Source organism: Butyrivibrio sp. ob235 (assembly GCF_900109475.1).
Taxonomy (GTDB): domain Bacteria; phylum Bacillota; class Clostridia; order Lachnospirales; family Lachnospiraceae; genus Butyrivibrio.
The window spans coordinates 1-57,671 of record NZ_FOBE01000002.1; the positions used below are offsets into that span (position 1 = coordinate 1).

The 57,671-nt window shown below is 43.0% G+C and carries 54 protein-coding genes (1 of these 54 running past the window's edge); 49 read left to right on the forward strand and 5 right to left on the reverse strand.

Annotated elements, in window-relative coordinates; translation table 11 throughout:
• Nucleotides 1-151: 151 nt before the first annotated feature.
• Nucleotides 152-670 (reverse strand): DUF6431 domain-containing protein, encoded by a 519-nt coding sequence (locus BMW61_RS02515; RefSeq protein ID WP_139176170.1) that lies wholly within the window; start codon nucleotides 668-670, stop codon nucleotides 152-154.
• A gap of 245 nt (nucleotides 671-915) precedes the next feature.
• Between BMW61_RS02515 and BMW61_RS02520 the strand changes: the two genes are divergently transcribed.
• The 6 genes from BMW61_RS02520 to BMW61_RS02545 all read left to right on the forward strand — a co-directional run bounded on the left by BMW61_RS02520 (nucleotide 916) and on the right by BMW61_RS02545 (nucleotide 6,537).
• Nucleotides 916-1,860: a hypothetical protein gene (locus tag BMW61_RS02520; protein ID WP_091819647.1), complete on the forward strand. Its 945-nt coding sequence runs from the start codon at nucleotides 916-918 to the stop codon at nucleotides 1,858-1,860.
• Between the two features lie 156 nt (nucleotides 1,861-2,016).
• Nucleotides 2,017-2,256, forward strand: coding sequence for a hypothetical protein (locus BMW61_RS02525; protein WP_026499396.1), 240 nt, complete (start codon nucleotides 2,017-2,019; stop codon nucleotides 2,254-2,256).
• Nucleotides 2,198-2,329: an alpha-galactosidase gene (locus BMW61_RS23025; RefSeq protein WP_139176172.1), complete on the forward strand. Its 132-nt coding sequence runs from the start codon at nucleotides 2,198-2,200 to the stop codon at nucleotides 2,327-2,329. Before BMW61_RS02525 ends, BMW61_RS23025 begins: the two co-directional genes overlap by 59 nt.
• Nucleotides 2,330-2,348: 19 nt before the next feature.
• Entirely contained in the window at nucleotides 2,349-3,554 is a 1,206-nt protein-coding gene (locus tag BMW61_RS22700; protein ID WP_091819649.1) for an alpha-galactosidase, read from the forward strand.
• 9 nt (nucleotides 3,555-3,563) lie between these two features.
• Nucleotides 3,564-4,370: a Cof-type HAD-IIB family hydrolase gene (locus BMW61_RS02535; RefSeq protein WP_091819651.1), complete on the forward strand. Its 807-nt coding sequence runs from the start codon at nucleotides 3,564-3,566 to the stop codon at nucleotides 4,368-4,370.
• 817 nt (nucleotides 4,371-5,187) lie between these two features.
• Complete coding sequence (locus tag BMW61_RS02545; RefSeq protein WP_026499398.1) at nucleotides 5,188-6,537, forward strand: MATE family efflux transporter; 1,350 nt, start codon at nucleotides 5,188-5,190, stop codon at nucleotides 6,535-6,537.
• A gap of 334 nt (nucleotides 6,538-6,871) precedes the next feature.
• Here BMW61_RS02545 and BMW61_RS02550 read toward each other — a convergent pair whose 3' ends face one another.
• Complete coding sequence (locus BMW61_RS02550; RefSeq protein ID WP_026499399.1) at nucleotides 6,872-7,204, reverse strand: tyrosine-type recombinase/integrase; 333 nt, start codon at nucleotides 7,202-7,204, stop codon at nucleotides 6,872-6,874.
• Nucleotides 7,205-7,257: 53 nt separating this feature from the next.
• Between BMW61_RS02550 and BMW61_RS02555 the strand changes: the two genes are divergently transcribed.
• From BMW61_RS02555 to BMW61_RS02710, 32 genes are all read left to right on the forward strand, one after another.
• The gene (locus tag BMW61_RS02555) at nucleotides 7,258-7,806 is read left to right on the forward strand and encodes a plasmid recombination protein (RefSeq protein WP_242876591.1); all 549 of its coding nucleotides are present in this window, start codon (nucleotides 7,258-7,260) and stop codon (nucleotides 7,804-7,806) included.
• A gap of 99 nt (nucleotides 7,807-7,905) precedes the next feature.
• The gene (locus BMW61_RS02560; RefSeq protein ID WP_022750258.1) at nucleotides 7,906-8,121 is read left to right on the forward strand and encodes a helix-turn-helix transcriptional regulator; all 216 of its coding nucleotides are present in this window, start codon (nucleotides 7,906-7,908) and stop codon (nucleotides 8,119-8,121) included.
• The gene (locus BMW61_RS02565) at nucleotides 8,108-8,551 is read left to right on the forward strand and encodes a hypothetical protein (RefSeq protein WP_022761295.1); all 444 of its coding nucleotides are present in this window, start codon (nucleotides 8,108-8,110) and stop codon (nucleotides 8,549-8,551) included. Before BMW61_RS02560 ends, BMW61_RS02565 begins: the two co-directional genes overlap by 14 nt.
• Before the next feature lie 93 nt (nucleotides 8,552-8,644).
• A complete protein-coding gene (locus BMW61_RS02570) occupies nucleotides 8,645-9,829 on the forward strand; it encodes a GNAT family N-acetyltransferase (RefSeq protein ID WP_091819652.1) in 1,185 nt (394 codons plus the stop codon).
• A 112-nt stretch (nucleotides 9,830-9,941) separates the two neighbouring features.
• Complete coding sequence (locus BMW61_RS02575; RefSeq protein ID WP_091819653.1) at nucleotides 9,942-10,613, forward strand: helix-turn-helix domain-containing protein; 672 nt, start codon at nucleotides 9,942-9,944, stop codon at nucleotides 10,611-10,613.
• A gap of 18 nt (nucleotides 10,614-10,631) precedes the next feature.
• On the forward strand, nucleotides 10,632-11,312 hold the full coding sequence (locus BMW61_RS02580) for a nucleotidyltransferase domain-containing protein (protein WP_091819655.1): 681 nt from the start codon (nucleotides 10,632-10,634) through the stop codon (nucleotides 11,310-11,312).
• A 232-nt stretch (nucleotides 11,313-11,544) separates the two neighbouring features.
• Complete coding sequence (locus BMW61_RS02585) at nucleotides 11,545-12,111, forward strand: TetR/AcrR family transcriptional regulator (protein WP_091819656.1); 567 nt, start codon at nucleotides 11,545-11,547, stop codon at nucleotides 12,109-12,111.
• Entirely contained in the window at nucleotides 12,101-12,907 is an 807-nt protein-coding gene (locus BMW61_RS02590) for a CPBP family intramembrane glutamic endopeptidase (protein WP_049946299.1), read from the forward strand. The genes BMW61_RS02585 and BMW61_RS02590 overlap by 11 nt, the downstream gene beginning before the upstream one ends.
• Before the next feature lie 71 nt (nucleotides 12,908-12,978).
• A complete protein-coding gene (locus BMW61_RS02595) occupies nucleotides 12,979-13,161 on the forward strand; it encodes a hypothetical protein (protein WP_091819657.1) in 183 nt (60 codons plus the stop codon).
• Nucleotides 13,158-13,874, forward strand: a complete 717-nt coding sequence (locus tag BMW61_RS02600) for a flavodoxin family protein (protein ID WP_091819659.1) — start codon at nucleotides 13,158-13,160, stop codon at nucleotides 13,872-13,874. The genes BMW61_RS02595 and BMW61_RS02600 overlap by 4 nt, the downstream gene beginning before the upstream one ends.
• Before the next feature lie 33 nt (nucleotides 13,875-13,907).
• Nucleotides 13,908-14,918 (forward strand): hypothetical protein, encoded by a 1,011-nt coding sequence (locus BMW61_RS02605; protein WP_091819661.1) that lies wholly within the window; start codon nucleotides 13,908-13,910, stop codon nucleotides 14,916-14,918.
• 425 nt (nucleotides 14,919-15,343) lie between these two features.
• Nucleotides 15,344-17,242, forward strand: a complete 1,899-nt coding sequence (locus BMW61_RS02610) for an endonuclease MutS2 (protein WP_091819663.1) — start codon at nucleotides 15,344-15,346, stop codon at nucleotides 17,240-17,242.
• Between the two features lie 108 nt (nucleotides 17,243-17,350).
• Nucleotides 17,351-17,725 carry a GntR family transcriptional regulator gene (locus BMW61_RS02615; protein WP_022761284.1) on the forward strand — a complete coding sequence of 125 codons (375 nt, stop codon included), beginning with the start codon at nucleotides 17,351-17,353 and terminating at the stop codon, nucleotides 17,723-17,725.
• Entirely contained in the window at nucleotides 17,725-17,916 is a 192-nt protein-coding gene (locus BMW61_RS02620) for a hypothetical protein (RefSeq protein ID WP_091819664.1), read from the forward strand. The genes BMW61_RS02615 and BMW61_RS02620 overlap by 1 nt, the downstream gene beginning before the upstream one ends.
• 86 nt (nucleotides 17,917-18,002) lie before the next feature.
• Complete coding sequence (locus BMW61_RS02625; RefSeq protein WP_091819666.1) at nucleotides 18,003-18,683, forward strand: ABC transporter ATP-binding protein; 681 nt, start codon at nucleotides 18,003-18,005, stop codon at nucleotides 18,681-18,683.
• A gap of 2 nt (nucleotides 18,684-18,685) precedes the next feature.
• Nucleotides 18,686-19,441, forward strand: a complete 756-nt coding sequence (locus tag BMW61_RS02630; RefSeq protein ID WP_091819669.1) for a hypothetical protein — start codon at nucleotides 18,686-18,688, stop codon at nucleotides 19,439-19,441.
• 1 nt (nucleotide 19,442) lies between these two features.
• The gene (locus tag BMW61_RS02635) at nucleotides 19,443-20,339 is read left to right on the forward strand and encodes a hypothetical protein (protein WP_091819671.1); all 897 of its coding nucleotides are present in this window, start codon (nucleotides 19,443-19,445) and stop codon (nucleotides 20,337-20,339) included.
• 69 nt (nucleotides 20,340-20,408) lie between these two features.
• The gene (locus BMW61_RS02640) at nucleotides 20,409-21,095 is read left to right on the forward strand and encodes a response regulator transcription factor (protein WP_091819673.1); all 687 of its coding nucleotides are present in this window, start codon (nucleotides 20,409-20,411) and stop codon (nucleotides 21,093-21,095) included.
• Nucleotides 21,096-21,103: 8 nt separating this feature from the next.
• Nucleotides 21,104-22,522: a HAMP domain-containing sensor histidine kinase gene (locus BMW61_RS02645; RefSeq protein ID WP_091819675.1), complete on the forward strand. Its 1,419-nt coding sequence runs from the start codon at nucleotides 21,104-21,106 to the stop codon at nucleotides 22,520-22,522.
• Between the two features lie 82 nt (nucleotides 22,523-22,604).
• Entirely contained in the window at nucleotides 22,605-24,452 is a 1,848-nt protein-coding gene (locus BMW61_RS02650; protein WP_175475073.1) for a cache domain-containing sensor histidine kinase, read from the forward strand.
• Nucleotides 24,453-24,465: 13 nt separating this feature from the next.
• Entirely contained in the window at nucleotides 24,466-26,076 is a 1,611-nt protein-coding gene (locus BMW61_RS02655) for a response regulator transcription factor (protein WP_091819680.1), read from the forward strand.
• 122 nt (nucleotides 26,077-26,198) lie between these two features.
• Nucleotides 26,199-26,651, forward strand: a complete 453-nt coding sequence (locus BMW61_RS02660) for a hypothetical protein (RefSeq protein ID WP_091819681.1) — start codon at nucleotides 26,199-26,201, stop codon at nucleotides 26,649-26,651.
• Between the two features lie 136 nt (nucleotides 26,652-26,787).
• Nucleotides 26,788-27,960, forward strand: a complete 1,173-nt coding sequence (locus BMW61_RS02665; RefSeq protein WP_091819969.1) for a sugar ABC transporter substrate-binding protein — start codon at nucleotides 26,788-26,790, stop codon at nucleotides 27,958-27,960.
• Nucleotides 27,961-28,076: 116 nt separating this feature from the next.
• The gene (locus BMW61_RS02670; protein ID WP_022761272.1) at nucleotides 28,077-29,024 is read left to right on the forward strand and encodes an ABC transporter permease; all 948 of its coding nucleotides are present in this window, start codon (nucleotides 28,077-28,079) and stop codon (nucleotides 29,022-29,024) included.
• A gap of 10 nt (nucleotides 29,025-29,034) precedes the next feature.
• Nucleotides 29,035-30,531 (forward strand): sugar ABC transporter ATP-binding protein, encoded by a 1,497-nt coding sequence (locus tag BMW61_RS02675; protein ID WP_091819682.1) that lies wholly within the window; start codon nucleotides 29,035-29,037, stop codon nucleotides 30,529-30,531.
• Nucleotides 30,532-30,551: 20 nt separating this feature from the next.
• A complete protein-coding gene (locus BMW61_RS02680) occupies nucleotides 30,552-31,505 on the forward strand; it encodes an ABC transporter permease (RefSeq protein ID WP_242876593.1) in 954 nt (317 codons plus the stop codon).
• A gap of 268 nt (nucleotides 31,506-31,773) precedes the next feature.
• Entirely contained in the window at nucleotides 31,774-33,429 is a 1,656-nt protein-coding gene (locus tag BMW61_RS02685) for a L,D-transpeptidase family protein (RefSeq protein ID WP_091819684.1), read from the forward strand.
• Nucleotides 33,430-33,532: 103 nt separating this feature from the next.
• Nucleotides 33,533-35,434, forward strand: coding sequence for an EAL domain-containing protein (locus BMW61_RS02690; RefSeq protein ID WP_091819686.1), 1,902 nt, complete (start codon nucleotides 33,533-33,535; stop codon nucleotides 35,432-35,434).
• A gap of 5 nt (nucleotides 35,435-35,439) precedes the next feature.
• The gene (locus BMW61_RS02695; protein ID WP_091819688.1) at nucleotides 35,440-37,056 is read left to right on the forward strand and encodes an ATP-binding protein; all 1,617 of its coding nucleotides are present in this window, start codon (nucleotides 35,440-35,442) and stop codon (nucleotides 37,054-37,056) included.
• 116 nt (nucleotides 37,057-37,172) lie between these two features.
• A complete protein-coding gene (locus BMW61_RS02700; protein WP_175475074.1) occupies nucleotides 37,173-38,885 on the forward strand; it encodes an ATP-binding response regulator in 1,713 nt (570 codons plus the stop codon).
• Entirely contained in the window at nucleotides 38,878-39,258 is a 381-nt protein-coding gene (locus BMW61_RS02705) for a response regulator (protein ID WP_091819692.1), read from the forward strand. The genes BMW61_RS02700 and BMW61_RS02705 overlap by 8 nt, the downstream gene beginning before the upstream one ends.
• Nucleotides 39,259-39,272: 14 nt before the next feature.
• Nucleotides 39,273-41,771, forward strand: coding sequence for an HD domain-containing phosphohydrolase (locus tag BMW61_RS02710; RefSeq protein WP_091819694.1), 2,499 nt, complete (start codon nucleotides 39,273-39,275; stop codon nucleotides 41,769-41,771).
• On the opposite strand, the gene BMW61_RS02715 is transcribed toward BMW61_RS02710, so the two are convergent.
• Entirely contained in the window at nucleotides 41,766-42,485 is a 720-nt protein-coding gene (locus tag BMW61_RS02715) for a LytR/AlgR family response regulator transcription factor (protein ID WP_022760790.1), read from the reverse strand. The two genes, BMW61_RS02710 and BMW61_RS02715, sit on opposite strands and share 6 nt — an antisense overlap.
• Nucleotides 42,486-42,700: 215 nt before the next feature.
• Here BMW61_RS02715 and BMW61_RS02720 point away from each other — a divergent pair, with 215 nt between their 5' ends.
• Both BMW61_RS02720 and BMW61_RS02725 read left to right on the forward strand, forming a co-directional pair.
• Entirely contained in the window at nucleotides 42,701-43,342 is a 642-nt protein-coding gene (locus tag BMW61_RS02720) for a hypothetical protein (RefSeq protein ID WP_022760791.1), read from the forward strand.
• Nucleotides 43,339-44,979, forward strand: coding sequence for a sensor domain-containing diguanylate cyclase (locus tag BMW61_RS02725; RefSeq protein WP_091819696.1), 1,641 nt, complete (start codon nucleotides 43,339-43,341; stop codon nucleotides 44,977-44,979). The genes BMW61_RS02720 and BMW61_RS02725 overlap by 4 nt, the downstream gene beginning before the upstream one ends.
• 57 nt (nucleotides 44,980-45,036) lie before the next feature.
• Here BMW61_RS02725 and BMW61_RS02730 read toward each other — a convergent pair whose 3' ends face one another.
• The gene (locus tag BMW61_RS02730) at nucleotides 45,037-46,980 is read right to left on the reverse strand and encodes a PilZ domain-containing protein (protein ID WP_175475075.1); all 1,944 of its coding nucleotides are present in this window, start codon (nucleotides 46,978-46,980) and stop codon (nucleotides 45,037-45,039) included.
• A 236-nt stretch (nucleotides 46,981-47,216) separates the two neighbouring features.
• On the opposite strand from BMW61_RS02730, the gene BMW61_RS02735 reads away from it, so the two are divergent.
• The gene (locus BMW61_RS02735; RefSeq protein WP_022760794.1) at nucleotides 47,217-48,284 is read left to right on the forward strand and encodes a hypothetical protein; all 1,068 of its coding nucleotides are present in this window, start codon (nucleotides 47,217-47,219) and stop codon (nucleotides 48,282-48,284) included.
• A 136-nt stretch (nucleotides 48,285-48,420) separates the two neighbouring features.
• Here the strand turns inward: BMW61_RS02735 and BMW61_RS02740 are convergent, their stop codons facing one another.
• Nucleotides 48,421-48,948, reverse strand: a complete 528-nt coding sequence (locus BMW61_RS02740) for a QueT transporter family protein (protein ID WP_022760795.1) — start codon at nucleotides 48,946-48,948, stop codon at nucleotides 48,421-48,423.
• Between the two features lie 182 nt (nucleotides 48,949-49,130).
• Between BMW61_RS02740 and BMW61_RS02745 the strand changes: the two genes are divergently transcribed.
• From BMW61_RS02745 to buk, 8 genes are all read left to right on the forward strand, one after another.
• Complete coding sequence (locus BMW61_RS02745; protein ID WP_139176176.1) at nucleotides 49,131-49,487, forward strand: hypothetical protein; 357 nt, start codon at nucleotides 49,131-49,133, stop codon at nucleotides 49,485-49,487.
• Between the two features lie 89 nt (nucleotides 49,488-49,576).
• The gene (locus tag BMW61_RS02750; RefSeq protein ID WP_091819701.1) at nucleotides 49,577-52,348 is read left to right on the forward strand and encodes a hypothetical protein; all 2,772 of its coding nucleotides are present in this window, start codon (nucleotides 49,577-49,579) and stop codon (nucleotides 52,346-52,348) included.
• Nucleotides 52,349-52,504: 156 nt separating this feature from the next.
• Nucleotides 52,505-53,860 carry a type I glutamate--ammonia ligase gene (gene glnA / locus BMW61_RS02755; RefSeq protein WP_091819702.1) on the forward strand — a complete coding sequence of 452 codons (1,356 nt, stop codon included), beginning with the start codon at nucleotides 52,505-52,507 and terminating at the stop codon, nucleotides 53,858-53,860.
• A gap of 25 nt (nucleotides 53,861-53,885) precedes the next feature.
• Nucleotides 53,886-54,437 carry an ANTAR domain-containing response regulator gene (locus tag BMW61_RS02760; RefSeq protein WP_022760799.1) on the forward strand — a complete coding sequence of 184 codons (552 nt, stop codon included), beginning with the start codon at nucleotides 53,886-53,888 and terminating at the stop codon, nucleotides 54,435-54,437.
• A 107-nt stretch (nucleotides 54,438-54,544) separates the two neighbouring features.
• A complete protein-coding gene (locus tag BMW61_RS02765) occupies nucleotides 54,545-55,054 on the forward strand; it encodes an acyl-CoA thioesterase (protein WP_022760800.1) in 510 nt (169 codons plus the stop codon).
• Nucleotides 55,055-55,125: 71 nt separating this feature from the next.
• Nucleotides 55,126-55,785, forward strand: a complete 660-nt coding sequence (locus tag BMW61_RS02770) for an HD-GYP domain-containing protein (protein WP_022760801.1) — start codon at nucleotides 55,126-55,128, stop codon at nucleotides 55,783-55,785.
• Between the two features lie 114 nt (nucleotides 55,786-55,899).
• A complete protein-coding gene (gene ptb, locus BMW61_RS02775; RefSeq protein WP_022760802.1) occupies nucleotides 55,900-56,817 on the forward strand; it encodes a phosphate butyryltransferase in 918 nt (305 codons plus the stop codon).
• A gap of 69 nt (nucleotides 56,818-56,886) precedes the next feature.
• Nucleotides 56,887-57,671, forward strand: partial view of a butyrate kinase gene (gene buk / locus BMW61_RS02780; protein WP_091819704.1) — the 5' portion only. It continues 283 nt past the right edge of the window; only the first 785 of its 1,068 coding nucleotides appear in the window; the start codon lies at nucleotides 56,887-56,889; its stop codon lies off the right edge, out of view.

Below are 57,671 nucleotides of genomic sequence, written 5' to 3' on the forward strand. Positions count from 1 at the left end.
GATGAGTAGTCTTCCCAGAGACCTGAAATGATTGGAGAGATAACAGAGTATCTCATAAGAGCAATGTTTTGTTGTTTTTCCTGATCCATGGCGGATCCTCCTTTCGTTTTTTCTTAAGTATATGGAGGATCAGGAGAGAGTTCGTGCCAGGTTATGTGGTATTTAAGAAAAGGATATTTGGAGTACATTTAATCTGCATGAACTGACGCTTGAAGTATTGAAAACAGCTGCTTATAAGGCTTTCGCCATCAACAGAAATACGTTCGGAGATAAGCCGTTGTTTCCAGTGCTTCAGGTACATCCTGATGATGTATCTAAAGTTGCTCTCGTCAAAAGACAGAGCTGAGGAAAGAGTGATGCTTGAAGGCGTCTCTTTTTCATGAGCTGTGATTATCTGAAGGTGATCCTGGAATGATATCTGGGAATAAGGAACCATTGATGACAGAAGGAGAGCGTGAGTGCGTCCACACTGATCGCATTTCACACGGCAGATCCTGAACATTACTTTTCCATCCTCGGTTTTAACATATCTGTTGTAATAACCATGGACGGATAGGCAGCCTGACTGACCACAAGGGCATTTGAGCTGATGGAACTGGAGATTGTTTAGGACAGAGTTGTAGAAACCTGGTGTAATCGGATTGTTTTCTTCGACGTAAAGGGTTATCATTGTCTTGCATGTTTTCGTACACTTCTGTGTACGGAGTTGCTAAGGCAGGATACCAAACTTTGGTCGGGGAGGGATCCTGCCTTTTATTGTCAGTAACTTTCCCATGATAACACAAAAGGCATGGCATTAAATAATCTGGCGTATTATGCACCAGAATAAATAAGTCCACACCTTTAAATAAAGTGATTCAAAAACAGAATTTAGAACGCAGGTAAAGTAACAAACAACACTATTACCGCAAAAAGTTGGAGAAGTATGAGCGAGATCAGCTTTCCGACGCGGATATTTACGAAGCAAAGCAACTGCTGAAGGTGCTTGATGATTTAGCAGATGAAGGATACACAAATCTGAATGATTGTATGGAAGAAGATTTCTCATGTCTGACAAGATTGAGGGAGGTCCTCCATAAAAACGGGGTAGCGCCTTTTCCGATTGATTACGAAAGGTTAGCGGATACTGTTTACAGCAAGGAGGAGTATGAACTTGAAGAACTGCTTGGACAATTATTATCAGAAGCAGGCAAGGTAGGCAGCGTTTCCGCCAATCCGTTCCTTGAAGAAATATACAAGTACAGTGAATGGATCAGATATGATGAAGATACAGCATATGTATTTTTGATGAGGGATGCATTGCTCCCGTATATATACTTCCGCAGCAAGAATCGGGATAATCTCTATCCGTGGCTGATCAGCCGCAAATTTCTGAGGGAAATTACAGAAATAGATGACATGGATGATGATATCCGTATTCCTCTTTATGGGGCGCTTGAAAAAGGCCATGTTTCGTATGATAGATATTTTCCTTTCTGCCGAGAAGAAATACTCGAAGCACTTGATGAATACCCGGAATTGAAAAAGATTCTTTCTGATATGCTCGGAACCATTAAACAGAACAGGATTGTGGTGATCGAATCAGGCTATATGGGAACAATCCCTATGATGTTGGCGGCCCTGGATAGCAGAGTGGATTTCAGACTGTTCACAACAGCTCCATTCCTTTACGATACATACCAGGATAAGATCTTCTGCCGCAGATACGAGGATATTCGCAAGTTTGAGACCATGTATTCGCAGGATCTTTTTATGCAGTATTCTTCTTGGCGGGACGGAAAGTTTTATGTGAATATAACCACTGACGATATAGTGCGAGAGCGATCACTCGCTGAAATTAAGATGTTTTTGAAGGGGTGAATAGAACGTTCCGATTAATACGGATACAGAAAACTGGGTTTCAGATTCGCCATATTTGCATTCGTTTGACGGACTCGATGCTCTTCATCATCAGATGGATGAGGGGACATTAAAGGAAGACATTGATGCGGCAATAGCATAGATGCACAACTTGATATGTCGATAGTATTTGATGAAAAGAGCAAGCTCTTTTCCCTGATGACTGCAAATACAGAGTATCAGATCAAGATAAATGAGCCGGGAATGGTTCTTCACACCTACTATGGTAAAAGAGTGAGTGGCTTTGATATGGGGTATCTGATCAAGGAACTGGACAGAGGGTTCTCGGGAAACCCCTATGAGTACAAGAACAGGAGAGGCATATCAGCAGACACGCTTCCACAGGATCATCCGTGAAAATGTATGCCCTAAGGAGTTTCGCGACATTAAGCGCCCTGTCCTTATGAATAACTGGGAGGGTACCTACTGATTTTGATGATGACAAGATAATGGATATAGCCGACTGTGCCAAAGAAGCGGGCTGTGAGATGCTGGTCCTTGATGACGGCTGGTTTGGAGCAAGGTATGATGATCACGCGGGACTTGGAGACTGGGTGGTTAACAGGGATAAGCTAAAGAAGGGCATGGATGCCATTGCTGATCATGTAGAGAGCCTTGGCATGAAATTTGGCCTGTGGTTTGAACCGGAGATGGTCAATGAGGATTCTGATCTTTACAGGGCACATCCCGACTGGGCACTCACTGATCCCGGCAGAAAGTCGGTGATGGCAAGAGATCAGTTGGTGCTTGATATGTCAAGGCCTGAGGTTATAGAATATTTGTATGAGAGTATTTCAGCGGTGCTTAGGAGAGCTAAGATATCCTATATCAAGTGGGACTTCAACAGATCACTGTCAAATGTCTTTTCCAGAGGGCTCTCCGCAGACAGGCAGGGAGAAGTTGCCCACAGGTTTGTTCTCGGTTCATACAGGCTGATGGAGAGATTAAGGGAGAGTTTCCCTGATGTGATGATTGAGGGATGTTCAGGTGGCGGCGGAAGGTTTGATGCTGGAATCCTGTTCTACTCACCTCAGATATGGTGTTCTGACAACACCGAGGCAATCAATCGTCTGAAAATACAAAAGGGCACAACCTACGGTTATCCGGTGAGCACAATCGGAAGTCATGTATCTGCTTCGCCCAATCACCAGACCGGACGCGAAGTACCACTTATGACAAGAACAATTGTTGCAATGGCGGGAACCTTTGGCTATGAGCTTGACCCGAGGACACTCAGTGCAGACGAGAAGGCAATGATCCGCCGGCAGATAGACGTTTTTAACAGATATTATGATCTGATACAGAGGGGAATGTACCTTCGCCTGTCAGATGAACTTGACGAAGAGTACTACACATCCTGGGGATTTGTGTCAGAGGATAAGTCCGAGGCGCTTCTTAATCTGGTGGTCACCGATGTGAGAGCCAATCCGGAAGTTATATACGTTCGCATGAGAAATCTTGATCCTGAAGCGATGTATGAGGTCGATAACTGTATCTCATCCTGTGAGAAGGTTCCGGAAAATGATGCGGGAGAGAAAGCAGATGTAATTGGACAGGTCTTTAGCGGAGCTGCGCTAATGAATGCAGGCTATGCCTTTGATCCCGTGTTCGGTTCATACCCGGCGATACAACTTCATTTTAGAAAGAAATGTTAAGAGACATCAATGGATTTCAAAATAGTTTTTTCAGATATAGACGGAACAATTCTAAACAGTGAACATAGAATGCTTAAGGGCACACTTGATGCAATATTTGCCCTAAAGAAAGCCAATATCCCTTTCGTCATTGCGACAGCAAGAGGGCCATCCGGAGTACGGCCGATTTTTAAAAGATACGGGTTTACCTGCCCGATGATCTGTTATAGTGGGGCGCTTATCATTGATGAAAACGATAAGATAATGTACTCGGAGGGATTTGATGCCGATGACGCGAGGGATATTATTTCTTATATAGAGGCGGAGAAGATTGACTGTACATGGAATATCTATTCAGAAGAATTGTGGATTGTAAATGACAGGAATGACCGACTGGTCCGCGCAGAAGAGGAAATCGTTGAGGTCTGTGCAACAGAGGGCGGCATAGAGCTTCTTCCAAAAGATGCAATCATAGGAAAGCTCCTTTGCATATGTGAGCCTGAAGCAATATGTGGTATAGAAAATGAATTGAAAAAGAGATTTCCAAAGCTGTCGATAGTTAAATCCTCAGATGTTCTTCTTGAAATCATGGGAAAGGGAATTACAAAGGCCGACGGAGTCAGGCGAGTATGCTCGTATATGAACATCCCGCCGGAGAAAGCGGTTGCTTTTGGTGATCATTTTAATGATGCAGAAATGCTACGATCTGTAGGATTTCCTTTTCTGATGGGAAATGCTCCGGAGGAATTGAAGAAGGAATTCTCGTGTGTGATCGGAAGTAATGATGACGAGAGCATTGCAGAAGCCTTTAGGAGTATTGGCCTATTATTGGAGTGAGGGAGATGACAGTGTGGATAGAGCTCATATGTCATAACTTTCCATTTCATTTTTCTCACAGATATATTTAATGAGTAGAAAGTAAAATCAGAGTATTATTTTTGATCGCGGTTATTAAAGTTGCCACCAGCCGCATACAGTAGCCCTGAGCTTTCTACCGTACGCAGCAGGTAAACAGCAACTCGCCATACAAATGTCCAAAACAAGGCATTTAAGGCAGTGAAAAAGTTCTCAAAGAGATAATCATCTCTCTATACGAGATTACAAAGCATTATACAAGAGAGTCATCCGATTGGATGGCTCTTTTTTATGTTTAGTAATAGAGAAACATTGATTTTATGGGATTTTCAGTGGGTTTGTAGAGGGGATAAAACTAAATGAGAGGGAGAATTTTTTATATTCTTCCATACAGTAGGTAGATTTGAAACTAACAAAAAATAACTTAAAATTACTATAACATTTGAAAAGATTTACACATTTTTACACGCGGAAAAAGGGGTGTGTAAATTTGGGCATAGTAAACACGATAAATAGCAATAAATTGTTTGCTGTAAATATATATTTGTGAAAAACAATATATTTTTCCCTTGGCGATAGAGAGGCATGCACTAGCAACGCGCTTCTTAGCACAGTTGAAGATAAGACCGGAAAAGTTTATGATCAATACAAGAATAAGGGCATAGAAACTACGTTTGAAATGAATCCCGGAAATCATTTTAAAGATGCGGATCTGCGTCTTGCAAAGGGAATAGCCTGGATACTTAAATGATCTTAACTATTAAAATTAACATCAAGAGAAAGACCAAAGAGAGCGGCCATGACAAATACAGAACAGACCACACAAAATATGACCTCAGGAAACAGTATGAAACAGATCATACTGTTCTTTTTGCCCTTATTATGGGGAAATCTTTTCCAACAACTATATAGTCTTGTGGATAGCATTATAGTTGGCAAGGGAATCTCGGATCAGGCGCTGGCTGCTGTTGGGGCAACCGGGACACTTAACTTCCTTATACTTGGATTTGTTGTGGGGATGACCAGAGGATTTGGCATAACCTTTGCCCAGAACTTTGGAAAAAACGATATGGCTATGCTGAATGCATACATCAGAGCAGCCAAGAAGCTCAGTATCACGTTTGGAATAGCCTTTACTGTTGTATGCGTTTCTTTGCTCAATAAGATGCTGACGTTCTTGAACACTCCTGAAGATATCTTTGATGATTCGTATAGATATTTTGCTGTGATCTTATTGGGAATTGTAGTGACGGTTATGAATAACCTTGAGATTACAATTCTCCAGTCAATGGGAGATTCCAGAACGCCCCTCACTGCTATGATCTGTTCATCACTCGTGAACATCATGCTTGATATTATTTTCATAATGGCCTTTGGCACAGGAGTTGTCGGAGCAGCAGTGGCAACAGTGGTCTCTCAGTTTGTATCATACCTTTTGTGCCTTAAAAAGCTTAGAACCATCGATTTTATGAGCCTGGGAAAAGACACGTCAGAAATAGCAGATGAAAAGAATATATTGGTTGAACTGATGAAAATAGGACTTCCTGTGGCACTTATGAATTCGGTCACAGCTGCAGGGGCCATGGTATTGCAGTACTTCGTAAATCTTATGGGAAGCGCATATGTGGCAGCCTATTCAGCCTGCATGAAATTTGCATCACTCTTTGAGCAGTTCGGAATGTCCGTAGGTCTTTCCATGATGACCTTTGTGGGGCAAAATAAGGGCGCTGGCAAATATGACAGGATACGCACAGGAGTAAGACAGGGCCTGATGCTCTCTACACTTGTGAATGTGCCTATATCGCTCCTTATGATATTTGTGCCCGGAAGCTTGGCAAGGATGCTGCTGACTGACAACATGATAATCGGTTATTGTACCGATTTCATGCCGATCATGGGAATAAGTTTTTTTGCCCTGGGCTGGCTTTTTGTATACAGATACTCTGTTCAGGGGTTGGGCAATACCTTTATACCAATGCTCTCAGGCGGGCTCGAAGTCATTATGAGGCTGATCTTTGGCTTTTTGGTAGGAAGGAACGGATTTAAGGGAATTGCCATTTCTGAAGTATCTGCATGGATAGGCGCTTTTCTGATGCTCATGGTGACATACTATTGTTTAATTGGCAAAAGAACTAAAGCAATAGCATAAAGTAGTAATAAAAAGACTCCCTGTATTTTTTATCCAAGGACTCCTTTTGTAATCTTGTTGCGGTATATGATAACACAGAAGATTTTAGAAGATTTGCAATTTACAAAGATGGTAGTCTTGTGAGATTGTCCCACAAAGTTCCTAAATGGTTTGACAATAAAGAATAACAAAGTTGTCACCAACAGCATACAGTAGCCCTGAGCTTTCTACCGTACGCAGCAGGTAGATAGCAAAATTCTCAAGTCTTAGATTTTGTTTGAGTAGAGTACTTAGCGAGGTTTTCTACGAGCTTAGTACGAACCATACAAGTTCACTTGACAAGGTTTTTTCGAGTCTAGTGAAGCTTGTTGATTGCTTCTACCAGAGACTGGATATCAAGGTGGGTGTACACTTTCTCTGTCAGAGACATCGCCCCGGAGTGTCCTACGATTTTCTTTATCATTGTAGGATCCACATGAGCTTCTGCCAGCATTGATATGCAGGCGTGTCTTGTATCATGAGGAGTGTGCTCCATCCCAAGATTTTCAATTAGTGGTGTCCAGTAGCTGTCTTTATAATTTCTGTAGGTGAACTTTTTGTTTTCATCGGTGTGTAGAAGGTATTCGCAATCAGAGGATTCATACCATGCCTTGTAGAATGGGAGAACCTTGTCTGCTAACAGTAACATTTCACATTTCATGTAAAAAGCATTCGCTCACTAAAACGCGAGATGTGGTTTCGGTGAGCAAACATAATCTTCGATTATTTCAAAGTGAAGAGTATAACGAAGAAATGATCGAAGTGGAAGTCTGGAGTGAAGTAAATATTCTCGATGATGTAAAAGAGATAGTTCCGGAATTCAAAATCGCATCGGCGGTAACACACTTGGATGAAGATTCTCCTCACATGCACGTAGTAGGAGTTCCTGTAGCGACGGGATACAAACGAGGATTAAGCAAGCAGGTGGCAAAGACAAAAGTATTCGACCAGAAAAGATTAGAAACGATACAGGATCAGATGCACGATTTTGTAGAACAGCAGATGAAAGACCACCCGGAGATTTTTGGAGATGAAACACTTAAGCCAAAAGAAAAAGGCAGGAATAGTGACTTGTCAAAAGCCTTCAAAACATTCAAGGAGTGGTGGGACAAGACCAAGAAGCCTGAGATAGCTGAAAAGGCTAAAACAAGCATTTTGCAAAAGCTAAGAGAAAGCCAGGCGATAGTTGATAAGAGGAAAGAGCAGCAAGGTCCAAATCTTAATAGGAATAATCTAAGACCTGAGAGATGAATAACTGAATAAATGTAAAGGAACCTTGACATGGATGACACACTATGATATATTCAAAATGTAAAGGAAACTTGACAAATTTCAATTGGAGGAGATGCATTGGAAAATTATGTAGAGAAGCTTCGGAAGGAACGCGGTTTAAACCAGGAGGAATTTGCTAAAATAATCCGAGTTTCCAGGCAGACGATTAGTTCAATCGAGAATGGTAAGTATAATCCATCGCTTGATCTCGCGTTTACCATAGCAGATTATTTTGGAATGACAATTGAAGATATTTTTATTCATAAGGGAGGTGGAAACGATGAAAATAAGTGATCTTAATAAAGGTGTTTTATGTATACTCGTTGGAAGTTGCTTTGTTCTAGCAGCGATTTTTACCGAGGGTGCAGTAGACGGCTTGCTCTGGGGGTTGGCGGGAGGCGCTTTAGGACCCGGTATTGGATGGATTGTAAAGCATTTTTACTGGTCTGCTCCCAAAAACCAGAAAAGATACAGTGAAATTAAGGAACAGGAAGATATTTGTCTACATGATGAATTGAACGAGAAACTACGCGACAAAACGGGTAGAATAGCTTATAATATCATTTTTTTCTTGATATGCATTTCCGAGGTGACATTCGCTATTCTTGGAAAAGCAGGAGTGATTATCAACCATAAGACTATAGTTTGGTATTTGTTTGGATTGTTAATTATTCAGATTGCAATAGATAAAGTGGTGTATTATCAATTGAGGAAAAAATACTGATTTAATTGCCCTTATTAAAGAATTCAAATGATAGGATAAAATGAGATATATAGTAATGGAAATCGAGTTTTCAATACTTTTGGGAGCATTCTGATGATGGTTACAAAGAAAGAATTAAAAGAATCACTTTTAGCGCTTGGAGTTACGAAGGGAATGACTTTGGAAGTGCATTCTTCACTCAGTAGTTTTGGTGAACTTGAGGGCGGTGCAGAAACCGTGATAGACACATTAAAAGATATAGTTACAGAAGAGGGCAGTCTTTTCATGCCTGCACTTCGTCTTAGTAAAGAACTTCCTCTTTCAGATGATGACAGGAAGATGGGAGTTACAGTTAAGATAAAGGTGCTTCCATCAGATGCAGACAGAACGGCAATGGGAATCGTTGCAGACACATTCAGAAAACTTCCTGATACCTACACAGGCCAAGATACCATAAGCACATCAGGCTGGGGAAAGCATGGAAAAGAAGCGGTGACAAGTGGACTTGATTATCCAATCCACAATGGAGGTAAGGCACTTTTACTTGGTGTCGATATTTATAAACTTACTGCAATGCATTATGTGGAAGGTATCACACCGGAGGATATAAACAAGCAGTTTGAGCCAAGTGAAGAGATTAACCGAAAATATCCTCCGGAAGAGTGGTTTATGGAAGCCGGACACCCTCCTGTAAAGGCATGGTACAAGATTCAGGATATGGCCTATGAAAAAGGACTCATAAAAGAAATGTCAATAGGCAAGTGCAAGGTGATGTTTTTCGATATCTGGTCTGTGGTTTCATTGTATGAAAATGAGTTAAAACGTGATCCCTACGGGCTTTGGGGGATGAAACCTGGATTGGAATTCAGACAGCTAACCATTTCAGATTTGCCGTCTTTGCTTGAATTATACCAGCAACTGGATGAAGACGATAAACAGTGCGCTTTTGAGCAAAGCGAAAGGGTCTGGAAGGAAATAGAAGAGAATCCAAATATTCAATATTTTGGTGCAATTGATAATGGTAAAGTTGTTTCTACCTGTTATGCCGTTTACATTCCGAACCTAACTCGTGGAAATAGAGGCATTTGCTTCATCGAAAATGTGGTCACAGATAAAGAGTATAGAAATTGCGGATTGGCTTCAAAAGTCATAGATATGGCTGTTGCCTTTGCCAAGGATCAGCACTGCTATAAAGCTATACTTCAGAGCGGAATAGCCCGTACTGGAGCACATCGGTTTTACGAAAATAAAGGCTTTAACGGAGCATCAAAAAAGGCTTTTGATATGCGCCTGGAATAGCATATCCTGCAATTACTCTTGTATTTGAAGATAATCCATCCGACTCTACTCTCCGTAGGTACCTTACTTTTTGGTGCTGATATACAATCTGTGTATGGAGGTGAGAACGAATATGAACCAATATGTTACAGGCGCAGTTATTAAGGAACTGCGGGAAAAGAACAAAATGACACAGAGCGAGCTGGCGGAAAAGCTGGGAGTGAGCGATAAAAGCGTGTCAAAATGGGAAACTGCCAAGGGCTTTCCGGACATTACTCTTTTGGAGCCGATTGCAGAGTCATTCAGCATTTCGGTGACGGAGCTGATATCAGGCAATACTATTCATAATGCGAATGTATCCGCAAATATGCTGAGGTCAAAGTTTTATGTCTGCCCGGTCTGCGGGAATGTGATACACAGCATGGGTGAGGCGGCAATCCATTGCCATGGGATCCAGCTTATACCCTTAGAGGCAGAACCTTCAGATGAACAGCACATGGTTTTTGTCGAGCGCGTGGAGGATGAGTATTATGTGCGGATTGATCACAGCATGACGAAGGAGCATTACATTTCGTTTGTGGCGGCGGCGTCATCCGATGATATGCAGATGGTGAAGCTCTACCCGGAAGGGAACGCTGAAGCAAGATTTAAGATCAGCGGAGTCAGAAGAATCTTCTTTTACTGCAACCGGGACGGTCTGTTTTCGATTGATCCGGTAAAGGGTATCGATGACAGGGAAAGCGGATATGAGGATTCGCAGGAACGCAGAGAACTGGAAAAGGTAGCGGATATGCTGTTTGGATAGGAGGTTTTAGACTTTCAGATGAATAATCTAGTGGACATAAAAGATTATACGCAAAGATTAACAGAAGAATTAAAAATGAAGTTTGGCAAAAGGCTTTTATATGTTGGGCTTCAGGGAAGTTATCTTAGAGGCGAAGCTACACCTGAGAGTGATATTGATATTATGCTTGTATTCGATGAAGTACATGCCGAAGATTTGAACTCTTATCGTCAGATATTGTTAGATCTTGGAGAATATGAGCGAGCATGCGGATTTGTATGTGGAAGGGACGAATTATTAAATTGGTTTCCTGAAGAAATCTGTCATATACTTCATACCACTTCGGATATATATGGCAAACTTAAGTGTATAGTGCCAAATTACAGTAAAAAGGATGTGGCGGACTATATCAAGATGAGTGTCGGAAATTTATATCATATGCTTTGTCACAGACGTATTCATTCTGAAATGGAAAAGAACGTTAATAAAATGCCCTTAGTTAAAAGAGACATTTTCTTTATTCTTCAGAATCTTTATTATCTAGAAGATAACAACTTTATTGAGACAAAATCTGAGGTGGCATCTATGGTTAAAGGAATTGATCTTCAGGTTTGGGAATGTTTTTTGGAAGATGTTACTTATGAGAACATAGATCAGAAATTAGATTTGCTATTGGATTGGTGTAAAGATGTTTTGAAAAGAACATCGGGATACAAATAAAATTCCATATAATCTTACAATAATACTTGCTTGGACTTTTTGAAAGAAATAATCGTTTCTTAGGCACATTTCAGGAGGCTCGGTACATTGTACCGGGTCTTTTTGCGTGTCGAAAGTGGTTCATTTCTTTTTGCCCTGTAAAGATAGTTGGTTTGACAGTATTAATACTCTGTGCTAATCTGTAGGCTAATAGAATTAGCCTATAAGCTAAATAGATTAGCAAGGAGAAAAAATGTCCAGAAAACAGGAAATTATTGAAGTGTGTGTTGAAATGATAGACAAAGATGGTTTTCAGAATCTTTCTATAAAAACTATTGCTGATAGATTAGGCATAAAGCCGCCATCTTTGTATAAGCATTTTCAAGGCGGTTTGGATGAAATAAAAGAGGCAATCATAATATATGGTTGGAACAATATTGATATAAAGATTGCTAAATCAGCGGTAGGGAAATCACGGGAAGATGGATTAAAAGCAATGTGTTATGCGCTTCGTGAATTCGCTCATGATCATCCCGGAGTTTTTGAGGCAATATGCTGGCACAATTCATATACATCTGAACTGAACCATGAAATTACAAAAGGGGTTATATCATCATTGTATTCTATTTTGGATTCTCTTGAGTTTGGCGAAGTCAATAAAATGCATGTGCTACGAAGCCTGCGAGGCTTTGTGGAAGGATTTTCGATGCTGGAATTACATGGTAGTTTTGGAGATGAAATTTCTTTGGATGAAAGTTTTGCATATGGCGTAGATACGTTGATTTCAGGGATTATGAAAGGGCAAGAAAATGTGGGTTGATGAAAAAAAGAAAGCCCCAATAATAGATTATCTTGGTTGGATATTATTTTTAAGTGTATTTTTTGAATTACTAATGCTGATACTTGAGCCAGCCTCAATAAATAATGCGGAAACAGGAAAACTGTCTTTTTCATATGTGATGTATGCAGCTATAGGAATTCTTTTTACAACACCGGGACCGGTGATAGCTCTGTTTATCCTACTTAGGAAAGAAGAAAAAATCACAGTAAAAGAATTTATAAAACGTTTTTTGTATACGCCAAAGATAATAAAAACAGTTTTGATCACTGGCTTGTTTTGCCTGTGCGCGTTATTATTTGCTATATTTTGCGGTGAACTAAACGGTTCTCCATTGTACATGATGCCGCTGGGGTTTCTTATCATGCTTCCATTCGTTGGATTTGCGGAGGAAACCGGCTGGCGTGGCTTTTTGCAGCCTATGCTGGAAAAAAGATTCCCTTTTCCGGTTGCAACTACTATTGTGGCGGTGATTTGGTGTGTATGGCATTTTCCGATATGGTTACAGCCAACTTCCAACCACTATGGCGATAGCATGATTGGTTTTGCTATAAACATATTTGTATGGGCTTTTGTAGCTGCTGCGATTTATAAATCAACGAAGAGCGTCCTGGCATGTGCCATTTATCATTCTTTTATAAATTCCATAGGCGCAATTTACGATTGGAATAAACTATTTGATTCTTACCCGAATTCAAATACAGCGTATATATACTTTGGAATTATTTTTATAGCTGCTTTGGTGATTTGGTATAAGGAAGATAGAGAGGCAAAATAAGAGAGTATATGACCATATTAAAACAGTTGAAGACATATACAGTAATCCGGAAAAATACAAGGATGTAGAGCTTGACTATTCGTTTTTACGCGCCGATATATATGCTTCTGACCATATGCGATCGAGAACCAGAGCGTGAGGAAGAGGCACTTAAGACGATGGAAGCACACATCAGGCAGTTCAACAAACTGTACGCAAGAGATGAAAAACCAAGTCAGGATAACAAGAAGAGATCGCGGAGAAATACAAAATGAAGATTACAGTGATAAACGGAACCGAAAAACACGGTGTTACATACAGAATGAAGGAAATATTTTTAGAGCAGTTCAGAGACGATTCAGAGATTACGGAATACTATCTTCCCAAAGATGGTCCGGGGTTCTGCACGGGTTGTACTGCGTGTTTCAGGAATAATCAGAATCTCTGCAAGGACGCTGAAAAGGTGCAGAAGATAGAGAAGTCTTTGCTTGAAGCGGATTTGCTGGTTTTTGCATCACCGGCATATGTTTTCCATACAACCGGCGCAATGAAGGCTATGCTTGACCATTTCGGTTATCGGTGGATGCCTCACCGCCCGGCAAAGGAAATGTTCGGAAAGCGGGCAGTGATAATCACACAGTGCCTGGGAGCGGGTGGACGATCCACAGCAAAGGATATTAAGGACAGTCTTTCCTGGTGGGGCATTTCGACCATCAAAGTCGTAAGCTTCAAATTAATGTCTGAAATTGACTGGAACAAGATCGAGGACAAGAGGAAAGCTTCCATCCAAAAGAAGCTAAGCAGTGTTGCAAAAAAAATCCATGCCATTGATTATAATAAACCGGGTAATACAAATGTTATAGTGAAAGCAAAGTTCTATATAGTAAGGATGCTGCAAACGAGCCTCGGTAAAAAGAATCCCGAATACACCGACTTTAAATACTGGAATGAGAACGGCTGGATCGGTAAAGTAAGACCATGGAAATAGATTAAATTATATTAAATGTTGGAGGAAATAAAAATGAGTAACAAAGAGGAGTATGAAAAGATACTGGAGATAGTTGATGTGAACCAGTATTCCGGGGAGAAGGAGTTTGTTGATAACTGCGCAACTAAGTTTAAAAATGTCAGGAATGCATTTTATATAGTTCTTTTTACTGAACTGTTTTATCTGATGATAAAGGATATTTTTATAGATGAAAACATTTTCCTGTCACTGATTATTCTTTCGCTGACTTTAGTAGTTATTCTTTCGTATCTTAAGCAAAGAAAAATTCTTTATAGAGAGCTTAATACGTACCTTTTCAGGGAATGTTACCCGGATAAGGGGCTATCCCGCTATGTGAATTTTATTCCAATGATGCTGAAAAAGCAGATACTTTGGAGCAAGGTTCACTATAATATGGGCATTGGCCTTTACTACATGGGAGATATTACAAGGGCATCAAAAATGCTGAGCCTTATGCAGGATTCATGTACTACCGCAAACGATATGATTCTGGCTCTTTATTTAAAGCAGCTTATTGCGCTGTATTACATGGATATGGATGAGGTTATTGGCTGTGCCAATGATGCGAGAATTCTGCATCCAAAGGCATCTCAGGCAAGCTATGTTCAAAAGGCTTATTCTGATATTCAGACCTATGGAGATTACGCGAATTATTATATAAATCATGATATGGAGCATATATATCAGCTCTTTGGAAGCGCGTATGAAAGACCGCTTGATGAAGTAAAAAGACATTTTTATCTGTATAAGGCAGCAAAAGAATGTAATGATCTTCAGAATATAAATACATTCAGCGGATTTGTAAGTGCTAATGCGGGAACTACCTGGTATGGCAGTGCAATAACAGATGGATTTGTACCTGTTGTAAAACCGGACAACTATCCGGCATTTATTGCTGATCAGGACCGATTGAATAATCCCAGTAAAATTGATAACAGTAGGAAAAAGTACATACTTCTTGGCGTTGTTGCTGTACTGATTATGTATCTTATTTCCTATACTATTAAAACTTTTAATTTGTAGGACTGTATGTTGACATACAGGTTTTAGAGTAATATATTCGAATCAGAGCATAAAATGTGCTTAACCATAATATAAAAAGAGGAGCTTTATGTTAAGCGTGGTGAACTAATTTCATTGCAATACGGCCTCGTGATATTGCAATGAGCAAAAGATTCAATGAATCAATATTTGTGAGTCTGTGGTGAAAACTACCGGCTTATTAGATTACGCTTAATAATATTATGGGAAAGAGCCGCATTTTATGAGGTCATTTTTTGATATGTTTATTTATGAACCATGATATCTTTGGCGTAAGATATCATGGTTTTTTGTCGTTTAGGAGGAAAAGTGCAGGAAGGTTTTATGCAGATATTTGAACAGCACCTAGGTGTTTAGGAATCTGCTTGAATGATGAGAGGTTACCGTGAGGGTGACCGGAGGGAAAAATGAATACACAAACACAAATTGAATTCGATAAGATTAAAAATATGTGGGCAGAGCTCACAAGTACAGATTATGCAAAGGAAAAGATAAGAGAGGCTGACATCATATTAAATGAAAGGGAGCTTAGAAAGGAACTTCAGGATACCACGGATAGCCGAAAACTGATAGAAAAGCTGGGAAATCCTCCGGTGCAGAATGTCACTGAGATAAGAGAGATTCTAACGATAGCTGACACAGGGAGTAGCCTTACACCCTATCAGCTTGAGAGAGTTGAAAAGGTTCTTGTTGCAGTAGAGAGGATGATGGACTATCTGTCACGCGGTAAACAGTATGAAAATTCACTTGCATATTATGATGAAAATTTAAATCCACTTTATGAGTTAAAAGATGAAATCTGCAGACAGATAAGAAATGAAGAGGTGGATGACAGGGCAACAAAAGAACTTTATGAGATCAGGAATCGCATAACAACCATGGAAGAATCCATGAAGCAGAAGGCTGAGCAGATCATCAGGAAGAACAAGACATACATGGCGGATTCCTACTACACAATGAGAAACGGCAGAGTATGCGTTCCGGTGAAGAAAGAATGTAAAGCTAAGATACCGGGAAGTGTGATTGATAAATCTGCGACCGGAAATACGCTCTTTGTTGAGCCCGTAGGTCTGTCGAAGTGTTACGAGGAACTGGAACTTCTTCGTATAGATGAGGAGAACGAGGTTTACAAGATACTGTATATCCTTACGGCGATGGTGTCGGATGTTGCTCCGATAATGGAAGAAAACATCAAGATGATGGAGAAGCTTGATTACGTTTTTTCGAAGGGGAAGCTAAGCATTGATCTTGATTGCATCAAACCTGCCATAAATCTTGAAAGGCGCATAAAACTTACTAAAGCAAGGCATCCGCTAATGGATAAAGAGGTAAATGTTCCGCTGGATTTTTCACTTGGAGATGAAGGGGTAAACGGAATTGTGATAACTGGACCGAACACCGGCGGAAAGACTGTTGCCATCAAAACTGTCATGCTGAGCTGCTACATGGCTCAGTGCGGACTTCATGTCCCCTGCAGGGAGGCAGATATCTGCATGAACAGCAATTATTTGTCGGACATTGGAGACGGTCAGAATCTTTCCGAAAACCTGTCGACTTTTTCGGCTCATATTAAAAATGTTCTTGATATACTCGGAAATGTAAATCAGGAAAGCCTTGTAATCATGGACGAGCTTGGTTCTGGAACAGATCCTGCAGAGGGAATGGGAATTGCTGTTGCGATATTGGAGGAGCTTAGAAAGAGCGGCGCGAACTTCCTTGTGACAACTCATTATCCGGAGATCAAGGAATATGCCTCAAGGGCTGAGCATATTGTGAATGCGAGGATGGCGTTTGATAAGGAGACGCTTCGCCCGACCTATGAGATGATAATCGGAGAAGCCGGAGAGAGCTGCGCATTTTATATTGCAGAGAGGCTCGGTATGCCTGAAGAGATGCTGAAGGTTGCAGCCAAGGCCGCATATGGCAAGGACTATGAGTTTTCGTGTAAAAAGAATGCAATAAGAAAACGAGGCACCGGAAAAATCGTCAAGGCAAAGAGAATACATTCCACCGCAGAGCTGGAACAGAAATTCAGTATTGGCGACAGCGTTATGATATATCCCGACAAGAAGATAGGTATTGTATGCGAGCCCATAAATAAAAAGGGAATTCTGAGGGTGCAGCTGCCAAACAAGAAAATCTACATAAACCACAAGAGAGTAAAACTGCATGTAAAGGCAGAGGAACTTTACCCTGAAGATTACGATTTTTCAATTATATTCGATACAGTTGCGAATCGAAAAGCCAGGCATGAAATGAGCAGGAAGCTCACGGATAAAGTCATAGTTTATGATGAAAACAGCTGACAAGATGCAGATGTAAACACTCTCTTGATAAAAAATTTTAAGTATAACAGTATATAACAGTTGACAACAGTTATATACTGTTATATGCTGTTTATGGAGGATGGTGATATGCATATCATTTTAAATAACACCTCGATGGTGCCAATATACGAACAGCTTGTGAATCAGGTGAAGAATGAAATAATAAGCGGCGAACTTGCGGAGGATGAAGCCCTTCCTTCTGTCAGGGCATTATCAGGAGAGCTTAGGATAAGTGCTTTAACTGTAAAAAAAGCCTATGACAGGCTGGAAGAAGAAGGTTTTGTCGTAACGGTTCACGGCAAAGGAACCTACGTCGCTGCAACTGATAAGTCTCTTGCCATGGAGGCGAGAAGGAAGACAGTGGAGGATGACTTTGCGGCAGCAGTGCAGAAGGCAAGCGCGGTTGGACTTACCAAAGAGGATATTCTTGAGATTGTACAGATCATATTGGAGGAAAACTGATGGTTAAAGTTGATAATCTTGTTAAAAACTACGGCAGTTTTAGGCTGGATGTTTCAATGGAAATACCGGACGGAACAGTTACCGGGATTGTTGGGAAAAACGGCGCAGGAAAAATTAGAAATTGTTTAAAAGGAGATGTTCATTATATTGGACATCTCTTTTTTTGCGCGAATACATTTTTCCGGGAATGAAAAATCTTTAGGAAATCTTTAGGTTGGCTTTAAGGAGACTTTTATTTGCCCTGTTACTATATGAACTGTAAGGAGGAGCAAGACAGATGAGCGACATAATGGTTTTGAAAAATGTAAAAAAGACATATAAGGAGATGACGGCAGTAAATGACTTGTCACTGAATATTAAAAAAGGCGAGGTGTTTGCACTACTTGGAGCAAACGGAGCAGGTAAGACCACCACAATAAAAATGATACTGGGACTTGCAAAGGCAAGCTCAGGAGATATAGAGATTGAGAGCGGAGCGAAGATTGGCTATTCACCGGAGACACCGTATTTTCCCGAATATCTGACAGCAATGGAAGTGATGAAATATTACGCGGGAATAGAAGGTGACAAATCCAAAAAAGATACAGCATATCTTAAAGGCCTTTTGGAACTTACAGGACTATCGGATAACAAGATTAAGGTAAAGAACTATTCAAAAGGTATGATCCAGAGACTGGCACTTGCACAGGCACTGATCTCTGATCCGGACATCCTGATTCTTGATGAACCCACAGCTGGACTTGATGCACTTGGAAGAAAACATAATCTTGAACTTCTGAAAAGACTTAAGGAAGAGGGAAAGACAGTTATTATCAACTCCCACATACTGCATGATATAGAGGCTGTTTGTGACAGAGGCGTGATCATGAAAAAGGGAAAAGTGATAGATACCTGGACCAAAGGCGAAAGCGAAGAGAGACTTGAAGATAAATTTGTGAGACTTGTAGGAGAGGAATAATCATGGAAATCGTAGTTAACGTAATAAGAGAGAAAATCCGCAAAAAGATGTTATATGTGACAATGGCACTGGGAATTATTGTGGTAGCTGTTTTTTCAACAGATATGGGTAGCCTCACTATCGGAGGAAAAAGTATAAAGGATTATCATGTGCTTCTTCCCATACTTATAAACGTTCTGAATTTCCTTAATGGTGCGATAGCTCTTGCAATCTCATGTTCAACAATTCCACAGGAGTATGAGAGAAGAACAAGTCATCTGATTTGGTCAAGAGGAATCAGCCAGAGCAGATATCACATGTGCCTTGCAGCAGGCAATATAGTGGTGTCCTGGATCTCCGGAATTATATTATATGCTACACTCGGAGTATTCGCTGTAGTAAACGGATATTCAAATATCCTTGGAAGAATAGCGATGGCAACGGTTTTCATGATGATCTATTCGGCTTGTATCTGCATGCTCACATCGGCGCTTTCAATCAGGATACCCACACTTTTTACAGGAACGATAATGGTAATCATTCTGGTCTTCGGAGCACTTAGAGATGCACTTAAGCTTTTGACCGCAACACTTACGGGAGTCGGCGGAGCAGTAATAAAGAGAGCGGTAATGCTCATTCCGGATCTTGCCGGCATCAGTAATCAGGCAGGCAATCTGGTTCAGGAAAAACCTTTAAATATTCATGTGATCATAATGGCATTTTTAGTGATCTGGGTAGCAGGACTTATGGTAATGATCTTGAGAAGAGAGGAAGCATAAGATGATGAAAAAAGCGGGATTTGTAATATATATGTTGGTTGGAGCAACTCTGGTGGTTTCGGGTTTTGCAACAACCGAGAGGGGACTTAAGGAAAATAACAGGGAAATGCTCTATAAGGTTGCTGAGGATTATGAAGAGCTTGGTGACATGGGTTTCAAGGGTTTTTGCCCACTGGATTATAAAGTGGCATTTTCGGATTCTGAGAAGGATGTTGTCGTAAGCTATGACGGCGGCGAGTGCAATTATACCAAGAGAGATGCTGTTTACGGAGGACTTGTCGGAAGTATATATCAGGACGGCGATGAGTTTGAAGTGGTTGTTCCCGAATATGATACCTGGATAACACTTGAAACTGTAAATAATGAGCCCCTTTCCGCTGTTATCTGGCATGAAGGCTTCCATGCATATCAGAATTCCTATCATAAGTTGTACGAAAAGACTACGCAGAATGTACTCTCCGAAACAGAGCTTTCAGAGATCGCTGATTCGGACAATGAGGCAAAGAGATTGTTTTCAAAGGAGATGGAGGTATTAAGCCGCATATTTACTGATGAAAACAGTGGCGATGTAAACGAAATTGCGATAGAATATAGCAAAATAGCTAAGGAGAGGAGGGGACTTCTTAGTGAGCAGGTGAACGGCTCTGAGGATTTTTATTTAATGATGGAAGGCTCCGCATATTATGTGGAATCACTGGCTGTGAGATACGAGAACGGCGAGGAGACATACCAAAAGGAATACCTTGGTACAGCGTCGAAATACGTGGACGGAAACGCAAAATACTATCGTCTCGGAATGCTTGAATGTATGCTTCTTGATAAGCTGGATCCTGAGTGGAAAAACTCCTACAGCTTTGACAGAACATTCGAAGAAGTGATTGATGATTATATCAGCTGAATCCATACTGAGAGAGGGGAAAAGAATCATACATCAGAGCTCAAGATAATACAGGGAACGGAGGAAGGTATGGAATACACAGTACTTGGGGCAGACGATGAAGTAGAAATACTTAATTCGCTGGAATTGTTTTTGAGCAAAGAGGGGATAAGACTTCTCAAGGCCGATAACGGAATATCGGCCTTGGAGTTGTATAAAGAAGAAAAGCCGCACATGGTGCTGCTTGATGTTATGATGCCGGGGCTTGACGGATTCTCAGTTCTTAGAAAGATACGTGAGATAAGTCATGTTCCGGTTATTATGCTTACGGCAAAGACGGAGGATTATGATAAGATTCTCGGGCTTGAGCTTGGGGCGGATGATTATATTTCAAAGCCCTTCAATCCCATGGAAGTTGTTGCGAGAATCAAGGCACAGCTTCGCAGAAACTACGACTACCATGAGAAATTTGACAAGGTGTATAAAGCTTTCGGAATAGAACTTAACACCGATGCAAAGTCTGTAACAACGCGAGGGGAGAGTATAGCTCTTACCGGTACAGAGTACAAAATCTTAGAACTTCTGATGCCTCATCCGGGGCATATTTTCACCAAACAGCAGATATCCGAGTATGTGTGGGAAAGTGACTACGCTGCTGATGACAGCACTATTATGGTGCATATAAGTAATCTTCGAAATAAGCTTAAGAAAGCAGATAAAGAAGCTGCAATGATTAAGGCAGTCAAGGGACTTGGCTACAAATTCGAGAAAGAATAAATCCGGTTATGAAGAAAAAGAGAGTAAAGAAGAAAAGCATTTTTTCAAGGCTTGTAAAAAGTTATGTTCTGTTTCTTGTTGTGACTATCGTGCTGTATCTCACTTTGACTTTGGCAATAGTGATGTATCTGGGTAATGGGAGTCTTTCGAATGCTTCACCGCAGACGGTTGTGAAATACGATGGAACAATCAACGACACCGAAGTTTTGGAACACAGCGGAGGATGGGTTGAGGAACTTGACGAAAGCGGTAACGTAGTCGATGTTGTGGGAGAAAAGAAAACAGATAAGTACACCTACAATATCGAGGAGCTTGCGTATTTGGTCGACATGGGATATGTGGCATCCAGCGGCAACGGAGTTATCATAAGTCAGCATGAGGCTACCGACAAAAAGATATATTCGGCATGTGCCAGATATGTGGGAGATCCTAAGCGCGTTTTTTTGGTTTTTTACCCCACCGATATGGTGACCTACAGAGTTACATATATGCTTACAAACGAAACCGGAAACAGATACCTCGTATTTCTGCTGGTTTTTGCTGCGCTTTTCGTTGTTGAAATTGTAGGCATCAGTTTGTATCTAAAAAGGCACATCGAAATGCCGCTTAAGTTCCTTATGCAGGGAATGGATGAGGTGAGTGAGGGAAAAAGAGATGTGGTCATAGACTACATTACCGATAAGGAATTCGAGGGCATCAGGGACAGATTCAACAGCATGGCGGAAAAGCTGAAGGAGAGTGAAGATAAAAGACATCAGGTGGAGCAGAGCAGAAATTTGATGCTGCTTGAACTTGCTCATGATATAAAAAATCCTATCGCTTCCATAAAGGGGAGTATCTGTGCGCTTGAGGAGGGCCTTGTTCCCGAAGAGAAAGTAAATGATTATTACAAGACTATCGAGATGAAGGCAGAAAGAATAAGGACTCTTACCGAAGATATAAACACCAGTCTTAAGATGGAGAGTGACGAGTATAAGCTGAATCTGGAGAAGGCGGATGTATGCGAGCTTGTACGCAGAATCTGCGCAGAGTTTTATGAGGATATCACAGCTGCAGGAAAGGAATTTGATATAGATATATCAGAGGAGTCGCTTTTTGCAGAGGTGGATACGCAGCTCCTCGGAAGGGCGATTAATAATCTCCTAGGTAATGCCAACAAGTATAATGAGACCGGAAATAATATCGCAGTCAAAGTGTTCGATGATTCAGGCAGAATAACGATTGAAGTCTCGGATGATGGCGAAGCTATAGCGGAGGATTTTGCCGCGAGAATGTTCGAGTCCTTTGCAAGAGGAGATAAGACCAGGAAAACCGATGGGGGAACGGGACTTGGTTTGGCAATTTCCCGCAAGATAGTTGAAAAGCACGGGGGGACTCTCAAATATAAACGAAGTGATGAAAAAAACTGCTTTATTATTGTCCTGTAAAAATATAATTATCAATTCTGTGTGTAGTATGTTATTATCTTTTTCAAAGTAGGTATGGTTATTGTTTTAGGGGACAATGGGTATGATAAAAGGGAAGTGGACTATGCGCCAGGCCATTTTAGGGCTGGTTACCTTGTGTACGCTTTTTGCGATAATTACGCAGACGGTGGTGTTTGAAGTTATTTCGAGGCAGCAGATTAGGGGAGAGAGCCTTTTAAATAACAATGAGACGCTTCAGCGCATAGAGGCGGAGTTAAATTCTTATATTCACGATGTTTCTGTCAAAATGCAGACCATTTACAATGAGACTGATATGGTCTACGACATGAGAAATTCCGGTAAAAATCACAAATCTAAAGGTGATCATTATTTTGATGCCTGGCATCTTTCGGAGAGGCGCTTCGATTCGGAAGACCAGCTTCTTGCCATGTATATATATGATAACCGCAATAATCTGATAAGTTCTTTCAGAAAACAGCCTTATAATTACCCACAAGATCTTTATAATACAGAGCAATATGTTAATGTTGCTCACCTTAAAAGCTATCTCAAATCTGACGACTATGCGCTGATGTTGTCGGGATATCACAATGAGGAGGCCGATCAGGACGTACTTCGTTTTGTGCTAAAGCTTCATACCTATGATGATGACAGATCGCAGTTCGGGTATCTGGTGTGCGATTTCAATACGCAGAATGTTGAAGATATCATGAGTAAATACATATCGTCGAGAGATGTGTATGTCTGGCTTCAGCCAAGGGGAGATTCTCCGATAGCACAAGTGGGTAATACCACGAAGGAGGAGAGCAAGATATTTTCCGAGCTGACAAAAATAGTTGCAACTTCAATAAATGAGTTTCCACAGTTTGAAAATGAATACGGCTCTTTTTATCTAAACAGCAGAAATTCCGAAAAATATAATCTGCACATTATCATGCTGACTCCGCAGTCGCTGATGATGCATACCCAGAGTGCACTTGCGAGGACGCTGATAGTAATTGCGATTTTCATCATTCTGGTAACTCTGATTCTGGGAACCAGGATTTCCGGATTTATATATACGCCGGTGGAACAGTTAAGTAAAACAATCATTAAGATTAAAAACGGTGATACGGATCTTAGGGCCAAAACTGATGGCTGGAGTGAAGAGCTCAAGGTCATGGGTGATGAGTTCAATGATATGCTTGATCAGATAAGCCGCATGGTTCAGGAGGAAACCGAAGCAAAGGTGCTGATGGAGAGGACGCAGTACAAGGTGCTTCAGGCACAGGTTAATCCGCATTTTTTATACAATACACTGGATACCATGAGCGGAATTGCGGCGTCTCAGGACTGTACATTGGTGAGCGGACTATGCCAGTCGCTTTCCGCGATTTTCAGATACAGTCTTGATATCTCGGATACACAGTCGACGTTGCAGCAGGAGATGGCACATGTCAGAAACTATCTGTATGTAATGGATGTCAGAAACGGCAATTCCATCAAGTATATTTATAAGATTGATTCGGATACTCTGGAGGACAATATTCCGAGGATTACGCTGCAGCCTATTGTTGAGAACGCGCTTCAGCATGGTCTTAGGAATACGAGGAGGAAGGATAAAGAGCTTATTATTTCCGCAAGACATGAGGGTGATAAGCTGGTAATTGTTATCGAAGATAATGGCGCGGGAATGGATGCCGATGCTATGAATAAACAGCTTGATGAGGCAGATATAAGCAGGATTGAGATGGGGCGTTCAATCGGTGTCATGAATGTGAATGCGCGCGTGAAAAATGTGTATGGTGATGGGTATGGAATTCATTACGAGAGCAGTCCGGAGACGGGGACAAAGGCTGTGATCGTACTGCCTGTGGTCAAAGCAAGGAAGGAAGAGAAGCTTCAATTATCTGCAATTGAGCAGGCAAGACTGGCACTTGGCAGTGAATAAGGGGAGGTAATATATGGGAGCAAAATACAAGGTGTTGTCGGCGGACGATGAACTTTGGAGCCGCGAGAATATTAGAAGAATGCTGTCGTGGGAGGATTATTCCATCGACTTTCTTGAGCCTGCCTGTGACGGGGAGGAGGTCCTTGAAAGGATTCCGCAGGAGAAACCGGATATAGTCATTACGGATATCAATATGCCCTTTATAAGTGGACTGGAGCTTCTTGATAAGATTCACACAGAATATCCCGATATTATAACGCTCGCAGTCAGCGGTTATGATGACTTTCAGAAGGTGAAGGGTGTTTTCATGGCAGGTGGAATCGACTATCTGCTTAAGCCTGTGGGGAGAGAACAACTGGTAGGCTCTCTTAGTAAGGCGCTGAAAACTCTGGAGGAGAGGGAGGCTGAGAAGGCTTCGAAGGAAGATAACCGTCTCAGGGAAAATTATATTTCGTCCTTTTTTGAGGATGATGAGTTTTCCTCGCTATTAAATGGTAAGCTCTTCAGACCGGGGAAAGAGTCCCATGTGCCAAGTACCAGAGTGTTCTCGGAGATATCCACGATTCTTGTGAAGTTCCATGATGTGGAGATTTTGAAGCAAAATTACAATAAGGACGTCCTTAGGATGTCCTATGATATCAAGGAGAGACTACGCGAACTGATCGACGTGGAAGGTTCGATCGTCTTCCAGTATACGGATAAGGTGAATGAATTTATTATCGAGTTAAATGCTACACCTGCAAGGCTCCGGCTTATAGCAGACCGCATCTACGCTGCTTTTCCGATAGAAAAACAGGGACCTGTCACTATCGTGCTCCATGCTCAGGCGAGCTCCCTTGATGATATAGCGACGGTGTACAGAGAGATGATCGCGGAGCTTGTTTCAAGGCCTTTTGGACGAAGACACAGCATCATCGCCTGCAACGGGATAAGGAGAAAATCAAAGCTGCAGGATAGATTTACTGACAGACTGGAAGCTCAGATTGCGACGTGTCTTGAGAATAATGATATATCTAAAGCGAGAAGCCTTATCATGGAGACCGCAGGGCTGGAGAAGTGCGACAGTGAAGAGTGGAGCCTATTTGAGGTTACCCAGTTTACAACAAGAATGATAAATATTATAGCTGAGGCGGATAAAACCAGTAACAGCCGGACATATGAAGAGGTTCAGGATGCAATCAACTATGGACTGAGGTCGCTGAATAAAGATATCATTCTGGACAATATCGAACTGGCGCTTAGAATCGGAGCAGGTTCGGGGGCTGCTTCAAATGCGGGAAGTTCGGAGAACTCCACGATAAGTGAGCAGGTTGAGAGCGTTCGTGATTACATCGCGGAGCACTACATGGATCATCTGACCTTGTCGGATTTGGCACAGCAGTTTTATGTGGAGCCGAGTTACCTTTCGAAGAAGTTTTCACAAAAGTACAATGAGACCATTACGGCATGTATCACCAGGTGTCGCATGGAAAAGGCAAAGGAACTTATGGAGGATGAGAATAATAAGCTGGAGGTTATTTCCTTTAAGGTCGGTTATGATGACTATAACTATTTCAGCAGAGTGTTCAGAAGGTGTGAGAAAAAAAGTCCGACAGAGTATCGAAACAGTATTTCAAAAAAGTGATAGTAAGTTTTTCTAAATTGTGCTAATTGTCACAAAGTCATAATTGCTAATATAAACTTCGAGAACAGGGAATTAACAAACCTGTTCGCGAAGTTTTTTGTTTTGGGGAGGAGGATAATCCGGTGTTCTACCATAGAAAAATCACAGCAATAATCGCTGCAGCTGCGCTGAGTGCAGCACTGCTTGTAGCAGGATGCGGCGAGAGCAGACAGGCGAAGATAGATACCAATGACGGAGTAACAAATATTCTTGATTACGTGACCGTGGACTTCAGTGGGAAAAATGGCGAAGGTACAGCCTATGTAAACGTTGACTACGACGGAATCGAAACCGAGATGGTCGGCGGCGAGGAGAAGATAAAAGAGATGAATGAGGTTGATGATTTGGCAGAGCTGACAAAGTACATCAATGCGGTTTCTTCAATTTCATTCAGCATAGATAAGAATAAGGAACTGTCAAACGGAGATCAGGTAGTGGTGTCAGTCTCCTATGACAACACCGCGGCCGAGGCAGCAGGTGTGGATTTCGGAACGCAGAAGAGTAAGACGTACGAGGTGAAGGGACTGAAACGATAAGCCCCTCATCCGGCGCTGCGCGCCACCTTCTCCCCGTGGGAGAAGGCAAGTGAATGGTAACAATTCCGGTTCGTGGATGGCTCGGATCGGTGAAACAATAATTTTTTTCAAAGGCAAAAAGGAGGGTTACAAATCTATGAAAAAGAGTATCAAGAGGTTGGGAGCACTGCTCATGACCGGTATCATGGCAGCATCTTTGATAACAGGCTGTGCTAACAGTGGCAGTGCAGGATCTTCGGGATCAGCATCCGCATCCGGATCTGACAAGATTAAGATCGGTGTTTCAATCTGGAGTTCCACGGACGTACTTGGAAGCCAGTGTAAGAAAATCGTGGATAAGGCAGCTAAGGCTAACGGCGTTGAAGTTCAGTATGTTGACCAGGCTCATGTATCTGAGCAGGTTACAGCATCTGTTGAGCAGCTCTGCGCAGCAGGATGCCAGGGAATCATCATTTGTAACTCGGCTGATTCCGAGATGACTTCAGCTATCAACACATGTACAGAGCACGGCGTTTATATCGCTCAGTTCTTCCGTATCATATCTGAAGAGAACAGCCCTGAGGTTTATAAGACAGCTTGCAACTCCAAGTATTATGTAGGCGCAGTTCATGAAGATGAAGTAACAAACGGCTATACACTTGTTAATCTCCTTCTTGAAAATGGCGACAGAACCATCGGACTTGAGGCATGGACAGTTGGTGATGCTACATTCCAGCTTAGATGGAAGGGCTATCAGCAGGCTATAGATGAGTGGAATTCAGCACACGCTGATGATCCCGCAACAATGACTGAGCCCGTATACGCTAACACATCTTCCGAAGAAGGTGCTGCAGCAGCTATGTCACTTTACAATTCAAATCCCGGTATGGACGCTCTTATCGTAGCGGGCGGCGGCGGAGATCCCCTTGTTGGTTCAATCGGCGCTTATGCTAACGAAGGTCTTACAGGCAAGATCGACGTTGTATCAACAGACTTCCTTGATGACCTTGCAGATCAGCTTAAGTCAGGCGGAATGTTTGCAGAGTCAGGCGGACACTTCTGTGATCCTCTGTTCGCATTCTATCTTGTACTTAACGCAGTTAAGGGTAACTATGTGAAAGAAGAAGGAACCTTCGGTTATGAGATACTCTTCCCTTATCTGTATGTATCATCACCCGATGATTATGCAAACTATGAGAAGTACTTTGTAAACGATGATCCTTACACAGATGATGAGCTTGCAGAGATGGCTAATTACAGCTTCGACGATCTCAACAAGGCAGCTTCCAATCTGTCAATCGACGACGTTATTTCCCGTCACAACAACTAATCCAGGTTAAAAGCTCTGCCGGATCTCCTGCCATCCAGGAGGTTCGGCGAGCATGACTGTATAGGGACTTTAAGAAATACAGATTTGAAAAGTATACCTCATTACGGGAGGAGTATATGAATAAGTTTCAGGAATTTAAGCAGAGCCACTGGTACGGACTGGTGCTTCTTGCTGTTTTGACATTTGTGTTCTGGGCGTTTTTCAAAATACTGGCGCCGCAGACCTTCGGAGATTTTGACAAATTACAGACATATTTGAAAACGGCTCTTTATTATGCGGTAGGTGGCTGCGGCCTCTACTTTATCTGCGTAATGGGACCTTTTGATATGAGCGTGGGTGCAAACATCGTGCTTTCATCGGTGCTTGCCGTAAATATGAGCGAACGTTTCGGATATGCGGGACTTCTCATTGCGCCGATTATAAGCGGTGTGCTGGTTGGCCTGCTTAACGGACTTGTATATATAAAACTCAGAATTTCGTCACTCATCGTAACCGCAGGACTTTCGCTGGTTTACGAGGCGTTGTCTATCTTTGCCACAAACGGAAAAGAGGCTATTCTGGCTCCGCAGTACAGAGCTTTCGGTGATTATCCGGGGAACCTCATTCTGGCCCTGGCGGCATTTTTCCTCTGCGGTTTTATTCTCAAATATACCAAGATCGGAACATACACCTATGCCATTGGATCCAACGAAGTTGTTGCAAAGAATATGGGTGTAAATGTAGATAAGTACAAGGTTGTAGCATTTGTGCTCTGCGGACTTTTCGTGGGAATCGAGGCTATCCTTACTATTTCCTACGGAACTTCAATGACAAGTGCATCCAATCTTGCTTCCATGAGCCGAAACTTCCCGCCTCTTATGGGAACGTTCTTCGGACTTGCTTTTAAAAAGTACGGACATCCGGTTATCGCCATAGTTATAGGTGAGTTCATAATTCAGTTGTTGTTCCAGGGCTTCGTTGCTCTCGGAGCACCGACTACGGTACAGAATATCGTAACCGGTATTGTGCTGCTCGCGATCGTAACCATGACCATCAAGCCTGTTAAGGGCGTAGTAGTCAAGTAAGGAGGGAGACATGAGCGAAGTTATTTTACATGCCGAGAAAATCGATAAGAATTTCGGCGTTACTCACGCAATCGATCATGTGACTCTCGACTTTAGCAAGGGCGAGGTGCATGCACTGATCGGTGAAAACGGCTCCGGAAAATCAACCTTTACATCCTGCCTCACAGGTATTTATCACAAGGATACCGGAACCTTTACATTAAACGGAAAAGAAGTAAATGCAAAAAATCAGGTCGACGGAAATTATCAAGGTGTCGCAATTATTGTACAGGAGATCGGAACACTTTCCGGACTTACCGTGGCTGAGAATATCTTCCTCGGAAAAGAGGATGAGTTCACGAAGTTCAAAGTAAAGAACACAAAGAGCATGAATAAAAAAGCGCAGGCGCTTCTTGATTCCTACGGCTTCAGCTATATAAAGGCGACGGACATCATCGATAAATATAATTTCGAGGACAGGAAGCTGATAGAAATCGTAAAAGCTACACACTTTAAGCCGCAGGTTCTTGTGGTGGATGAGACCACAACGGCTCTTGGCGAGAAGGGAAGAAAAGAGCTCTTCAAGGTTATGAAGCAGACTAAGGATGACGGAAGATGCGTCATTTTCATCTCTCACGATCTTGATGAGGTTATTGAGCAGTCGGACAGTATCAGCGTACTAAGAGACGGTGTTCTTATTGATACCGTAAAAAGTGACAGTGTAACTACCGATGATCTGAAGAAGCTCATGGTAGGCCGTGAGATGAGTAACAACTACTACCGCACGGATTACAATGAGGAGATATCGGGTGAAGTGGTCCTTAAGGGTGAGCATCTGACTGTGCCGGGTGAGATCGAAGATTTTTCAATTGAGCTCCACAAGGGCGAGATTATCGGAATCGGCGGACTGTCGGAGTGCGGAATGCATGAAGTCGGAAAAGCTCTTTTCGGTGCTTCCTATGACAGAGAGGGAAGCGTAACTTTGTCTGATGGTACGCAGATAAATGATATCAAATCCGCCATCGACCACAGCATAGCTTATGCCTCGAAGGACAGGGACAACGAGTCACTTGTAATCAATGATACGATTCAGGATAACATCTGTCTGCCGTCCCTGGAGGACCTCAAGAAAAACCACATTCTTCACGCGAAGGACGAGAAGGCGTTTGCCGAGAAGTTTGCAAAACAGATGAGTACCAAGATGGAAGGTGTGCATCAGTTTATGTCGGCTCTTTCCGGAGGTAATAAGCAGAAAGTTGTATTGGCCAGATGGATTGGGAAAGACTCGGATATAATCATTCTCGATTCTCCCACACGAGGAATTGACGTCAAGGTTAAGGCTGATATCTATCAGATGATGAATAAGATGAGAAAGAACGGAAAGTCGATCATTATGATCTCGGAAGAAATATCGGAGCTTCTTGGTATGGCTGACCGTATCATCATCATGAAGGATGGACGAAAGAACGGTGAATTCAAACGAGCCGAAGAACTTAAAGATACAGACCTTATTGCAAAGATGGTATAAGCTTCGGGATGGAGGAAGATATGGAGAATGAGAAAAAAATAAAGGTTCCCTTCATGGAGAGGCCGATAGTAAGAAATATAATGCCTTTTGCAGGTTTCATATTTATTGTGGTGTTGTTTGCGATTCTTACCGGCGGTCAGCTCTATACGGCAGGAAACTTAAAGCTTCTTTTGTCACAGTCATATGTGCTTCTTATAGCCTGCGTGGGAGTGTTCATGGTAATGACTATGGGCGGACTTGATTTCTCACAAGGCTCTATGCTCGGCATATGTTCTGTTGTAATTTGTTTTTTGTCAAATATAAATATTATGCTCGCGGTTATATGCGGAGTTATAACAGGTGGAATTATCGGTCTTGTAAACGGATTTTTTAACGTAAAGCGCAAGATCACATCTTTTATTGTTACTATCTGCAATATGTATCTGCTTCGCGGAATGGTGGCCTATGCTACGACCAAGAGCCCTGTTTACGGTGTGGCAAATATCACTTCCTATAATACTATCGGTTTTAATCTGGTGTTTACCGTACTGATACTTGTGGGTGCGTTTGTGGCATTCCAGTACACCGGTCTCGGCAACAGACTTAAGGCTATAGGCGCCGGCGAAACCGCAGCGAGATTTGCGGGAGTAAGAGTTGAGAAAACCAAGATGCTGGTATATATGGCAGCGGGTATGATAACAGGCCTTGCGGCATTTATAAACAGTATCAAGGTAGGCTCCGTTACATCAACGGCAGGTAACCAGCTGGAGACGCAGATCATGATAGCGCTGGTACTTGGCGGAATGCCTGTAAACGGTGGGGCCAAGGTTAAGTTTTATAACATAATCCTTGGAGCTCTTACCTACAAGATTCTGACAGCCGGACTTGTAATGCTCGGAATAGAGCCCAAAACACAGCAGCTCATAATGGGTATCGTATTCCTTGTAATGGTTGCGGTTTTTGCAGACAGAGAAACGGGAATGATAGTTAAGTGATGTTTTGTTAGGGGATAAGCGCTTCCGGAGGATTGGTCCGGAAGCGCTTTTTATAGCCCCTCATCCGCCCTTCGGGCACCATGTCTACGCTCCGCTTCGGTCCGCGCTGAACCGACGTCCCCCGGACGTCGAGCGCCCCCGAAGGGGGAAGGCAAAATAATTGGAATGGATATTTAAGGGCCCTGGTTATATAATAAGAAGATAGACTTGAAGGCGCTTCGGTTATTGCGAAGTGCACGGCACTAAGATTTGAGGGGTAAATGAAAAAATGAGTAACAAAAGAAAAGCCGGAAACATAGCAGGCATAATTCTTGCAATTACCTTTGGAATACTTGCATTTGTCTATATAGGATTTGCAGTATATTTTATGGGGCATTTTTCCTATAACACATATGTTAATGATATTCCTGCTTATAAATTAACTGCAAAAGATATAGAAAAAGAAGTAACCGACGGAATTAAGCGATATTCGCTTGTAATTAATTCAAGAGGCGGTATCACGGACACTATAACTTCCGACGACATCAGTCTGTCGCTGAGGATTGACGGTCAGTTTGACAGAGCATTAAAGTCACAGAATCCGTTTTTGTGGCCATCATATTTCTTCAAGGAGACCAGGCTTACAACTGATAACATAGTTGTTTATTCGAAGCAGACTTTGGAGGAAAAGATAGAAACGCTTAATCTTTTTGCTCCGGAAAATGTCAGAGAGCCTGTGAATGCTTATATTCCCGATGAGTCCGGCGAAGACGGATTTTATATAGTTCCGGAGGATCAGGGACAGTCCCCCATAAAGGATATGGTTGTAGAAAAGATTACTGCAGCGCTTGATGTTCTTGAACCTGAAGTTACGATTGACGATGAGTGCTATAACGTACCTACGATTTTTCAGGATAATGAGGAACTTATAGCATATAGAGACAGCCTTAACACCTATTGCAAGGCGATCATTACCTATACCTTCGGTGATGAGAAGCTTGTGGTGGATGGCACAAAGATAAAGGAATGGTGCGACATAGACGGCACAAGTGTTACGCTGAATCCCGAAAAGGTAAGGGGATTCGTAAACAGTATGGCGCGCCAGTATGATTCGTTTGGAAAAAACCGTACCATCATTTCCCACACCGGTGAAGAAGTTACTATAACCGGTGGAGATTATGGCTGGTGGATGGACAGAGCAACTGAGACCTCGGAGCTTATCGAGGCTGTGAAAAACGGAGAGAAGACAGACAGAACTCCTGTGTACTTTGGAACGGCAGCAGCTTACGGAGAAAATGACTGGGGTAATTCATATGTGGAGATAGACCTTACTGCTCAGCACCTTTGGGTTTATAAAGATGGTGTGGCAGTTATTGATTCCGACTTTGTTTCAGGGTGTGTGAATAAGGGACGTACTACTCCTACGGGCAGCTATGCGATAACCTACAAGCAGAGAGATGCGACGCTTGTGGGAGAGAACTATGCTTCGGATGTTAAGTACTGGATGCCTTTTAACGGAAATGTCGGTATGCATGATGCGAGCTGGAGATCGGAATTTGGAAAATGGTACTACATCATAAACGGTTCGCACGGCTGCATAAATCTTCCGACTTCCAAAGCAGCTGAGATCTATGAGGTTGTGGAAAAGGGCGAAGCGGTATTTGTATACGGAGGAAAGACTGAGCCTGAGGAGGTTGTAACAAGAGAGGTGACCAATCCCGAAACAGGAGAAGTTACAACTATTAAGATGCCTATAAGTGCAGTGCGTGAGGAGGAAGCAGCCGCTGCTCAGGAAGAAACCACTCAGCCCCAGGAAGAAGTTACTCAGCCCCAGGAAGAAAATACCGGTGTCCAGGGAGAGAATGTTGAGACTCAGGAAGCAACTTCTGAAACGACTGGAGAGAATGCTGAGGTACAGGAACAGAGTACTGTACCGGAGGGGTGATGCCCGATACTTCTGATTTTTGCCGCGAGGTATGACCCAATCCGGATTTATGGTAAAATTATTACAAGTGAAGGAAAAGTTTTAATTAACCGAGGGGAAAGAAATGCTTAATTGGAATGTCAGTCTTGTTGTTCCAAGCTTTCTGGTTTTGCTCATAATTATGGGGTACTATTTTGCTCTTCCGCGTCTCCCGGTAAGACTGAACAAAACCTATCTGGCTATTCTTATAAATGAAGGCGTAGTAATGCTTTTTGATATAATCTCGAGCTGGGCAGACAATATGCATGACATATTGCCGGTGTGGCTTCTGGTTATATTAAATTCGGTCTATTTTTTCTCGCTGGCACTTCGTATCTTCCTGTTTTTTGAGCTGACTACTATAGTTCTCAGGGTCAATATCTGGAAGAATAAAGTTGCGGCAATTCTTTTATGTATTCCTTATGTTGCAGAACAGATAATAATAATAACCGGTATGTTTACCGGGAATATTTTCTATATTAATGAAAACGGGTATAACCGCGGACCGCTGCATTTTACAATTTACGTGTGTCTGTATTTCTACCTGTTTACTTCTTTTTTCATGATCTATAAATTCAGGATGAGGATCCGAAGAAAGCACGAGAGGGTAAGTATATTGTGCTTTAATACGATTATCTTAATCGGATCTATTTTCAGAATTACATTACCCACGCTGCTTTTATACGATACCTTTTGCCTGATGGCACTCATTATAATTTATCTTTCCTTCGGTAACCCGGAGTTTTATTTGGAACGCAGAAATATGGCGTTTAACAGTAAGGCTCTTCGAAGCTACATCGAAGAAAATGAGGAGCACGGTAAATACAAAATTCTGGCATTTGTTATTAGGGATTACCATGATGTAAGGGAAATATACGGTACTACTCAGATGGATCAGGGAATCGCACTTATTTCCGCATATCTTAGGGTGAATTATCCGGATTGTCTGGATTTCTATAATCAGGGAGGACGATTCATCCTTCTCGGCGGCGTAAATATGGATTGGGAGGAAATTCACGAGGAGCTCCGCCATAGATTCATGCTGCCCTGGACCTCTGACGATGCCGAACTTTATCTGGAGGCTGGCTTTGCGCTTATAGATTGTACCGAAGGGTATTTTTCCGCAGATGAGGTCCTCAATATGATCTCGATAATGCTGGAAAAAGCGGATGTTCTCGGGAGCGATTTCAATATACTGGCAGATGAAAATGTGCTTTCTGAATTCCAGGACAGAATAGAAGTAAAGCGGTGCATGGAAAATGCCATAGACCGGAAGGCTGTCGAAGTATTCTTCCAGCCTCTTGTGTCTGCCAAAACCAGGAAGCTGGTCGGAGCTGAGGCTCTTGCCAGAATACGGGACAACGACGGACATATCATTCCGCCGGCGGCTTTTATTCCCCTTGCTGAGAAGAACGGAAGAATAAACCAGCTGGGAGAGCAGGTATTTGAAAAGGTTTGCCAGTTTATTTCGGAAAATGACGCGAATATAATGGGACTGACTTTTATCAATGTGAATCTGTCTCCCATACAGTTTATGCGCTCAGATTTGGGAAAGGGATTTTTATCAACCCTCAATATGTATGGTATTACACCGGACAGGATTCATCTCGAAATAACCGAGGAGTCCATGACCGATGAGCAGCAGATGGAGAAACAGATCCGTCTGATGCAGAATTATGGCTTCAAATTTGTGCTTGATGATTACGGAAAAGGATATTCCAATCTGACAAGACTTAAGAAGAGCCCCTTCGTAAATGTAAAGCTTGATATGGAAATCGTGTGGGATTACTGCAACGCTCCGGATGAAATACTTCCTATGATGGTAGAGGCTTTTAAGAAGATGAATTTCGAGGTAACAGCAGAAGGAATTGAGACTGAAGAGATGGCTTGGAAAATGACGGAGCTTGGCTGTGATTATTTGCAGGGAATGCTGTTTTCTGCTCCTATTCCTGCTGAGGACTTTGCCCAAAAATATGCGAAGGGTTAATCACAATGAAAATTGGGAATATTTTAAGCGCGCATCGCGTTAAGTTCATAATATATGTTTTTCTGATGCTGATCAGCTTGTTTTTGGGCGGCGTGGCAATTGCCTACAGATGGGAAATACTGTGGGTTTTGTTTTTTACGCTGCTTTTTGCATTGTTCCTGGTACTTGCGGGATATGTGTACATGTCCAGCCAGAGAGACAGTGCTTACGATGTCCTGAGAAAACAAAAGGAAAGTGATGAAGAAGAGGCAAGGCGCAGAATGGAATATTTTGCAAATATGTCTCATGAGATCAGGACTCCAATTAATGCAATTCTGGGTTACGACGAGCTTATTCTGAGAGAGTACAATGATCCTGCACTTCGCCAGTATGCGTACAATATTCGCTCTGCCGGAAATACACTTCTGTCTCTCATAAATGATTCACTGGATTACTCGAGGATAGAAGCCGGTAAAATGGAACTGTTCATTGCCGAGTACGACGTAGGCACGGTTATCGAGGATATGATGAGTCTTATCAGACCGAGAGCGCTTGCCAAGGGACTTGATCTTAAGGGATTTGTTAATGAAAACATTCCGCGAAGGCTTTATGGTGATGCCGACAGACTTAAGCAGTGTATTGCAAATCTTCTTACCAATTCCGTTAAGTACACCGATGAAGGTGAAATTGATTTTTCCATGGATTTTGAGGCACTGCCTGTTAACCCGGGATCAGATAATGAGGAGATTCTGCTCAAGGTTGCAATAAGAGATACAGGTATAGGCATCAGAGAAGAGGATTTACAGAAGCTTTATAAGCCCTTCGAGCGTATTGAAGAGGATAAGATAAAAAATATTGAGGGAAGCGGCCTTGGTCTTTCAATCGTAAGGCAGATATTATCACTTATGGATTCTGAGCTGAAGGTTGAAAGTATCTACGGAGAGGGAAGTAATTTCCATTTTTCAATTAAACAAAGGGTTGCCGGAAGGGAACCTGTGGGAGATTTCGAGAAGAGCTATGCGAGAAATGTCGCAGACAAGAATCATTTTGCAATAAGTTTCACTGCTCCGGAGGCAAGAGTGCTTGTGGTTGATGATGCGGAACTGAATCTGGCGGTTATGGAAGGACTTCTTAATGGCACAGGTATACAGGTTGATTCTGCTCTTTCGGCTACGACAGGCTTGGAGCTTGCAGAGAAAAATGATTATGATGTGATTTTCGTTGATCTTAGAATGCCCGGAATAAACGGCGGTGAAATGATAAGAAAGCTCCGCGGAGATTACGAGCCGGGGCATGACAAAGGAAAATATAATTCAGGTAAAAAATACAGGAAGAAATATAATTCGGATAAGGACGCTGCAATAATCAAAAATAGGGAGACACCCTGCATAGCTCTTACGGCAGGGGCTCTTCAGGAAACAAGGAGTGACTATAAAAAGCTCGGATTTACGGATTATCTGTTAAAGCCTGTGGCATTCAAAGAATTGGAGATGATCCTTCAAAAGTATATCCCGGCAGATAAAATAAAACGCATGTCTGTGAAGGATATTATGACAAAAAAGAAAGACGTTCCGCTTTTGGATACGGAAGAAAAGCTGAGTGAAGCGTTAACAATACTTGCACAACGGGAGCGTGTGAATTGATACTCAAATACAATATATTTCTGGAGCTGGCAACGGTTCCGCTAAACTTCATATTGTGCGTGTTTTTCCGCTTGAAATATAAGGAAGACACAAGGGTAAACCGAGAATTTAAAATTTTGGCTTATCTTGTGTTCATGGGGACGGTTATAGATATAGTGGATGCAGTACTTATCAGTATTGGCGCCGGTGTACCTGTAGCCGTTAAGTATCTGGTAAATACATTAAACTATGTTCTGGCGACTACAGGAGCATATCAGTTCATAAGATATGTAATAGCTTATGTAGGGGATAAGTACAATAAGACCACAGGGGCATTTATCAATAAAGTGCTTTTGGGAATTTATGCCGTAATCATTATTCAGAACATTTTTACGGGAACGGTTTTCTATTATCTTGATAACGGGCAGCCCATGGCCGGTGCGCTTTTTATGATGATAGTGTATGCGTATCCCCTATACTATATTCTTTATGGCGGGGTTTTTATACTGAGTCATCCGGAGAGCTATGCCAAGAAGATGAAGTATGCGCTCGTTGGAACCTTTTTCTTTATGATAGGACTCTACGCTCTCCAAATGTTTGTATACAGAAGTCTTCTGGTCACTTATTTTGCGGCATCACTCGCAATACTAGTGATGTTTCTCACCTTGGAAACTCCGGATTATGCAAAACTTCAAAAGACCCTGGAGGAATTGTCCATTTCAAAAAGAGAACTCGAAGCTTCAAATATCAGGGCTACAGAAGGAAGCCGTGCAAAGACAAGGTTTCTTGCGCAGATGTCAAATGATATCAGAACTCCCGTAAATGCAATCATGGGATATTCGAATCTGATCCTGGCTGATACAAACGAGGAGACGACAAGAGAATATACGAGACGTGTAAAAATATCCGCGAAGCGACTCTTGACCTTCTTTGAAAACGTGCTTAATTATGTGTCGGAGGAGACTGATGAGAACGGACCAAGAAGATTGCCTTCCATGGCAGAGCTCATTGAGAGAGGTGATGAGCTTGAATATCTGGAGGATGAGAGCAGCGAAAGAAGTATAGGGCTTTCCGGAGCTCCGGAGATCAGGATACTTGTGGTGGATGATACGCCGCTGAATCTGGATCTAATGGTAAGAATGATATCGCCCATGGGCTTTACAGTGGATACGGCGACCGATGGTGAGAAAGCTATTTTGCAGGTCAGAAAATTCAGATATGACCTCATTTTCATGGATCATCTGATGCCTGTTATGGACGGTGTGGAAGCACTGAAAATCCTTAGGAATGAGAGGCTTTGCGATAATACTCCTGTAATTATGCTGACTGCCAATGCGATCGCGGGTGAGGAAGAGAAGTATTTAAATGAAGGGTTCGCAGCATATCTGACAAAACCTTTTACAGAGGATAAGGTAAGGGAAGTGCTTAAAAAGTATCTTCCAAAGAAGGATGCAAAGGCCAGAGATGATATGGATATCAGTGCCTGGGAGAACCTGCAGGAAAAGCTGCCGATGCTTCGCGTGGCCAATGCCAGAGAATATCTTCTTCATGATACGGCGTTGTACAAAAAGATATTAATCTCCTATTCGGAGGAGGATGTTTCTTCCGATCTTTCCTTGGCGGTAAGGGGCGGAAATTATGAAGAGGCGATAGCGATCATCATGTCGGAGATTCACAAAGCAAAGCTTATAGGTGCGGAAAGTCTTGTGAAGATGGCGGAAAAGCTTGAACTGTTATGCAGAAAAAAGGAGTTTGAACTTTTACGTGAACGAATCGGTACATTTATAGCAGAAAAAAATGCGCTTTCAGAGTCAATAATTACGCAGTTACAGGTGGAAAAGGGTGAGTAAGAAAATTTTAATCGTGGATGATTCCGGAACGGAGCGACTGTATCTCTCGGAACTTCTTGGGAAGATTGAAAACATTGAGGTTACGGAAGCAGACGGTCCGGGTGCCGCTATTGGGCAGTTGTCCATAAAAAAATATGATCTGATCTTTATTGATTATTTCCTAAAGGGGAGTCTTGGGTCGGATCTCAAAAAAATGATACTGGAAAAAAATCCCGGTGACAACGCAGCTACAAATGCAATTGTACTTGGGAGTGTCACGGATTTTCAGGGGGATTTTTTGAAGAAAACCGGTTTTATTAATTATCTGGAGAAGCCGGTAGAGTTTAATATGCTTAAGGCTGCAATTTCAATGTATGCAAAGGCTTCTGATTAAGGGGGATCAGGCTGATGTTTCATAGGCTGTTCTTTGAGCTTTCAGCAATTTTATATAACTTGATGATATGCCTTTTCCTGACAATCACTTACACGGATTCGTCAAGGACCACTAAGGCATTCAGGAAGTTTGCGTATTACCTTACAATAGCAACTATTGTAGATGTGGCGACGGAGGCAACACTTATTTATACAGGGGAGATTCCTGTAGTCGGACATTATGTGATACACGCTTTCAATATTTTGTCTGCGACAGTTGCCGCAAATTCATATGCGGAATATATAGTTGCCTGTGCAAATGTTGATATCAAGGACACACTTCTTCATAAGATCAATCTTGCTGTGGTTATTCTGCAGTGTTTCCTGATGGTTCAAAATGTTTATACCGGTAATGTTTATATGTATACGCCGGAAAATGGCTACACATTCGGGGCGTTCTATTTTGCGTGTTCATTCCTTCTGCCGGCATATTATGTATTATTGGCAACCGGATTTACTGCGGTTAACCACGACTGCTATACAATTTTGCAGCTGTTTAGTATAGGAATAGCGACTTCCATAGTATTTGCAATTTATGTTATTCAGACGTTTTTCCTTACAAATCTGGTCCTCATATTCTTTTCTGCATCACTTGCGATGCTGGTACTGTTTTTCTCTTTGGAGACACCGGATTTCCACAGGCTTGAGAAGACCATAGGAAAACTTGAAAAGGCTGAGAAGGAAGCTCTGGAAGCAAGAAAAAAAGCAGAGGAAGCAAGTGAAGCGAAGAGTGAATTTTTGTCACAGATGTCCCATGAGATAAGAACACCGATTAATTCAATTCTCGGATTTGACAATCTGATTTTGGAAAACACAAGAGAAGCCAGGGTGTCGGAGTATGCTTCTAAGATAAAAGGTGCGGGCGAAACCCTTTTAGCTTTCTTTAATAATCTACTCAATCTGATTGCGCAGAATCCCGGAGAGGATGTGGACATAAACAGCCTTTTTGACTATTCGTCTCTTTTGGAAACAGATATAGATGAAACAATAGTTCCGATTATGCCAAAGGCTCAGATTCTGGTTGTTGATGATAATGCAATGAATGTGGATCTGCTGCTTAAGATATTGAAAAAGACAGAGGCGCAGATCGACACAGCGGTGGACGGGCAGAAGGCTCTTTTGAAATTGCGCAAGAAGACATATGATCTCGTAATCATGGATCACATGATGCCAATAATGGACGGTGTTGAAACGCTGAGTATTATGAAGGAGGAGCGCCTTAGTAAGGATTCCCCTGTTATTATGCTGACCGCAGGCGGTCTTAGGGGAGATGAGGAGAGATTCAAGGAGCTTGGCTTTGATGCGTATCTTTCAAAGCCTGTGGTTGCGGATAAGCTTTACGATCTTCTCATCGATCTGATGCCTTCACACCTGATTGAGAGCAGAGCTTCACTGGAGCACTTGTTTTATAAAGAAAACGCGCCGGTAAATAAGGAGCAGGAAGAAAAGACCAATGTCACGATTTACAGAAAATCACTGGCTGAGCTTTTCCCTGATATGAATGTGACTGCAGGACTTGATTTTTGCATGGGCGACGAGGAATTCTATCTGTCGCAGGTTGAGATGTTTGCCGACAGCGATAAAGGTACTGAGCTTGCTGGATTTTTGGAAAACAAAAATTGGGACAGCTACCTTATATCTGTGCATTCTCTAAAGAGTACAGCAAAGACAATCGGCGCTGACGCGTTATCCGAAGAGGCACTGGCGATTGAAAATGCATTAAAGGAGGGCCGCTACGAAAGCGTTACTAAGGGGCATGGTGCTCTGAAGACTCACTTTGATGAACTTTGCATTGCTTTGAAAAAGGGTCTTGATGAGTACAAAAATATGCCTGTTCAGACAGCGGACGACAAAGATGGTGCGCCGGCGGCTTCGGGAATGCAGCAGGCCGCAGATTCTCCTCTTGGTGGGGGATTGTCTGCCCAGATTCTTCTCGCGCTTGCAAATACAGTGGACTCCAGGGATATAAACAATCCGGGCAGATCCATGAGGGTTGCACGTTACTCGTCTGAAATAGCAAGAAGGCTTGGGAAAAGCGAGACCGAACAGCAGGATGTCTATTACATGGGACTTGTACATGATATAGGAAAGCTTATCATTCCGGAGAAGATTTTGAGAAAACCCGACAGCCTGACGGAGGAAGAATCCGAGATAGTAAGACAGCATCCTATAATAGGATATGAAATTCTGAGGAATATTTCAGAGTTGCCGGGACTTGCGACGGGAGCCAGATGGCATCATGAAAGATATGACGGAACAGGATATCCGGACGGACTTGCAGGGGAGGAGATTCCTATAGAGGCCAGGATCATAGGAATCGCCGATGCCTATGACGCTATGACTTCGCAGCGACCGTATGCCTCTGTAATGCCGCCCCTAAAGATAAAAAAAGAACTGGAGCGAAACCGCGGGAAACAGTTCGATCCGGTTCTTGTAGATGTGCTAATAGGAATGATAGATGATAAAGAATCATAAGTTTTTAAGGGAATAATCTGCGAGCATGCGAGCTGCTTCACGAACACTTTCCCTTCTGATATGAACGGAGTCTCCGTCCTTCATCTGGAGTACCTGAAGATCCTTGTCCACGGATTTTACATGGGCGAGATTCACAAGATAACTCTTGTGGCAGCGGATAAAGGAATCGTCCGGAGTCTGGGCCTCGATGTTGTCGAGTTTACCTGTAAGTTGAATGGTTGCTCCGTTAGCCATATGGAAATAAAGCGTGTGAGAACTCTGTTCAACATAACAGATTTTTTCAAAGGGAAAGGTCATATCCTTCCCTCCCACTCTGATTGAAACACCGCCCTGGGTATGTTTCATCGAGGCAGCGAGCTCCAATACTTCGGAAACCTCGGTAGAATCAAAAGGTTTCATCAGATAGCGGATTACACGGTTTTTATAACCTTCCATAGCGTGATCCTGGCTGGATGTGGCAAATGCGATCGGAACGGAAGCGTCAATACTTCGTATTCTTGTGGTTGCGTCAACGCCGCCCATGCCCGGCATTAGAATGTCCATGAAAATAAGGTCGTACAAACCCGGCCTGAAAGCATCCAGGAATGCCTCGCCGGACTCAAAAAGAATAATTTCACAACCCGGACGAACCTTATCGATTATGAACTGAAGCTGACGCCTTTGAGCCATTTCATCATCACATACAGCGATTTTTAGAATATCAGATGCACCCATATGCAACCCCTCATAAAATAATGTTCTTATTTAATTATAATATCATAAAATGTGACGATTTTGACAACTAATATCACAATTATTAGATTTGTCAAGTACGAAATATGAACAGAACAGTTCATATTTCGTAGTTTTTGTTGAAAAAAGACTGTTATAATAATATTTGTAACATTATGTCATAATTGCTCTGACTAGGAGCGAAAGGTGATGGGGAGATGAAAAAATACAGTCTGGGAAGCAGGATATCCACGTACTTGAGAGTCTGCATTGTTCTCTGCGTGCTTATTCAGTCCCCATTCTGCGGACTGAAGGGAAATGCCCAGTTTCAGGGTGTTTACAATAACAAGGTGATTTTTACGGCTCCGAGTGCGGAGAAGCTTTTTGACGGTACTCCGCTTACGGAACAGATTGATGTCACGGCACAGGGGCTTCCACCGGGATATACCTACAAAGCAGTCGCAGAAGGGAGCATTACATATCCTGAGGAAAATCAGGAGAACAACAACATAGTTACTGATTATGCTATATTCGATCCGAGCGGACTTAACGTGACCGAGAAATTCGTCAATGTTGAGCTTAGACCTGGGACCCTCAGAATCAGCGAGAAGGAAGCGGTTCTCGGCGCTAAGAGAGATGCTGAGGAAGATGAAGCAGAATCCGAGGAGAGCGAGTCTGTCGTCTCAGAGGATGAAGAGATTGTTGAAATCGAGGACGAGGATGCGGCAAAGGCAGATTCGCCTTACTCATTTATGAATTCTTATTCACTTGAATTGGTTATGTATATTTTCTTGATACTGATAATGCTGGCAGTTTTTATTGTCTTTATAAGAGACAGTAACAAAATGAGGGAAAAATGAAATCTATTCAGGAAAAAATCACGCTTCTTACAACTATAGCAATTCTTATGGTAGCTCTTATTGTAGGTGGAACCGCAATTTTCACTTTGCGACAAGCGGGTGAGTACAATTCGGCTCAAATTCTGCATCTTACCTGTGAAAAGGAGGCAGATACAATTAACAGAGTCCTCTTAAATACGGAGGAGGCTGTTAATATCCTGGCTGATTATGCGGTTGAACGCCTTTTTTCAGTCGAAAAACTTGCCGGAGATCAGGCATACAGAGACAGCTACACTGTTCAGCTGTCCAATCTTTTTTCTAATATCGCGGAGAACGTTCCGGGAATAGTTTCTTATTATGTCAGGTTTAATCCTGATATCATGCCGCCTACGAGCGGGCTCTTTTACAGAAGAGATTCCCTTGATGATGAATTTGAGATGACCGAGCCTACAGATATCAAGGCTTACGATAAGGACGATATGGGCCGTGTAAACTGGTGGTACATACCGGTTGAAAACGGAGTACCCACATGGCTTGAACCTTATCATAATGAAAATATCGACAAGGATCTTATATCCTATGTTGTTCCTTTGTATGAAAACGGTGTGCTTGTCGGTATAGCCGGAATGGATATAGATTATTATACTCTTGTTGATACCGTTAAGGCTATCAAGTGCTATGATACCGGATATGCATGCCTTGCAAATGATAAGGGTGATGTATATTACAATCCCAATTTTGATCCCGGAACTGTTATGGAAGAGATGAACCTTAGAGGTATTATGTCTTTTGAAGCCGAGAGCAGCGGAGATGAGCTGGTTGATTATTATCTCGGAGATATGAGAAAACTGCTCTCCTACAGCAGTCTTGTTAATGGAATGAGACTTATCATAACAGCGCCTCGAAGTGAGATACTCGCGATGAGTAATAACCTTACAAGAAGAGTTATTATATCAACGATCATCGTTCTGTTCACATTCCTGTTCCTTACTATTATGGTTAGCCGCAGGATTACAGGGCCTCTTAAGACTCTTGCTCAGGTTGCAAGAGAGATCAATGATGGTAAACTCGAGGTGACTTTCCCTAAAGAGACCAGCGATGAGGTAGGAGATCTTGTTCATGCCATGGAGAAGATGGTTCATCACTTGAAGCATCACATCGACGATCTGAATTCACTTGCTTATCACGATTCTCTGACGGGCGTAAAGAACAAGACGGCATATGATGATGCCGCATCCAAGCTGGATTCACAGGGCGGCGAGAAGGAATACGGTATAGTTGTTTTTGATGCAAACAATCTTAAGAAGATAAATGATACTTACGGTCACGAGAGGGGCAATATTTATCTTCAGAATGCCTGCCGTCTTACCTGTAGGATTTTCAAGGGAAGTCCTGTTTTCAGAATTGGCGGAGATGAGTTTGTTGTAATTCTTCAGGGAGATGACTACGATAATTGCTACAAGCTTCTTCGTGATTTTGATGTGGAGGCTGAGCGCCACAATTTAGAGACTGTAAATGAGTGGGAGAAGATCAATATCGCAAAAGGTATGGTGAAGTACGATCCCGAGACCGACGCGAATGTGGAATCGGTTTTCAAGCGCGCAGACGCCCGCATGTATGTTGCCAAACAAAAGATGAAACTCGCCGAGATGGGGTAAAAAAAGGCTTCCCCTTGAGGGGAAGCTGGCAGCCGAAGGCTGACTGATGAGGTGGAACTATTCGTTCTTACTTATTCGCTCGAGTTCGATGATGTCGGCGATTTGTTCGGGAGTTAAGAAGCCATCGTTCTTGTTTGGAGAGAAGAGGCCTTCATCGACGGAGTTGCCGTTCTGATTGAAGTAGCCGTCGTAGTCCTCCGGGAAATAACCGGTATCATGGGCGTTTTGTCTCTTTGCAGATTCGTCAGCCTGACGGTTTTCGACAAGATATCCGCGGCGCTTAGGTGCAGAGTTTGTTTCTCGATTTTCTCTGAGCGAGTTTCGACCCGTGGTTTTTGTTGAAGAAGCCTTGGCGCTGTCAGTACTTGTTCTTGTGGATTTCGAGCCTGAACCCATGGAACTCTGGTAGGCATCGACAAATTTTGCCTGGTGTTCAGCCGGTGCGACAGGAGCAGAGGAGACCTTGGGTCTCTTTGCAGCAGGTACATCGGAAACGGATGAACGACGTGTGTTGCCGCCGGAAGCGGATGAACGTGCAGGCCTTTTTGCAGACCCTGAAGCTGCCTTATTTGCAAGGCGCGCAGCAAGACCTTCCTCACTGCTTACCACTGAGGATATAAAGTCGATTTCCTTTTTTGCTTTTTTGGATGGTTTGAAAGCAGAGCTTTCGAGTGCCGTCAGTTCTTCAAGCTGTCTTCTCTTTGCTCTGACGGGAGCCTCTTCCATGTAATCAAGTTCCGAGAGATCATGAAGAGGCTTTTTTTTTGTTTTCTTAACTGTTTCAGCAGAACTTTTCTTTGCCGTAGCGGCATCGGTTTTCCTTGTTTTTCTGGAAACTGTATTCTTAACTCCGGCACCCTTTCGGGGAGTTCTGTCTTCTATGGAATCAAGTTCTTCCTGATAGGCATCTTTTACCGGAGCAGTATCGCCTGAAGTTTTTTCCCTCAGAGCATTTTCTTCTGCAGTAGTGGCAGGCCGCTTGGAAGCAGGCTTTGAGCCTTGTTTCTTCCCCGGAGTTCTGTCCTCGATAGATGCAAGTTCTGCGAGATCTTCAGCGGATACAATTTCGCTGATGTCGCGAATATCAGTCAAGTCTTCAATATCTGCGACTCGCTCGGCTCTTGCCTGAAGTATATCCTCCACGCTTCTCTCGGGAATGAGATCGGCAGCCTCCTCCGGAGTAAGATATTCTGCATCCTCAGGTTCGGGCTGAGGCTCAGGCGTAGGCGCAGGTGCGACTTCTTTCTTCTTTTCGGGAAGTTCCCACTTATTTGCATGCTTTTGACGCTCGTATTCTTCAGAGACTGCGAGCTGAGGTACATAATTAACAGGTATCTTGTCACCGGATGCGATTTTTTCATCGGGAGAATCTGCGATACCGAGAATGTCGTCAACACCGATTCCGAGTTTTTCTTTTTTCTTGCTGCTGATAAGAGTTACAAGGTCGGCTCCCATAGCATCGAGAGTGCAACCGACAGCGGGCTGTCCGTTCAAAGTGAAAACGCGGACAACTGTCGCTTCACAGGCATAGAAATGAAAATAATTGGGATCGTATCGGAAGGATGCGATGATGTGATCTCCGACCTTGGCCGTAGTATTGGTGTCGAGGATAAAGGCGATGCCCTTCATGGAAATATCATAAACGAGGGCGTTTCTGATATCTTTGCTGTCGCCGATTCTGATGACGCCCAGTCTGTCGATATCGTAGCGCTCAGCCTGTCTGCGGTTGATGATTTTACCATCCTCAGTACACCTGATCAGATGGAATTTGCCATAGCGCGTCTCTACAGGCCCGATGCGGCTTGAAGTAAACTCGTAGGAACGTCCGTCTCTTTTGTTTACGGCTACAACCTTGGAAGGCTCGGCGAATGTAAGATCCTCATCAAAATAGGTCAGTGAGTCCACAAGAAGACCATCCCGAACACCCACTTCAGCCTTGGTAATAAGAAGGATTCCGTGCCCGTTGATGGTCGCATGAATTTTAATTTTTGAATCTTTCATCACATCACTTAGTTTCATATAAATATTTTATAACGCTATATAATCTTCGTAAATAGAATACTCTAAAGAAATATCAGAATAATCCGAAATATATTTTGAGTCCAAAGTAGCGGAGCTATTTGGATAATGAACCGGGCAGACCGACAGGTATGCCCGGTTATTTTTTGTAGCGCGAAAGCGGCGCAAAACATATTCACAAGAGCAAGGATGCGCGTTATTGCTTGGAGGTAGTGCTTATGAGGATTACGGGAAGTACAGTCAACCTTGTTTCAGAAAGGAGGTACACGGAAAACTACTCTTTTACAAGGCAGAATGCTTTGACGACCGGACAGACGATTGGAGATACGGCGTCGGAATTTAAGAAAGCCTTGATGTCGTCGGAAGCTTCAAGACTCTCGGGTGAAAAAGAAGAATTGTTTACAAATTACAATGCGGACGGTGGCTTTGCAATTACAGGTGAGAGTCCAAATTATTCGAAAGTATCCGAGATAGAAAACATAAGAATGCAGATAATGGAAAGACTTCTGAACATCATGCAGATTCTTTACGGACAGACAGGAGGCGGTGGAAGGAGCAAGATGCAGGAGTACATGAGGGAGCTGAGCAGCCGGATGGGCGGCGGATCCTATCAGTGGATGAGTGTATCCACTGCAACTTATGTCCACACGCAGGAAGAATATACTGCCTTTTCAGCGCAGGGGATTGCCAGGACCGAAGACGGAAGAGAGATCAGCTTCGGGGTAGGGATCAGCATGACCAGGCAGTTTACGGAGGCGGTTGGTATCACTCAGATCAGACCTGCACAGCTTATCGATCCGCTTGTGATCAATGTGGGAAGCGGTGTTACGGAGATTTCGGATCAGACCTTCACATTTGATCTGGACTGTGACGGAACCTTGGATGAAGTAAAGAGCATAGGCCCCGGGAGCGGATTCCTTGCATATGACAGAAACGGTGATGGCGTAATTGGTGACGGAAGCGAACTCTTTGGTGCAAAAAGCGGTGACGGCTTTATGGAACTTTCGGAGTTTGACAGTGATAACAACGGCTGGATTGATGAGAACGATGCGATATATGAAAAACTGAGAGTCTGGTGCAGAGGTGAGGATGGAAAGGACTCACTTATGACTCTTAAGGAAGCTGATGTCGGAGCAATTTTTCTTGGAAATGCGGAAACAAAGTTCACATCCCAAGGATCGGATTTTGCAGTGAATGCACAGTTTAAGTCGAGCGGCATTTTCCTTAGAGAGTCGACGGGAGAAGCCGGAGCAGTCCATCAGATCGATCTGGCAAAGCTTGCTTAGATAAGCGATTCGGTTGTGCCGATAATATAGCCATAAAAAATAAAAGGACACCTTTTCCTCTGAGGTGTCCTTTTTATCATATCCAGCCTTATTTTGCTGAAGTATCCTTCTTTTGATTTGATGTTTTACGATGCTTTCAAGCAGCAGTATTGCTGTTGTAGTCAGCTGCTTTTCCAAAGATAACGTTTCTTACGGGTAAAAGTGCTGAGATAAGAACGGATCCAAGTACAACACATGCAAGAACCTCTCCGATAGCAACTGTAAATGCAGTGAACAAATATGAAGCCACTGTTGCGGGAACCATACCGCACAGAATAAGAATGAAAGGAACGATTACCATATTTGAAATAACCGGAGGAAGTGTCACAAGGAATCTGTGATCCTTAAGCTTGTAGGAAGCAAAAGCCGCAATAGCTGTTGCAAATGTACCTAAAACGATATCCCACACTCCTGCACCTGCAAAAATGTTACTGATAAAGCACCCAATTATAACTCCGGGTACTGCAGCGGGTGTGAAAAAGGGAAGTACACAAAGTGCTTCGGAAACGCGGAACTGAATAGCACCGCTTGCAAGGTCGAACGGCTGAATCATCGCCGTTAACACAGCATAGATAGCAGCAATCATCGCTGCCTGAGTGATAAATAATACGTTATTGTTTTTCATTTTTCTCTCCTTTAGGGTTTAGTGGTCAAAATACCGACCGATTTCGAGTGGGAAGGATTTAACACTCGTATTTCTTTGTAGCGCATTATAGAATAAGGCGTAATTTAACAGATGTCAAGTGGAAAAGGGTGCCTTCGACGGTAAAATATGTATATAAGGTGCTTGATAAGATTGGAGACAATATGACTCGGGAAGAATACATTAAGAATGCATTTGAAGCATATGATAAGCATGAGTATGATTCTGCGCTGCAGAGTTTTATTGCTGCGCATGAATTATCTGATTTAGAGGGCAAGAAATACATAGTAGAGGCATTGTATGCCAGTTTTGTAGAACCCAATCTGGATGCTTATGCCGATCAGGAAGTCGAAGAGACAACTGATGCCATTTTATTTGATTCCATATGCGATTTCAGGGATATTTGGCCGGAGGAGTTCATAAACTATTTGAAAAGGACCGGGAATCCGGTTCCCAAAACTATTCGGAGTGAGTTCGGATTCGATTATGAAGAACTGTTCAAAACACTTAAAACAGAATGATATTATAGAAAAAACAGCTATTTCCCATTTTACTACTCCCCCAAAATCTAGTATAATTTTCATATAATACTTGCTTGGGGGATTTTTTTATGGGGACGAATCACAGGATCCATTTCGGATTTCTTTTTCATGTGAATTTTTATCATGCAGGGCTCGGTGATACAAATGATGACAGGGGCTTTGGGCGTGACCTTGCACGGATTCGCGATATTCTCGATATTTTAGCAAAAGCAAATAATGAAGGACAGCCGGTGCGCGCAGCGTGGGATTTTGAGAACGATTACACGCTTGGGCGGATTTTGCCCTCGCTTGGACCTGATGTAATAGATGGTGTGAAGACTAGGCTTCGTGAAAGGGGAGATGAACTTCTTTTTTCCGGGAAGCACGCAGGACTGTTTGCGGGAATGACCGGAAAAGAGCTGAGCTTTGCGCTTCACTATAAATCAAACGAGCTTGGAGAAACTTCAAATGTTCTTCGCCCGGAGGGTGATTTGTTTTCACCTGCGATAATCGGAAGACTTAAAAAAGCAGGAATCGAAGCTGTGCTTCTTGGCAACAGCAATGTGGGGCCTAATGCGCTTTCCACAGTCACTAAAGATCTTAGAAAAAATACCTATGTAAAATATAATCCCGCAACCTACAGACACGGGAACAATTCAATAACTGTGCTTCCCTACTATACTCCCGCTGATTTTCTTGAGGAGGGATCACTGAAAAAATTCCTTGATTCCCTGCATAATAAGCAGTTATCGGGCGAGATAGACGGTGATGTTTTTGTTCTTGTCGGAGCAGATGTCAGAAGTCCCTGGTGGGAAGATATGGAGATCAGAAATATTTTCAGAAAGTCATCGGGGACAGAGGGACTTTCCGGATTTATAAAAGCTCTGAGGAAATTTGATTACATAGCCTATAACACACCGACAGGATATCTTAAGGAGCATGCTCCGGTGTCGGAGATTTCTTTTGCGGGAGACTTGGCAGGAGGAACAAGTGGAGACTTTTCTGCCTACAGTGAACTTCCCTATGACAGACTTATCTGGACCAGAATCGAAAGAGCCCGTATGGGCAGTAGAGTATACAGCCATGAGAGAGTTTCCGATACTTTGGCACAGAGGATAAAACTTTTGTCGGCTTCGGAATTTGGCCTCTTTTCACCGGCTCCCGCCAAGGACAGATTCGCCGAGATGGACAGACTCTCCGTCGAGATTCAGAAGATTGAGAGAAAAGCCATAAACGAAAAAGAGATGTCCATGCGAACCAGTGGCCGCCAAAGGCTCAACAACAGTGCAATCGGTAAGCATCTTTATTCAAGAAGAAAAGATGATGAGGAGAGGAATTCCTTCATCATTATGAATCCTAAGGGACAGCGCGTTGTCAGTTTTCAGCTTTTGATCGACAGCGGTCAGTGTCCAAAAATCGGGACACTTGTTCTGGAGTGTGATGAGTGTCAGATAAGATCCTATACTGCTGTAGAAATGAGCAAGGAGAATGGATATGTTAATTCCGCCTTTGTGGTGATGCGGTTTGCAGAGGCACAAGGGACATATAAGATATACTATCACTTCGATCGCTCGGATATTCCGAAGGAGCCGCACAAGCCTCTTATTGAATTAAAACCTGAGGATCATCCGGTTTTCCATGCAGAGGGTGCCATGAAGAGGCTTCTGGAGGCGCAGGGAAAACTTAAAGCAGCACCGCCGCCAAGTCCCGATGATGGCAGGAGGCAGGCTGTTGCTAATCGTATCGCGGAGATAAACAGTGCACAGGGGGTAACAAGAGCAAAGACTCTTACCTCAGGTGGTGAGCGCGACAGCTATGTTATATCAAGCCCGGATCAAAAACTTAGGATTGTGATAAGCGGCATGGGAGCTACGAAGGGTCACATTCGCGAAGTATTTTACGATGATGAGAGAATCGGCGATAACCAGTTTCTTTCTTCCTTTGTGAAAAGCGGAGGAACTGTTTCCGAGTTTACCTGCGAAGAGATCAAGGACGCCGAGCTTGCCGGAGAAGGCATGGGAGTTACGATTTCCGGAACGGTTCACGCAGGCGGCGAATCAGCTCCCGGAAGGTATGAACTTCAGATTATAAAAACTGCAGCGCTTAAAGGTATTGACGGAATTCTTCTTCATATGGATGTTACCTATCCCAGTCTTGAGGGTGTGGGAGAGGCATTTTTGGAGGAGATCGCACCGCTTCAGATTTCGCCGCAGTATCGTGCGGGTGTGTCGGTAATAAGGAGAAGCTTTAACGGAATCGTGGGTGATTATCCGGTTTCTGTTTTCGGAAAATCGGTTCCCGGAAATGAGAATATCGCATCCTTTAATCATCAGATGACCGCAGGTATTGTGGGAGCAAAGGGAGCTCTCTCCGGAATACTTATAGGAATTCCGAGGACTGTTCTGGGAGGTCTTGCTATATGTCCCGGAAGACTTTTGACTGACGGAGAAGGACAGCACCTTAATCTTAATCCCTACGGAACCTATGGAATACAAAGTAAGAAATATCCTTCTGAGAGCGAGGGAGTTTTGCAGAAGTATGCGGACAGTTTTGTCAATGAAAAGCCCATAAATACGGCATCTGCTTACAGCGGAGTGAGGGAGAAATTCTGCATGTGCCTTGCGGGCTTTGCCGGTGCAAACCCCAGTGAGGGACAGCTTTTGGAACTTTCGGCATTCTGCGACGGCGCGATAATCTGCGGCGATGAGACGGGAGTAATTCATCCTTTCGAGGGTGATAATGTGACTCTTCCCCGAGCTTATAAGGAGATTCCGATAGGGACGGATAAGAGAGAAGAACATTATAACAGTAAGAACATCAAAACAGAGCTTGCAAAGTTTTTGTCTAAGAAGCGCAGATGAAAATAAAACGTACAAAAATGATTGACGTTAGCTTGTGTTTTCTGTTATCGTAGACAAAAGGCAAAGGCGCCATTCCAGTGGGATAAGTGTCTTTGCCTTTAGTTTTATATACACGCGGCAGCGCCGCCGCATATTAAGGCGCAGAAAGAGGACGACATGGGTAATCTAACCAAGAAGGATATCTTTAGAATAGTCAAGGAAGAGGATGTTGCTTTTATCAGACTTCAGTTCTGCGACATTTTCGGAACTCCCAAGAACATCGCGATAACCGCCGGGCAGCTGGAGAGCGCACTTAACAACGACTGCATGTTTGACGGTTCTGCAATAGAGGGCTTTACGGGATTGGCAGGAGACCAGTTTGAAGACCTTGAGAGCGATATGTATCTCTACCCCGATCTTGACAGCTTCCAGATTTATCCCTGGAGACCTCAGAGCGGAAAAGTTGCCAGAATGTTCTGCGACGTCTATACCGCAGACAGAAAGCCTTTTTCAGGTGATTCAAGATCAATATTAAAGAGAGTCCTTGATGAAGCTAAGGATATGGGACTTATCTTCAAGGCAGATCCCGAGCTTGAGTTTTTCCTTTTTGATCTTGACGATGAGGGACAGCCCACGACAAGAACGCATGAGAATGCCGGCTATTTTGACCTTGCTCCCGCAGATCAGGGTGAGAATGTGCGCCGTGATATTATCATGAACCTTGAGGAACTCGATTTTAATATAACGACATCTCATCATGAAATTTCACCTGCCCAGCATGAGATTGATTTCACCGAGGATGATGCTGCAAGAATGGCAGATATGATCATGACCTTCAAGATGGCGGTCAAAACCATCGCAAAGCGTCACGGACTCTATGCCACTTTTATGCCCAAGCCCAAGGAAGGTGTGAATGGTTCCGGTATGCATATCAATATCCTTTGTGAGGATGAGGATGGTAACGACCTTTTCGCCGGAAAGGACGGAAAGCTTTCGGACATGGCCAATCATTTTATTGCGGGTGTCCTTGACCATATCTGTGGAATAACTCTGGTTACCAATCCTCTTGTAAATTCATATAAGAGACTTGTACCCGGGTATGATGCACCTGTAAATGTGTCCTGGTCATCATCTTCAACCAACAGGAGTGCGCTCATCAGAATTCCTTCAATGACAGGAAAAAATGCGAGAATTGAGCTTAGAAACCCGGATGCTGCCTGCAATCCTTACCTTGCGCTGGCGCTTATACTGGCAGCGGGTATGGATGGAATTAAGAAAGAGCTCACACCTCCTGCAGAGCTCAAGGTCAACCTGAAAAATAAGACCGATGAGGAACTCAGAAAAACCAGGCTTTCCACCCTTCCCGAGACTCTCGGAGAAGCTATCGAAAGCTATCAGAAGGATAAATTTGTAAAGAAGGTACTTGGCGAAGCTGTTTTCAACAGATATCTCGATGCCAAGCGCAGCGAGTGGAAGAGCTTCCGCACCTGTGTAACCCAGTGGGAAATCAGGGAATATTTGAATAAGCAGTAATAAACTTTTTTAAGGAAGTACCAATTTGCAAAACATCATCGTTGCATTCGCAAAGCAGACGGATGCGCAGAATTTCAAAAGCATATTGATGCGTGGCGGTTTTGAAATCGCTTACGTATGCCAGACCGGTGCTCAGGCTCTCACAGCAATGGAGAACCTTGGTAGCGGCGTGGTCATTTGCGGCTCAAGGCTGGGCGACATGCTGTGCACCGAGCTTTCAGAGGATATGTCTGCGTATTTCAAGATGCTTCTGGTGGCAAGCCCTGCGAAAGCGGATGAACTTGGACTTCACGCGTATGAAAATATCGTCTATCTGCCAACTCCCCTGAAAAAGGATGACCTCTATTCAACCCTTACGATGATGATTGAGGGCGTGCAGCTTAGACGCAAGAAAATAAAAGACAAGCGCAGGTTCAGGAGCAGCGAGGACCAGAAGGTTATCGACAGCGCCAAGGCTATCCTTATGGAGCGCCACAACATGACTGAGCCCGAAGCACACAAATATCTTCAGAAGTGTTCCATGGATTCCGGAACATCTCTTCTTGAAACCGCAGAAATGGTTTTAAGTCTTAAGTAATCACATAGCAAGTTATGTTATAATATTTACTATAAAGCCTTCCCATTGGGGGAAGGTGTCAGCGAAGCTGACGGATGAGGGGAATATTATACATACGGAGGCTTGTTATGAATAATCGTGTTTTTCATGTAGATCACCAGATAGCAAGTAAAAATGTAGAGGAGTCGGTTACCGAGTGGACCAGAGTTGTTCAGTACAATGAGATCAACGGCTACGACAGACTCTTTGGCGGAGAGCTTATGAGCTGGATCGACCAGGTGGCGGGAACCGTTGCACTGCGGCACGCAGGAACACCCGTAACTACTGCTGCAATCGATAACATGCAGTTCAAACAGGAGATCAAGCTTAACGATATCGTTGTTCTTATAGGAAGAATTACTCACGTAGGCCGCACCTCTATGGAGGTCCGTGTAGATACCTATGTTGAGGATCTCAGGACAGGCATGAGACATGTGGTTAACAGAGCATATCTCACCGAGGTTTGCGTAGATGAGGACGGAAGACCGACGACAGTTCCCTACGGTCTTAATGTGCGCACCGAAACTGAGCGGGCTGAGTGGCAGGGTGCCGAGAAGAGGATTGAACTTCGTGCACAAAGAAGAAAAGAGGGCTTTTAAAATTCCCTGTGATGTATTAAAATCTAATAACTGTTTTAGATGGGAATTAGAAAATCAAGGGAAGTCATTAAATGGATAATTTTGAAATCAAATATCATCAGCAAAAGAGAATCACGGATCAGCTTATGCATGCACTTGCAAGGGTTGCTGATGAAAACGGAAGATATACAAAAGAGCATTCTGAGAGAGTTGCGCTTTACTCGATGGAGATTGCAAGACGCATGGGGAAAAGCCGCATGGAGCAGTACGAGATATATCAGATGGGACTGCTTCATGATATAGGTAAAATCGGTGTTCCCGACTCCATAACCGCTAAGCCGGAGGGGTTGCAGGAGGAAGAGTACGACCTTATGAAAAAGCATCCAATGATAGGTGCGAAGATCCTCCAGGACATCACAGAGATTCCGGGGCTTGCAGTGGGTGCAAGATGGCATCATGAGAGATTTGACGGAAGCGGATATCCGGATGGTCTCGTAGGAATGGCAATTCCTGAGGAGGCGCGAATCATAGGTGTTGCGGATGCCTATGATGCAATGAGCTCAGAGAGAAATTATTCCTGCGTTATGAAGCAGAAGAAGATTAGACAGGAAATCGAGGATGGAAAGGGAACCCAGTTTGATCCCGAAATTGCCGATGTTCTTCTTCAAATGATAGACGACGACAAGAATTATGTAATGAATTCCGAAGTACCTACATATATTATAGAAGAATACTTCTCAAGAATGGAGTAAATAAGCCAGTTAGATTGAAATGCGTGGCACATCGTGGTAAAATTTTAACGATGTGCCATTATTTTATTATATGGCAGAGAATTATTATTTTTTCAACAATCAGGAGGAACACAAATGAGTAAGAGTTTCGACGATATTCTTGCAAAGTTAAAGACAGCAAGCACTAAGAAGCTTGCGGTTGCATGCGCACAGGATGAGCCTGTTCTTGAGGCTGTTAAGCTTGCTAAGGAGCGCGGCATTGCCGATGCAATCCTTGTAGGCGATAAGGATGAGATCGAGAAGATCGCAGCAGGTATGGGAATGGATCTTTCCCAGTTCGAAATTATTGATGTGAAGGACACAGTAGAGGCAGCTACAACTGCAGTTTCACTTGTTCATGACGGTAAAGCTGATATTTACATGAAGGGTCAGCTTGATTCCAAGACCTTCCTTAAGTCAGTTCTGAATAAAGAGGTTGGACTTCGTACAGGTCGTCCTCTTTCTCATGTTTGTGTATTTGAGATTCCAGGCATAGATCGTCTTTTATTCCTTACAGACGTTGCTTTCATGCCCTATCCGACTCTTGAAGATAAAAAGGTTATTATCGAGTATACAGTTAACGTAGCACGTGCTTGCGGAGTTGATTGTCCTAAGGTTGCTCCTCTTGCAGCAGTTGAGGTTGTAAACGACAAGATGCCCGTTACAGTTGAGGCAGCTGAGCTCACACGTCTTAACGAGGCAGGCGAGATCAAGAACTGCATCGTTGACGGACCTCTTTCCATGGACCTTGCAATTGATCCTTCTGCAGCAGAGCACAAGGCAGGTGCTAAGGATCGTAAGATTGTCGGCGACGCTGATATTCTTCTTTTCCCTGACATCCATGCAGGTAACCTTACTTACAAGACAATCGTTCGTCTTGCAACAGTTAAAAACGGTAACATCTTAACAGGAACCAAGGCTCCCGTTATTCTTACATCACGTTCCGATTCAGTTGAGGTTAAGCTCAACTCTATCGCACTTGCAGCAGTAGTAGCAGAAGAGAAGAACCTCTAATAGCCTTCCCCTTGGGGGGAAGGTGGCACGAAGTGCCGGATGAGGGGGTATAAAAAAGGAGAGAAAACCATGATTAAAAGTTTAATTATCAATCCCGGTTCCACATCAACAAAGCTCGGTATCTTCGAGGATGAGACTCTTAAGATGGATGAGACACTTCGCCATCCCACAGAAGAGATTGCAAAGTATGACCACATCACAGATCAGCTTGGCTGGAGAAAAGAACTTATTCTCAATTTCCTTAAAGAGTCAAATGTTGATGTTAAGTCTTTTAACGTAATCGTAGGCCGCGGCGGTCTTGTAAAGCCTATCCCGGGCGGTACTTATGAAGTTAACGATGCACTCCTTAAGGATCTTAAGGCAGGCGTTCAGGGTGAACACGCATCTAACCTCGGCGGACTTCTTGCAAAAGAGATCGCTGATGAGATCGGTGTTCCTTCCTATATAGTAGATCCCGTTGTTGTAGATGAGCTCTGCGATGAGGCAAGAGTTTCAGGTCTTCCTCAGCTCCCCAGAGTTTCAATTTTCCATGCTCTGAATCAGAAGGCTGTTGCCAGAAGATTTGCTAAGGAAAACGGCAAAAAGTACGAGGATATCAATCTTGTAGTAGTTCACCTCGGCGGTGGTGTTTCCGTTGGTGCTCACAATAACGGTCAGATCATCGATGTATTCAACGCTCTTGACGGTGACGGAGCTATGTCTCCTGAGCGTGCAGGCGGTCTTCCTACAGGCGGTCTTATCAAGCTTTGCTTCTCAGGTAAATATTCTGAGGCAGAGGTTCGTAAGATGGCAGTTGGTAACGGCGGCTTCAATGCATGGCTCGGCACCAACGACATGAGAGAAGTTGTTAAGAT

Bases quoted from the DNA above. Each gene is read 5' to 3' on its own strand.
- BMW61_RS02535 (WP_091819651.1), top strand. From the start codon at position 3,564: ATGGATTTCAAAATAGTTTTTTCAGATATAGACGGAACAATTCTAAAC.
- BMW61_RS02590 (WP_049946299.1), top strand. From the start codon at position 12,101: ATGTGGGTTGATGAAAAAAAGAAAGCCCCAATAATAGATTATCTTGGT.
- BMW61_RS02645 (WP_091819675.1), top strand. From the start codon at position 21,104: ATGAAGAAAAAGAGAGTAAAGAAGAAAAGCATTTTTTCAAGGCTTGTA.
- ptb (WP_022760802.1), top strand. From the start codon at position 55,900: ATGAGTAAGAGTTTCGACGATATTCTTGCAAAGTTAAAGACAGCAAGC.
- BMW61_RS02690 (WP_091819686.1), top strand. From the start codon at position 33,533: ATGCTTAATTGGAATGTCAGTCTTGTTGTTCCAAGCTTTCTGGTTTTG.
- BMW61_RS02550 (WP_026499399.1), bottom strand. From the start codon at position 7,204: ATGTTACTGTTAGCAGACAAGGTTCTCCCATTCTACAAGGCATGGTAT.
- BMW61_RS02615 (WP_022761284.1), top strand. From the start codon at position 17,351: ATGCATATCATTTTAAATAACACCTCGATGGTGCCAATATACGAACAG.
- BMW61_RS23025 (WP_139176172.1), top strand. From the start codon at position 2,198: ATGAGTACAAGAACAGGAGAGGCATATCAGCAGACACGCTTCCACAGG.
- BMW61_RS02545 (WP_026499398.1), top strand. From the start codon at position 5,188: ATGACAAATACAGAACAGACCACACAAAATATGACCTCAGGAAACAGT.
- BMW61_RS02740 (WP_022760795.1), bottom strand. From the start codon at position 48,948: ATGAAAAACAATAACGTATTATTTATCACTCAGGCAGCGATGATTGCT.
- BMW61_RS02640 (WP_091819673.1), top strand. From the start codon at position 20,409: ATGGAATACACAGTACTTGGGGCAGACGATGAAGTAGAAATACTTAAT.
- BMW61_RS02625 (WP_091819666.1), top strand. From the start codon at position 18,003: ATGAGCGACATAATGGTTTTGAAAAATGTAAAAAAGACATATAAGGAG.
- BMW61_RS02720 (WP_022760791.1), top strand. From the start codon at position 42,701: ATGAAAAAATACAGTCTGGGAAGCAGGATATCCACGTACTTGAGAGTC.
- BMW61_RS02765 (WP_022760800.1), top strand. From the start codon at position 54,545: ATGAATAATCGTGTTTTTCATGTAGATCACCAGATAGCAAGTAAAAAT.
- BMW61_RS02600 (WP_091819659.1), top strand. From the start codon at position 13,158: ATGAAGATTACAGTGATAAACGGAACCGAAAAACACGGTGTTACATAC.
- BMW61_RS02655 (WP_091819680.1), top strand. From the start codon at position 24,466: ATGGGAGCAAAATACAAGGTGTTGTCGGCGGACGATGAACTTTGGAGC.
- BMW61_RS02695 (WP_091819688.1), top strand. From the start codon at position 35,440: ATGAAAATTGGGAATATTTTAAGCGCGCATCGCGTTAAGTTCATAATA.
- BMW61_RS02680 (WP_242876593.1), top strand. From the start codon at position 30,552: ATGGAGAATGAGAAAAAAATAAAGGTTCCCTTCATGGAGAGGCCGATA.
- BMW61_RS02635 (WP_091819671.1), top strand. From the start codon at position 19,443: ATGATGAAAAAAGCGGGATTTGTAATATATATGTTGGTTGGAGCAACT.
- BMW61_RS02620 (WP_091819664.1), top strand. From the start codon at position 17,725: ATGGTTAAAGTTGATAATCTTGTTAAAAACTACGGCAGTTTTAGGCTG.
- BMW61_RS02725 (WP_091819696.1), top strand. From the start codon at position 43,339: ATGAAATCTATTCAGGAAAAAATCACGCTTCTTACAACTATAGCAATT.
- BMW61_RS02610 (WP_091819663.1), top strand. From the start codon at position 15,344: ATGAATACACAAACACAAATTGAATTCGATAAGATTAAAAATATGTGG.
- BMW61_RS02670 (WP_022761272.1), top strand. From the start codon at position 28,077: ATGAATAAGTTTCAGGAATTTAAGCAGAGCCACTGGTACGGACTGGTG.
- BMW61_RS02730 (WP_175475075.1), bottom strand. From the start codon at position 46,980: ATGAAAGATTCAAAAATTAAAATTCATGCGACCATCAACGGGCACGGA.
- BMW61_RS02750 (WP_091819701.1), top strand. From the start codon at position 49,577: ATGGGGACGAATCACAGGATCCATTTCGGATTTCTTTTTCATGTGAAT.
- BMW61_RS02665 (WP_091819969.1), top strand. From the start codon at position 26,788: ATGAAAAAGAGTATCAAGAGGTTGGGAGCACTGCTCATGACCGGTATC.
- BMW61_RS02710 (WP_091819694.1), top strand. From the start codon at position 39,273: ATGTTTCATAGGCTGTTCTTTGAGCTTTCAGCAATTTTATATAACTTG.
- BMW61_RS02525 (WP_026499396.1), top strand. From the start codon at position 2,017: ATGTCGATAGTATTTGATGAAAAGAGCAAGCTCTTTTCCCTGATGACT.
- BMW61_RS02575 (WP_091819653.1), top strand. From the start codon at position 9,942: ATGAACCAATATGTTACAGGCGCAGTTATTAAGGAACTGCGGGAAAAG.
- BMW61_RS02630 (WP_091819669.1), top strand. From the start codon at position 18,686: ATGGAAATCGTAGTTAACGTAATAAGAGAGAAAATCCGCAAAAAGATG.
- BMW61_RS02675 (WP_091819682.1), top strand. From the start codon at position 29,035: ATGAGCGAAGTTATTTTACATGCCGAGAAAATCGATAAGAATTTCGGC.
- BMW61_RS22700 (WP_091819649.1), top strand. From the start codon at position 2,349: ATGGATATAGCCGACTGTGCCAAAGAAGCGGGCTGTGAGATGCTGGTC.
- BMW61_RS02650 (WP_175475073.1), top strand. From the start codon at position 22,605: ATGATAAAAGGGAAGTGGACTATGCGCCAGGCCATTTTAGGGCTGGTT.
- BMW61_RS02685 (WP_091819684.1), top strand. From the start codon at position 31,774: ATGAGTAACAAAAGAAAAGCCGGAAACATAGCAGGCATAATTCTTGCA.
- BMW61_RS02770 (WP_022760801.1), top strand. From the start codon at position 55,126: ATGGATAATTTTGAAATCAAATATCATCAGCAAAAGAGAATCACGGAT.
- BMW61_RS02715 (WP_022760790.1), bottom strand. From the start codon at position 42,485: ATGGGTGCATCTGATATTCTAAAAATCGCTGTATGTGATGATGAAATG.
- BMW61_RS02515 (WP_139176170.1), bottom strand. From the start codon at position 670: ATGATAACCCTTTACGTCGAAGAAAACAATCCGATTACACCAGGTTTC.
- BMW61_RS02605 (WP_091819661.1), top strand. From the start codon at position 13,908: ATGAGTAACAAAGAGGAGTATGAAAAGATACTGGAGATAGTTGATGTG.
- BMW61_RS02570 (WP_091819652.1), top strand. From the start codon at position 8,645: ATGATGGTTACAAAGAAAGAATTAAAAGAATCACTTTTAGCGCTTGGA.
- BMW61_RS02580 (WP_091819655.1), top strand. From the start codon at position 10,632: ATGAATAATCTAGTGGACATAAAAGATTATACGCAAAGATTAACAGAA.
- glnA (WP_091819702.1), top strand. From the start codon at position 52,505: ATGGGTAATCTAACCAAGAAGGATATCTTTAGAATAGTCAAGGAAGAG.
- BMW61_RS02565 (WP_022761295.1), top strand. From the start codon at position 8,108: ATGAAAATAAGTGATCTTAATAAAGGTGTTTTATGTATACTCGTTGGA.
- BMW61_RS02585 (WP_091819656.1), top strand. From the start codon at position 11,545: ATGTCCAGAAAACAGGAAATTATTGAAGTGTGTGTTGAAATGATAGAC.
- BMW61_RS02735 (WP_022760794.1), top strand. From the start codon at position 47,217: ATGAGGATTACGGGAAGTACAGTCAACCTTGTTTCAGAAAGGAGGTAC.
- BMW61_RS02745 (WP_139176176.1), top strand. From the start codon at position 49,131: ATGACTCGGGAAGAATACATTAAGAATGCATTTGAAGCATATGATAAG.